Raw genomic sequence first — 56669 nt, forward strand, 5'->3', positions numbered from 1 at the left:
CGAATCCACAGCCTCCGAAACCTCGGAGACCTCCAAATCCGCCCCCTACCCAACCACCGCCGCGCGCAAAGCCGCCCCGGGACGCATTGCCGAAGGAGAGGAAGAACGCCACCCGCGCGGCAATGCCGCCGCCGATCATCGACAACAGCAGCAGCCCGGCGCCACCGGCAACCAGCCCGGCGGCCAGACCGCGCACCGCGCGCGGCAGCCGTGACAACAGCACCCGCGTGAACGCGGCAGCCAACACGCCCAGGACGATGGCGACGAAGAAGGTCTGGTCGCCGTCACCGCCCGGCTCGCGGTTGCTGCTCACCGGCGGCGGCAGTTCCTCGCCGTCGATCAGCTTGACCAGCACGGCGGTGGCGGCGGTGATGCCGCCTGCGTAATCGTCCTGGCGGAAATGCGGCACCAGGTATTCCTGGATCACCCGGTTGGCGATGGCGTCGGGAATGGCGCCCTCCAGGCCGTAACCCGGCTCGATCCGCACCCGCCGGTCATTTCTGGCGACCACCAGCAACACGCCGTCGTCCACGCCCTTGCGGCCAATGGCCCATTGCTCGATGACCCGGGTGGCGTACTGGGAAATATCTTCCGGCGCGGTGCTGGGCACGATCAGCACCTGCAACTGGCTGCCCTTGCGTTGCTGCAGGGCCAGCGCCTGTTGTTCCAGCGCCTGCTTCTGCGCGGCATCCAGGGTGCCGGTGGTGTCGACCACCGGCGAATCCAGCGGCGGAATGGGCGCCAGTTGCTGCGCCCCGGCCCCGCCTGCCCAACTCAAGCCGAGCAGGCAGACCAGCCACCACAACCAGGGCGCGAGGCGGCTCACCGCTGCCGGCTCACTGGGCCGGAGCCGGCGCTGGCGGTGCGCTCTGCTGCGGCTGCGTGGCCGGTTGCGGGTTGCCGAACTGCACTTCCGGCGGCTGCGCAATCTGCGCCTCGTTTTCCACCGTGAAGTTGGGCTTGGCCGCATAGCCGAACATCTTGGCGGTGATCACCTGCGGGAACGAACGGATGTAGGTGTTGTAGTCCTGCACCAGCTGGATGTAACGGCCACGCGCCACGGTGATGCGGTTCTCGGTGCCTTCCAGCTGTGCCTGCAGGTCACGGAAGTTCTGGTCGGACTTCAGCGTCGGGTAGTTCTCGCTGACCACCAGCAGCCGCGACAGCGCACTGCCCAGCTCGCCCTGTGCCTGCTGGAACTGCTGCAGCGAAGCCGCATCGTCAGCGTTGACCTGGATCTGCCCGACCTTGGCACGGGCGTTGGTGACTTCGGTCAGCACCTGCCGCTCCTGCTGGGCGTAGCCCTGCACGGTGTTGACCAGGTTGGGGATCAGATCGGCGCGGCGCTTGTACTGGTTCAGCACCTCGGACCAGCCGGCCTTGACCGCCTCGTCCTTCTGCTGGATGGCGTTGTAGCCACACCCGGAAATCGAAATCGCCGCGACAACAAGCAGCATCAGACGGAGGAACTGGCGCATGGTCGGACCCTTGGACGGCAGAGGCGCCGAGCATGCCACGGTCCGCGTGCAGCGTGTGCATACAGAAAGGGCCGGCAATATGCCGGCCCTTCGCTCGTCGCGGGTAGACGGGGCTGACAGCAATGCCAGCCAGATCAACGCGCTTACCAGTTGTCCGCGCCCGGCACGTGGTGTGCCTTGGCGTTGCGGCGCATCAGCAGGTTCAGCCATTCCACCATCACCGAGAAGCCCATGGCCGCGTAGATGTAGGGCTTGGGCACATGCACGTCCAGGCCATCGAGCACCAGCACCGCGCCGACCAGCAGGATGAAGGCCAGCGCCAGCAGCTTCACGGTCGGGTTGGCATCGATGAAGCGGCCCAGCGGGTTGGCCGCCAGCAGCATCACCGCCACGGCAAGCAGCACCGCACACACCATCACCGGCACATGGTCGGCGATGCCGACGGCGGTGATCACCGAATCCAGCGAGAACACGATGTCGATGATGGCGATCTGCGCGATCACCATGCCGAAGGACGAAGCGACCTTGGTGGTGGTCGGGTCGGCATCTTCGCCGCCGCTGACCAGCTCGCGGATTTCCTTGATGCCCTTGTAGAGCAGGAACAGGCCACCGACCACCAGCACCAGGTCACGGATGGAGATGCCCATGCCGAGCACAGTGAACAGGTTGCTTTCCATGTGCGCCAGGTAGGCCAGCGACACCAGCAGCAGGATGCGGGTGATGCAGGCCACCGCAATACCGACGCGGCGCGCCACCGGGCGCTTTTCCTCGGGCAGGCGCCCGACGGCGATGGAGATGAACACCAGGTTGTCGATGCCGAGCACGATTTCCAGCGCGCTCAACATGAACAGGGTCAACCACACATTGGGGTCAGCAAGAAACTCAAAAGACATGCAGGAAATCCTTCAACAAAACGTCACTACCACCGCCGCCCGGCAGGTGGTTTCTCAATCAAAGAAAGCGCGGCACCAGGATCAGGCCCCAGCACAGAAGAACATTCATCATCAGCACGAACACCGCGGCCGAGCCCATGTCCTTGGCGCGCCCGGCGAGCACGTGATACTCCGGGCCATAGCGCTCGATGACCGCCTCGATGGCCGAATTGGCCAGCTCCATCGCCAGCACCAGCAGCATGGAACCGATCAGCAGTATCTGCTCGACAGGCGTCTGCCCCAGCCACAGCGCCAGCGGCGTCAGCGCCACGAACAGGCAGACCTCCAGCCGGAACGAGGATTCATGCAGCCAGGCAGCCTTCAGGCCCTGCCAGGACCACTGCGCCGCCTTGAAGATACGGGCCGGCCCGCGCGGCATATGCCCGGTCTGATCAGCCATGGGACACCCGGCAGGCAGCCACGCGACGCTTACACCAAGCTTGCTGAAACAGGAAATGTGCCATGCACGAGGTACCGGGAGGCTGGAAAGCAATCGGCGATTTTGCCACATCTGCCCTCACGCCACCCCTGCCCCCATTCGGCAACCTGATTAGTGTCGAATCTCAGCCGAACTGCCAGTTGGCAAGGAGGGCTTAGATCACTCCCTTCTCCCGTTTGCGGGACTGCAGCCCCCTTTTTGGGGGAAGGTGCCCCGAAGGGGCGGATGAGGGCTCTATTGGTGTTTTGGAGATTGAAGTCCACTTCTGAATGCCACCCGCAACGCATTCATCCATCCAACTTCGCTGCCCTCACCCCAACCCCTCTCCCGCACGCGGGAGAGGGGCTCTCAGCTGAGACTCGACGCTAATCAGGATTCGGTAAGGCCTCAGCGGTAGTGCAGGGTCACCGTGGTGCCCTGGCCTTCGATGCTCTCCAGCGTGATGCGCCAGCCGCAGCGCTCGCACAGCCGGCGCACGATGGGCAGGCCCAGCCCGGCCCCTCGCGGTTGGCCCTCGTCACCCCGGAAGAACGGCTCATACACCCGTGACAGCGCCTCGGCGCTCATGCCGATGCCGGTGTCGCGCACCACCACCCTGCCCTCGGCCACCTCCACCTCGATCACGCCCGCATCCGTGTAAAGGCAGGCATTGCGCAACAGATTGCCCACCACCACATGCATTACCCGGGGCGGTGCCACCATCGGCTGCGGGCCATCGATCAACACGCGCAGCTCAATCGGCTTGCCAACCAGCAGTTCGGCAACGGCGTCCACCTCGCTGTGCACCACCTCGCCCACATCGAAGGCCTCGGACAGTGGTTCCACGTCGGCTTCGCGTGCCAGCAGCAGGAAGGCATCAACAATGGCCTCCATGTCACGCCCGGAACGCTGGATGCGCTGCAGGCTCCGTTGCAGGCGTGGGGTCAGGCCCGGATCGGCCAATGCCATGTCGCTGGCCATGCGGATCACGGTCAACGGCGTGCGCAGCTCGTGGCTGGCATCTCGGGTGAAATTGCGCTCGCGGGCGACATGCTCGCTGACCCGGCCAGCCATGCCATGCAGCGCCAGGGCCAGTTGCTTTGCGTCCCCCTGCACTTCGGGCGGCAGCCGCTCCGGCGCCAGCTCACTGGCATCGGGGTAGCGCGGATCCCAGCGTGCCACCCGCCGCGCCAGCCAGTTCACGGGCGACACCAATCGCCACGAGGCCCGGTAGGTCAGCCATGACAGGCCGTAGATGGCCAGCAGCACCAGCACCACCGGCAATACCCCCAGCCAGAACGCGGCACGACGCGCCTGCGCATGCGGGAAGACCAGATAGAGCCGCGCACCAGGGCCCTGATCGACCAACACCAGCTGGTCGGACGCCTCCACTTCATGGAAGCCCGGCGCCAGTGGGCGCAGCGCAGCCGGAACCTGTCCGTCGGGCTGGCCATCGGCCAGCAGATAGCCACGGATATGGCGGGTGTTGGGCAAGGGCGCTTCCGCCGACTGCGCATGCTGGGCCCAGTAGTGCTGGGCCTCGTCCTCCAGCACCACTTTTACCAGGCCATGCTGGATCAGCAACGACACCAAGTAGCCGCCCAGCAGTACGCCCAGGCTGGCCAACAGCGCCTGCAGAATGAAGGCGACCCTTATCTTGTGCGGCAAGCCGTACGGCATTGCGTCCATCCCCCTGAACCGCCGTGATTATAGGGAGTGACCGCCTGCCACCGACGCCATACCCCGCAACCGCCGCCCTGACCACCGGCGGCGGCCCTGCCCGCCGGAGCCTCAGGTCATGGGTTGACCGATATCGGCGATGCGGTACCCCGCGCTCTGCACGGTGTGCAGCAACGGACGGTCGAACGGCTTGTCGATGATCTTGCGCAGGTTGTAGAGGTGGCTGCGCAGGGTGTCCGAGTCCGGCAGGCCATTGCCCCATATCTCGCGTTCGATCTCCTGCCGGGTGACCACCCGCGGCGATTCGCGCATCAGGATGGTGAGCAGGCGCAGGCCAATGGGCGAAAGCTGCAGCTCGCTGCCGGCACGGGTTGCCCGCATGCTCACCGGGTCCAGCACCAGGTCGGCCACCTTCAGCACCTCGGCACCCACCTGGCGGCGCTCGCGGCGGATCAGCGCCCGCAGGCGTGCTTCCAGTTCCTGGATGGCGAACGGTTTGGTCAGGTAATCATCGGCGCCATAGCCCAGGCCGGTGAGTTTGTCGTCGAGCGTGTCGCGCGCGGTCAGCATCAGCACCGGCGTGGATTTGCGTGCCTCGTTGCGCAGGCGGCGGCAGACTTCAATGCCATCCAGGCGCGGCAGCATCAGGTCCAGCACCACCACGTCGTAGCTGTTCTCGGCAGCCAGCCGATAGCCGTCCAGGCCATCAACCGCGTAGTCCACCTCAAAACCCTTGCCTTCCAGGTACTCGCCGATCATCTCGGAGATGTTGCGGTTGTCCTCGACAACCAGCACGAGCCCGGACGATTCCTTGGTCTGTCGCATGGAGCCTCCTCAGTCTTCAGCTTTGTGAAAGATGCCGGATGGGGAGTAGAAACCATGTGAAGGCACTGCCGGACAACTGTCTCATATGTAACCAATGGCCCACCCGGCAACGAAGCTCCGATTCTTTCGGGGCCAGACGGCCAGCCGGACCTATGCTATCGGCCCATTCCGATGACGCCGCCCATGCCCGCCCCCTCCTTTACCGCGTATCTGTATCCGGTGCTGCTGCTGGTCGCCAGCAATGTCTTCATGACCGTGGCCTGGTACGGCCACCTCAAGTACAAATCCGCGCCGCTGCTGACCGTTGTCCTGGTCAGCTGGGGCATCGCCTTCTTCGAGTACTGCCTGCAAGTGCCCGGCAACCGCCTGGGCAGCGCGGTGTACTCGGCACCGCAGCTCAAGGGCATGCAGGAGGTGATTACCCTGCTGGTGTTTGCGGTGTTCTCGGCCACCTACCTGGGGCAGCCGTTGAAATGGAACCACTGGGCGGCGTTCGGACTGATCCTGGTGGCCGCGCTGTTGATGTTCAAGGAGTGAGGCTACGGCGGCTGACAGGTAGGAGCGCCTTCAGGCGCGAAGCCAGGGCGCCATCCGCCAATGTGGTTCCTGCAGTTGCAGGCGGTATCGGCTTCGCGGCCGAGGCCGCTCCTACACCTGCCGCGTCGGTAGGAGCGCCTTCAGGCGCGAAGCCGGGGCGCCACCCGCCAATGCGGTTCCTGCAATTGCAGGCGGTATCGGCTCCGCGGCCGAGGCCGCTCCTACACCTGCCGCTTTGGCAGGAGCGCCTTCAGGCGCGAAGCCGCGGCGCCATCCGCCAACGTGGTTCCTGCAATTGCAGGCGCTGGCGACTTCGCGGCCGAGGTCGCTTCTACGGGGCTGATTCGACGTACTGCGCGAACACCGCGTCGATCTTGCTGGTGTCCACCGCCGCGCCGTCCTTGACCGCTTCGGCCTGCTCGAACAGCGGGATGATCATCGCCATGCCGTCCAGCTTGGTCTTCAGGTGTACGCCCGGCGCCTTGCCGAGGAAACCGTCCCAGCGCTGCCGCACCTGCGCCCAGAAACCCGACGTGCCCTTCCAGTACGCATAGGCCGGGGCGAAGTCGACTTCGGTGGTCTTGATGTAATCGTTGAAGCCGAACTCGCGGGCGATCTCCACCTGGCTGCCGTCGGCATTGCGCTGCACCTTGGTGTTGAACTGCTCATGCGTCCAGCCATTGGGCGTAAGCGTATGCCGGTTCACCACCGACAGCGCGTTGTAGTCGCTGCGCCTGGTGTACTCGCGACGCGGCAACGGGCGCCAGCTCAGGTCGCTGGTCCAGGTCGGCACGTTGTTGTCGTAACGCCACTTGCCGGTGCCGCAGTAGCGCGGTGCGTCGCTGACTTCATACACGCACTGCGTCCACGCGCCCTGGTTCACCGCGGCCGGAATGCTGCGCACCTGCCAGGTCTGGTCAGCGCTGAACTCAAAACGGTTGGGCGCTTCGTACACCCAGTCCTGCCGCCAATGCTTGGTCACGTGGCCGCTCTTTTCGTCCACCAACAGGTGCTGCAGCACGATCCGCTGCGGCGTGTCCTCGATGACGATCACCACTTCATTGCCACCGCTGCGCATGGCTGCCGCGCGCTCGTAGCCAGGCTTGAGCAGGACGGTTTCGTCGAAGGCGAAATCCACCGTGTACTCGCCCTGCATGGCCAGGATGGAATCATGGTCACGGACGATGCTGGCGGGTGCTGCGCTGGCGGCACCGCAGGCGGTGGCGAGCAGCAACAGGCTGGCGTGATGAAGCTTCATTGAGCGCTCCTTTGAGCGTTGCGAAGAGAGAATGGCCTTCCGTGGCCGAGATCGATCCTTCAGAACCGGCCCTTGCGGAACCAGAGAGAGAAGCTGCCGTTACCAGGACACCGAGACGCTGGCCGATACCGTGCGCCCCGGGTTGCTGTAGCGGTCGATGACCGTGCTGCCGGCGGCCAGCGTCGAGGTGATGCTGGACCAGTCGATGTAGTTGCGATCGGCCAGGTTGAACACGCCGACGTTGAACTTGGCGCCGGGCGCGAACTCCCAGTGGCCCATCAGGTCGAGCACGCCATAACCGGCCGGACGATAGGCATCGGCCTCGGCGACGCGGCTCTTGCGCTTGGCAAAGGTGCCGGCCAGTTCCACGCCCCAGGCATCACGGTCGTACATCAGGCCGACGGTGCCGCGCAGCGGGTCCACCGAATCCAGCGGCACATCCTCGGTGCGGTTCTGGCCATGCGACCACGCCACCGCGCTGCGCAGTGACCAGCCTTGCAGCGCTTCGCTGAGCTGGCCGAAATCAACACCGGCTTTCAACTCCGCGCCATAGATGCGGGCTTCGGAAATATTCTGCGACTGGAACACCAGCAGGCCCTGCGCGTTGCGGCCCACATTGCGCTGTGACTCGATGAAATCCTTGTAGTCGTTCCAGTAGCCGCTGACGCTGACATACGCGGCCGGGGTCAGGTAACGCATGCCCAGCTCAACACCATTGCTGGTTTCCGGCTTGAGGTTGGGGTTGGGAATGGCGGTGTAGCCAAACATCACGTTGGTGAAACCCAGGTTCACGTCGTTGTACGGCGGCGAGCGGAAACCGTGCGAATAACCTGCGAACAGCGACCACGCATCGTCAAAGCGCCACACCATGCCCAGCTTCGGTGACACGCTGGTCTTGTTCAACGAGGCAACGGCCATGCCCGGGTTGTCCTCACGGAAGATGTCATCCACCTCCGGCTTGAGGCGGTAGTGATCCACGCGCAGGCCCGGCACCAGCGACAGATGCCCCTCGGCCAGGCGCATTTCATCCTGCACATAGAGCCCAAGCTCGGTGGTCTTGCTGATCGGGAAATCACGCACCGGGAAGGCATCGGGAAGAATGGTGGTGCTGGTGCTGCCATTGGCCAGCACCTGGAAGCCATCACGCTTCTGCTTCACTTCCGTCCAGGCACCATCAAAGCCCCAGGTCAGTGCATGTTCGACGCTGCCGGTCTGCAAGGCCTTGTTGAACTGTGCCTGCGCGCCGTATACACGCTGGTCGAAATTGAACTCGCGGTGACGACGGCTGCCGTTGGTGCGGCCTTCATCGGTGATCTGCGTGGTCTCGCTGTCCTGGCGGTACACCTGCCAGCGCACGCTGTCGGCAAACGCTGCATTCAACGCATCCATTTCATGCGCGAACGAAACACGCGCGCGCGTCTGCTTGTCGTGCGCCGTCATGCTGGTGGTGGTGCGTGCCGACGGGGTTGGATGCGTGGCATTGACCGATGAATAGACATCGGTATCGGTGATGTCTTCATTGCCTTCCACGGTCAGCCGGAAGCGCTGGGTATCGTCCGGCGCATAGACCAGCTTGGACAACACGCTGCGACCATCGCGCTGCTGCGGGTTGGCCGCCGTTCGCGTGTAGTCCTGGCTGCGGACATCACCCTTGTTGTCGGTTTCCTGGCCTTGCCGATGGTTGACGTTGACCATGCCGCTCCAGTGGTCGCCACCGAAGGCGGTGGTCACGCTGCCCAGCAGGCCCTGCCAATCACCGTCGTAGCCGAACTTCAGGCCGACATAACTGTCCTTGCCGTCCTTCAGATAGTCGGCCGGATCCTTGGTGACGAAGGCCACCACGCCACCCAGCGCATCGGAGCCGTACAACGAGCTGGCCGGGCCGCGCACGATCTCCACCCGCTTGAGCGTTTCCAGATCGGTGAAGTTGCGGTTGGCGTTGGCGAAATTGCCGATGTCAAAGCTCTTGGGCATGGCAATGCCATCGGTCTGGATCAAGACGCGGTTGGCGTCCAGCCCGCGGATGCGGAACCCGCCCACGCCGAAGCGCGCGGCGCTGCGGGTCACCGAGATGCCGGGTTCGTAGCGGATCAGGTCACCGATGTCGTGCACCAGTTGGTTGTCCAACTGCTCGCGGTCGATGACGTTCACCGTGGCGGCGACATCGCTGACCGCGCGCTCGGTGCGGGTGGCGGTGACCTGCACGCGGTCGAAATCACGCGTGTCGGCCGACGCCGCGGTTTCCGCGTGCACGGGAGAAAGCACCGCCCACAGGGCAGCACTGAGAACAGTTGGACGAATCATGGAAAACCGGAATCCATTGGAGATGTAGAACCCTTGGCGGGACGCCCCGGGTTGTTTCACCACCCGGTCGCGGCCAAGGGGGGAGAGAGACTGGCAATTTGGACGGGCCCGCCGCCGCCGCGACGTCGGCCCACAGGCAATGCGGCCTGGGCTTACTTGGTCAGGATCAGCTTGTCGTTGCTGGTATGGCGCAGGCGATACAGCTTGTCGCCGTGCTGGATGACGATTTCACGCTGGCCCTTGAGCAGGGCGCCGCTGTCGACAACGCCGTCGGCCGACATCAACTGGACCGGACGCTGCGGCAGGTGGAGGGTACGGGGACGAAGCAGGATGGGCTGAGCGGACATCGGGGTGATTCCGTGCTGGGGACGGAGTTGATGATAATGATTCTCAATACCAATGCAAGACCCATTCGCAAAAAGATTTCGCAGCGCCCGTAGGAGCGGCTTCAGCCGCGGAGCCCGAAGATTCTTCCGCAATGGCCAGACCCTGCAATTGCAGCCATGCAGACACAAGTTGCATCGCCAATTTCGCGGCTGAAGCCGCGCCTGCCCTGCCCCCGGATAACAGAACGGCCCGGCGGGAGGCCGGGCCGTTCTGGGGGACATCATCGCTACCGGGAACGGCGGCAATCAGCCGAAGATGGCCTCGATCCGCTGCCAGCCCTGCGCGTCCACGCGCGCCAGCACGTCCAGCGCACGCAGGTTTTCTTCCAACTGCGCAACCCGGCTGGCGCCGAGGATCACGCTGGACACATTCGGGTTGCGCAGGCACCAGGCAATGGCCAACTGCGCCGGCGACTCACCCAGCTCGGCGGCCAGCGCACTGAACGCCCGCACCTTGCCCAGGCGATCATCGGCCGGTTCACCGAGCACCGAGGCCTGCAGCCATTCCAGCGAGGGCTGGCCCAGGCGCGAATCGGCGGCAATGCCGTCGTTGTACTTGCCGGTCAGCAGGCCCGAGGCCAGCGGCGACCAGATGGTGGTGCCCAGCCCGGCATCGGCATACAACGGCGCGTACTCCTGTTCCACGCGCTGGCGGTGCAACAGGTTGTACTGCGGCTGCTCCATGCTCGGCGCGTACAGGTGATTGGCGCGGGCAAAGGCCACCGCCTCGGCGATCTGCGCACCGGACCACTCCGAAGTGCCCCAGTACAGCACCTTGCCCTGGCGGACCAGGGTATCCATGGCCAGCACGGTCTCGCTGATCGGGGTTTCCGGATCCGGACGGTGGCAGTAATACAGGTCCAGGTAATCCACCCGCAGGCGCTTGAGCGCGGCATGGCAGGCATCGGTGACGTGCTTGCGCGACAGCCCGCGCTGGGTCGGTGCCGGGTCTTCGGCCGAGCCGAAAAACACCTTGCTGGACACGCAGTAGCCATCACGCGGCAAGCGCAGGTCAGCGATCACATCGCCCATCACCTGCTCGGCCCGGCCCTTGGCATAGCCCTCGGCGTTGTCGAAGAAGTTGACCCCGTTGTCCCAGGCGGCGGCGACCAGGTTGCGGGACTCTTCACGCCCGATCTGGCTGCCAAAGGTCACCCAGGCACCGAAGGACAGGGCGGAAAGTTGCAGGCCGGATGACCCAAGACGACGATACTGCATGGCTGACTCCAGGATTTTCAGGCCGCGCCGGTAGCGCGGAAGGGCTGTCAGTGTAACTGGACGGCCTGCCCATTCAGCGCTTAAACCTTGCCGATACCGGCGCAATCCGGGCAGTTCGCCGCATATGCCCCGAAGATTCTTGCCGGGCATAAGCCGCTGCTCTAGGCTTGCGTCTTTTGCGGGCTCGCCCGGGGATTCATCATGGTCGAAGGTTTGGGCAGGATCGGCTTCGGCCTGTTCGGCTTGGCGGTGCTTCTGGGCATCACCTGGCTGTTCTCCAACAACAAGAAAGCGGTGGACTGGAAGCTGGTTGCCACGGGCATCTCGCTACAGATCGCTTTTGCTGCGCTGGTGCTGTTGGTTCCCGGCGGCCGCGACGTGTTCGACTGGCTGGGCAAGGGCTTCGTCAAGATCCTGAGCTTCGTCAATGAAGGTTCCAACTTCATTTTCGGCAGCCTGATGGATGTCCCCAAGTACGGCTTCATCTTCGCCTTCCAGGTGCTGCCGACCATCATCTTCTTCTCGGCGCTGATGGGCGTGATGTACCACCTGGGCGTGATGCAGGCCATCGTGCGGGTCATGGCAGCGGCCATCACCAAGGTGATGCGTGTGTCCGGCGCCGAAACCACCAGCGTCTGCGCCAGCGTGTTCATCGGCCAGACCGAGGCGCCGCTGACCGTGCGCCCGTACATCTCCAAAATGACCCAGTCTGAGCTGATCACGATGATGATCGGCGGCATGGCGCATATCGCCGGCGGCGTGCTGGCCGCCTATGTGGGCATGCTGGGCGGCGGCGACCAGGCCGCGCAGGCGTTCTACGCCAAGCATCTGCTGGCCGCCTCGATCATGGCCGCACCGGCCACGCTGGTGATCGCCAAGCTGCTGGTGCCGGAAACCGGCACCCCGCTGACCCGTGGCACGGTGAAGATGGAAGTGGAGAAGACCTCCTCCAACATCATTGACGCGGCCGCTGCCGGCGCCGGCGACGGCCTGAAGCTGGCGCTGAACATCGGCGCGATGCTGCTGGCCTTCATCGCCCTGATCGCCCTGCTCAACGCCCCGCTGACCTGGATCGGCGAGGTAACCGGCCTGGCAGCCGCCATCGGCAAGCCGACCAACCTGGCCACCATCTTCGGCTATGTGCTGGCCCCGATCGCCTGGGTGATCGGTACGCCGTGGGCTGACGCCACCACCGTGGGTTCGCTGATCGGCCAGAAGGTCGTGATCAACGAATTTGTGGCTTACATGGACCTGTCGCAGATCATCCAGGGCAACGTTCCGGGCGTCACCCTGAGCGAGGAAGGCCGCCTGATCGCCACCTATGCACTGTGCGGTTTCGCCAACTTCAGCTCCATCGCCATCCAGATCGGTGGCATCGGCGGCCTGGCACCGGATCGTCGCCAGGACCTGGCCAAGTTCGGCCTGCGTGCGGTACTGGGCGGCACCATGGCCACCCTGATGACTGCAACCATCGCCGGCGTTCTGACCCATTTCGGCTGATTCATCAGCCACCTTTGAGACGTAGATTCCATGAGTTCTGTTGTCGTAGCCGGTTCTTTCAATGTCGACCATGTCTGGCGCTGCGATGCCCTGCCCGCCCCGGGGGCGACCATTGCCGGGCGCTACAGCACCGGCCCCGGCGGCAAAGGCTTCAACCAGGCCGTCGCCGCCTGTCGTGCCGGCGCGCAGACCAGCTTCGTCTGCGCGCTGGGTGAGGATGCCGGCGGTGCACTGGCACGCCAGCTGGCCAACGCCGACGGCATTACGCTGGTTGCCGAAGCCAGCAGCGAGCCCACCGGCACGGCCGGCATCTACGTCGATGGCCGTGGCCGCAACTCCATCGTGATCGGCGCTGGCGCCAACGCCTCGCTGAGCACGGAGTTCATGGCCACCAATGCGGCACTGATCAGCGGCGCCAAGGTGCTGCTGGCACAGTTGGAATCGCCGGTCGAGTCCATTGAAGCGGCACTGGGCCTGGCCCGTGAGGCAGGCGTGCTGACCATGCTCAACGCCGCGCCGGCCAATGCCCCGTCCACCATCAGCCTGCTCAAGCTGGCCGACGTGCTGACCCCGAACGAAACCGAGTTCGCCGCCCTGCTCGGCCGCCATGTCGGCGAGCGCGTGGAAGCCGACGACGTGGCCACGCTGGATGGCGCCAGCCTGCACGCGTTGTGCCGCAAGCTGTCGGGCAGCACCGTGGTGGTGACGCTGGGCGCCGTGGGTGTGTTTGTCTCGCATGACGAAGACAAGCTGCGTGGTGACAGCCAGCCGTACTACCGCGTGGCCGCCGAGTCGGTGCAGGTGGTGGACACCACCGGCGCCGGCGACGCCTTCAATGGTGCACTGGCCGCCTCGCTGGCGCATGCGCCGGACGCAGCGTTCATCAAGCACGTGCGCTTTGCCAACCAGTACGCCGCCCGCTCCACCGAGCAGGAAGGCGCAGCGGTTTCGATGCCGCGGATGACCCCGGCTGACGCCTGAGTCCATCCACATCGTTTGAGCACATGACGGCCCGGAAACGGGCCGTCATGCCGTTCAGGCCCCGGGCTCCCGTCGGGCAACTACAATACGCCGCATGCAGATCGGCCCCTACACCATCGCCCCCAACGTGGTGCTCGCCCCCATGGCGGGCGTCACCGACAAGCCGTTCCGGCAGCTGTGCAAGCGCCTGGGCGCAGGTCTGGCTGCGTCGGAAATGACCATCAGCGATCCGCGCTTCTGGAACACCCGCAAATCCATCCATCGCATGGACCATGCCGGCGAGCCAGCGCCGATCAGCGTGCAGATTGCCGGCACCGAACCACAACAGCTGGCCGAAGCGGCCCGCTACAACGTGGACCACGGTGCGCAGATCATCGACATCAACATGGGCTGCCCGGCCAAGAAGGTGTGCAACGCCTGGGCCGGCTCGGCGCTGATGCGCGATGAAGCATTGGTGGCGCGCATTCTTGAAGCAGTGGTCAATGCGGTGCCGGTGCCGGTCACGCTGAAAATCCGCACCGGCTGGTGTGCAGACGTGCGCAATGCACCGGCGATCGCCCGCATTGCCCAGGACAGCGGCATCGCCGCACTGGCCGTGCATGGCCGCACCCGCGACCAGCACTACACCGGCGTAGCCGAGTACGACACCATCGCCGCGATCAAGGCGATCCTGAATATCCCGGTATTGGCCAATGGCGACATCGATTCACCGCAGAAGGCCGAGCAGGTGCTCAAGCACACCGGCGCCGACGCGGTGATGGTGGGCCGCGCCGCGCAGGGCCGGCCGTGGATCTTCCGCGAGATCGGCCACTACCTGGCCACCGGCGAACAGCTGCCACCGCCGTCGCTGCAGGAAGTGCGCGACATCCTGCTCGCCCACCTGATAGACCTGCATGCGTTCTACGGCGAGCCGCAGGGTGTGCGCATCGCCCGCAAGCACCTGGGCTGGTACGCCAAGGATCGCCCGGAGAACGCGGCCTTCCGCAGCGTGGTCAACGCCGCCGAAAGCGCCGATGCACAGCTGCGGCTGACGCGCGATTACTTTGACGCCCTGATTGCCGGGGAGGCGCCGGTACTTTCACCGGCCGCCTGAGCGCCCGCGGGCAGGAGCTGCGCCCCGCCGTTGCGGTTGCTTGTCCTCCGCTACAAACACAAAGCCCGCCGTGATGGCGGGCTTTGCGGTTCAACACATCACACCAGATCAGGGTGGCGGTCGACCAAGAGCTGCTTGCGCTGCTGGAGATCATCGATCTTGGCCTGCAGGCCATCGATCCGCGCGTCCAGGTCTTCGACGCTGGCTTCGATATGGTCATAGGCCTGCTGCAGCAGCTCCCGCGCCTCACGCCGGCTGGACGCATTGGGCGTATCGCCATGCAACGGCTGGTTCGCGGTTTCACGCATCAGCCACGCCGTTGCCAGACCCACCACTGCTACCACCATCAGGTAGTACGCCGGCATCATCAGGTTGCCGGTGGCTTCGACCAGCCAGGCGGCGGCGGTCGGCGTAAGCCCGCAGATGATCACCGAGATGTTGAACGCCGTGGCCAGCGCGCTGTAGCGCACACGCGTGGGAAACATCGCCGGCAGCGTCGAGGCCATCACGCCGATCAGGCAGTTCAACAACACCGCCAGCAACAACAGGCCGACAAAGATCAACCCGATGTTGCCGCTGTTGATCAGATGGAACGCAGGAATCGCCGCCACCAGCAAGCCAATGCTGCCGGCCGCGATGAACGGCCTGCGCCCAATACGGTCACTGGCCCAGCCCACCAACGGCTGCACGAACAGCATGCCGATCATCACCACGATGATGATGAGCACGCCGTGGTCTTCGGAGTAATGCAGGTTGTGCGACAGGTAGGTCGGCATGTAGGTCAGCAGCATGTAGTAGGTCACATTGGTGACCAGCACGATGCCCACGCACACCAGCAACGAACGCCAGTACTTCGTCGCAATCTCCATGAAGGAAATGCGCGGCGCACTGCCCACGGCGTCCTGGTCTTCCTTCTCCATGCGTTCAAGCTGTTCGGTGAAGGCCGGCGTCTCCTCGGCAGCGTGGCGCAGATACAGGCCAATCAGACCCAGCGGCGCGGCGAGGAAAAACGGCACGCGCCAGCCCCATTCCAGAAAGCGCGCTTCGCCCAGGATGCTGCTGAGAACCACCACCACGCCGGCACCCAGCACGAAGCCGGCGATGGAGCCGAAGTCCAGCCAGCTGCTGAGAAAGCCGCGTTTGCGATCCGGCGCGAACTCGGCGACGAACACCGCCGCGCCGGTGTACTCGCCGCCCACCGAAAACCCCTGCGCCAGCTTGCAGACCAGCAACAGGATCGGCGCCAGGATGCCGATGCTGTCATACGAGGGAATCAAGCCGATGCAGAACGTACTGATCGCCATCAGGATGATGGTGGCCGACAGCACTTTCTGCCGGCCGAATTTGTCGCCCATCACACCGAAGAACACGCCACCCAACGGGCGCACCAGGAACGGCACCGAGAACGTCGCCAGCGCCGCGATGGTCTGCACGCTGGGCGATGCATCAGGAAAGAACACCTTGCCAAGGGCATAGGCAACAAAGCCGTAGACGCCAAAATCGAACCATTCCATTGCGTTGCCAAGCGCGGCGGCGGTGACGGCTTTTTTGACTTTGCCCTTGTCGATGACAGTGATGTCGTCGATCTGCAGCGGTTCATTACGAATTGCAGGTTCACCTGTAGACATGCAGGATCAGTCCTCCCGTGGTTGAGCAGGATGCGTGCGGGCCTGGGCACAGTGAATCCGCGCAGGCCGTAATGCGCACGAATGAATGACCCGCAGCATTGCCGCGGGAACGGTCGGGGACAGAAGGAACCAGGAACAAAGCCTGGAAAGGCGAAATGCCGGCTGTCCAGGTATCCGGGCGTGAATACCCTGCGCCAAGCGCGCTGGATACCAAGCCGACCGATTCTACGCGAGCACGCGTTAAGAGCGCCTAAAGATCAGCCCAACGCACACGCATCCACACACGCACGCACCTTCAAGGCGCGCGCTCCAATGGCCTGGAAACAAGCGCTTTCCTGCTGAAAACAACCAATGCAATCACGGCACAACCCACTGCATAGCAGGCGATATCGCCCCACGAGAACGTGTTGCCGATCACCGTGTACATCACATCGCCGCGCACGAATCCAAGCCGCTCGGCAAGCCGGAAGTACTGCGCAAATTCGATGCAACAGGCAAACACGAACACCGCCAACAACAGGGCGTAATCATTGACGCGGACCACGCTGCGCACCGCCGCGTGGATCAGCATCACCACCAGCACATCGCCCAGATAGGCGCGTATCCACGAAACATGCGGCAGCTGCGTGGCGATGATCACCTCCATCACGAACACCGCCACCGCCAGTACCGCATGCGGCCAACTGAAGCCCAGCACCGGCCGTTGCCGCCACATACGCATGTTCGACCTCAGCGCCAATTGGCGTTGTTTTCCCAGAACGTCACGGCGCGACGATACGCATCGCGATCCATCGACACGCCCGAGCCGCCCTCTTCCACGCCAAGCGCGTTGCGCATCATGGTGATCGGTGCCATCGGAATTTCTTCCGGTTCCGCGGTGTACAGGCAACCCACCACGCCCCAGTTCGCAGCAATGACGGAGCCTTCCTTTTCCAGCTGTTCGCGGCTGTACATGATGACCACCAGGTAGTCGGCCACCGGCGATTCCACGCCTTCAAACCAGCGCACCAGCACTGGCAATTCTTCGCGCGTACGTGCTTCGTACGCCGAACGCAGCAGGTGGCGGTTTTCGTCGGTGATTGCAACGGTCAGGCAGCGCGTGCTGGTCCAGTTGCGGTAGACAAACAACTTGCAGAATGGCGCATAGCCATCAATCACCTTGTCCGGCGCGTGTGCATTCAAGTGCTGCTCGAACTGCTCGGCACTGCAATCCTGGATGGTGTTGGGGCGCGCCGTGCGCGGGAACAGGCGGGTACGGGCAAAGTCAGTGAGATGGATGGACATGGCAGGGCTTTTGGGAGGCTGCATGCATTGTCGTTGATCAGCCCCTGCCATGGCAGTCGCTGCGCATTGAACGGCAGCCGAATGCCAAACGCATGCTGGCACGGTTACGACAACACTACGACGCCGCCACGCCGACAGTGGCCGCACGCCCCGTAGAGCACCGCCATGCGCCACGCCCAATCCCACGATTTCATAAAAGTGCCCGCCATCACCCTCGGCTTCTGGGTCATCAAGGTCCTCGCCACGACCTTGGGTGAAATCGGTGGCGATGCGGCCAGCATGTCGATGGGGCTTGGCTACCTGGTGAGTACTGCCGTGTTCGGCGTGGTGTTTGCGATGACCGTCGCCGCACAGATCCGCGCGCGCACATTTCAACCCTGGCTGTACTGGTCCGCCATCATCGCCAGCACCACCGTCGGCACCACCTTGGCCGATTACGTGAACCGTTCGCTTGGCCTGGGCTACAGCGGCGGTGTGGCATTGCTGCTGTCGCTGTTGCTGGCCTCGTTGCTGCTATGGAAACGGGCCACCGGCTCGGTCTCGGTTTCCCGCATCGACACGCCTCTCAGCGAGCTCTGTTATTGGCTGACCATCACGTTCTCGCAGACGCTGGGCACCGCGCTGGGGGATTGGGTTGCCGACACCCAGGGGCTGGGTTACAGCGGCGGCATCGCCTTGTTTTCCGGCCTGCTCGCCTTCATCGCCCTGCTGTCGATCACCACCCGGATCTCCCGGACCGCGTTGTTCTGGTCAGCGTTTGTGCTGACCCGACCACTGGGCGCGGTGGTCGGCGATTTCCTGGACAAGCCCATTGACCACGGCGGTCTGGCCTTGAGCCGTTACACCGCCACGTTGCTGTTGCTGCTGGTGATTGCCGCCTGCGTTGCCTGGTTGCCGCAACGGCCCGCCACACGCGCGCACTGAGCCCGCCCGCCAGGCCAACTGCGGTCTCGGCTGAAACAATTGCATATCCATCTTGATGGAGAGATATAATGCCCGGCATTCGTCATGCCCGGCCCTTTCCATGACCGCGATCAGCTTCGAGTTCTACCCGCCCAAGACCGACGACCAGCGCGCACAGCTGGACCGTACCGCCAGCCGGCTCAAGGCCCACGCCCCCGAATACGTGTCCTGCACGTTCGGTGCCGGCGGTTCGACCCTGAGCTACACCTCTGAAACCGTGCGCCACCTCAACCAGCACCACGGCCTGCAGGCGGCGCCGCACCTGTCGTGCGTGGGCGGCACGCGTGAGGAGATCCGTGAGCTGCTCAAGCTCTACCGCGCCATCGGCGTGAAACGGCTGGTCGCCCTGCGCGGTGACCTGCCCTCGGGAATGGGCTTCCCCGGCGACCTGCGTTATGCCTCCGAACTGATCGCCTTCATCCGTGCCGAGCACGGTGATGCGTTCCGCATCGAAGTCGGCGCCTACCCGGAAACCCACCCGCAGGCCAGCGATGCGCTGACCGATCTGCGCCACTTCAAGACCAAGATCGACGCCGGTGCCGATGCGGCCATCACCCAGTATTTCTACAACGCCGACGCCTATTTCCACTTCGTCGATGCAGCGCGCCGGATGGGGGTCGAGGTGCCCATCATTCCCGGGGTGATGCCCATCTCCAACTTCAGCCAGCTGCGACGTTTTTCCGAGCAATGCGGTGCCGAGATCCCGCGCTGGATCAGCAAGCGCATGCAGGCTTTTGGCGATGACGCCGAGTCGGTACGCGACTTTGGTGCCGATGTCGTCGCCAGCCTGTGCGAGCGGCTGGTTGCAGGCGGCGCGCCGTCCCTGCACTTCTATACGCTCAACCTGGCCAAGCCGACCCACACGGTGCTGCAACGTCTGCGCAGCGCCTGATCGACAACACCACCGCCGTCACTTCCTGCAAACCGGCCCAGCCGCTACGCTTGCGCGATGCGAACCGCGTTGCTGCTGTTGTTGTTGTTTTCCGGCCTTGCCCTGTTGGCACCCCCTGCGCATGCACAGCAGGTCAACCGCTGTACCAATGCACAGGGGCAGACGGTCTACGGCGACAAGCCCTGCGAGGTAATGGGCGCACGTGCGCGGTTGTTGCCGGCTCGGCCCGCAGGAGGCAGCGGCTTGTACCGCGACAGCTGCGCGCGTCGCCTCAGTGAACTGGTAGGCCAGATCCAATCCGCGGCCCAGGCCCAGGACGCCAATCGCCTGTCCAGCATCTACCTGTGGAATGGGCTGTCCAATGCAACGGCAACGCAGGTGATGGACCGCCTGCATGAAATCGTGCAACGCCCGCTGCTGGACATCGCCCCCGTCTTCCCCGAACCACCGGCCTACGAGCCACTGCCGCCGCAGCCCTTCACCTACAGCGACGGTACGCCGGTGGACCCGGCGCAGGAGGCCCCGCTCCCCATTGCTGACAACGCCGCCGCAGCGCCGCGGCGCCCGATTGCGCTGCGCCTGGAACAGACACTGCCACGCAGTGGCACGCCGACCCGTACCGTGTTCCGGCTGCGGCGTCAGTACAACTGCTTCTGGATCACGCTCTAGGCGCAGGCCACAGCGAGCGGATCGCCGCCACGCCCAACGCACCATGCCGGCGCGCGGTTTCCACATCTGCGCCGGCCATGCCGCCGATGGCGTAGATCGGCAGCGACACCTGCTCACGCAACTGCTCGAACGCCTCCCAGCCCAACGGCGCCGCACCTGGATGCGTGGCGGTGGGCTGCACCGGCCCCAGCACCACAAAGTCGCACCCCAGCCGCTGCGCTGCCTGCAACTGCGCCAGGTCGTGACAGGAGGCGGCCACCGGCAGCGATTCCGGCAATGGCCGCGCGCTCAGTGAAAGCAGCTGCTCGCTGCCCAGATGCACGCCCACGCCGAGTTCGCGTGCCAAGGCGATATCCCGGTTGAGCAGCACATCGGCCTGTGACGCGAAGCGCTCGGCGGCATCCCGCGCCAGAGCCACGCGGTCGCCGGACTGCGGTGTGCGCAGATGGATGCGACGAATGCCACTGTCGATGGCCGTGGCAAGGCCTTCCAACCACGCCGACGCCCCCTGTGTGGGCTCGGGCGTGACCAGGTAGCGGTCGGGCTGGCGCAGCGCCGCTACGACAGGCAGGTCGGCCGGCGGCATCGAGTAGCGCGACAGCTTGTCCGGGGTCACCCAGGTGATGGCCTGGCCTTCGCGGCCCCGTGCCGAGCCCTTCCAGTCGCGCACCATCCGCACTTCAAGACGCAGGCGCTTGTCCGGGTAGAGCTGTGGCACGTCCATCAGCCACTCGCCGATCCGCGCGTCGATGCCCAGCTCCTCATGCAGCTCACGCGCCAACGCCTGCTCCGAACTCTCCCCCGGCTCACGCTTGCCGCCGGGGAATTCCCACAGCCCCGCCATGTCGCTGTCGCCGGTGCGACGGTTGAGCAGGATGCGGCCGCGCGCGTCGGTGATGACGGCGGCCACGACATGGATGGAACGCAGGGGGGAATTCATTGACGGAGAATGCCGAAAACCGTGCCAGGCACGCAACAGCCCGGCGCAATCATCCCCGACGGCCTAGCCAAACCCTGCTCGTCGGGCGAGGGCTTCCCCGCCCTGCCGCCCGCAGTGCGTGGCTTGGCTCCACTTCATCGGGACGGCAGGAGGCGTACAAAGAAAAACCCCGCGTTGGCGGGGTTTTTCGTCGATCAGCTCAGCTGCCCATGGCAGTGCTTGTACTTCTTGCCACTGCCGCAGGGGCACGGATCGTTGCGGCCGACCTTGGGCGCATTGGCCTCGTCGATCACATCGGCCGCTTCCTCGTCGGCGCTGTAACCGCCATTGTCCTGGTGCTGGAACTGCGACATCTGCAGGCGGGCTTCGGCCTGCTGGCGCTCCATGGCTTCCATCGCGGCGACTTCTTCCTCGCTGCGCACACGCACGCGCGAGAGCAGGTTGATCACTTCGCTCTTGACGTCTTCCAGCATCTGCGAGAACAGCTCGAAGGCTTCCTTCTTGTATTCCTGCTTGGGCTGCTTCTGCGCGTAACCACGCAGGTAGATGCCCTGGCGCAGGTAATCCATGCGGGCCAGGTGCTCCTTCCAGCTCTGGTCGAGCACGGTCAGCATCACGTGCTTTTCCAGCGCGCGCATGGTTTCACTACCAACGGCGGCTTCCTTCTGCGCGAAGTGATCTTCCATCCGCTCGACCACCTTCTGCGCGATGGCCTCGGCGTCCAGTTCTTCGTGCTGCTCAAGCAGGCCGACCACATCCATCTGCACACCAAGCTCGGTATCCAGCGTGGCCTGCAGGCCCTGCAGGTCCCACTGCTCGTCCACCGAGTTCGGCGGCACGAAGCGCGCGACCAGGTCGTAGATCACATCACCTCGGATGCCGTCGATGTTTTCCTTCACCGACTCAGCGTCCAGCAGCTCATCGCGCTGGGAGTAGATCACCTTGCGCTGATCGTTGTTGACGTCGTCGAAGTCGAGCAGGTTTTTACGAATGTCGAAGTTGTGCGCTTCCACCTTGCGCTGCGCTTTTTCGATCTGGCGGCTGACCATGCGGTCTTCGATGACGTCGTCTTCCTTCATGCCCATCAGACGCATCGCCTTCTGCACCCAGTCCGAGGCGAAGATGCGCATCAGGTTGTCTTCCAGCGACAGGTAGAAGCGGGACGAACCCGGATCACCCTGGCGGCCGGAACGGCCACGCAGCTGGTTGTCGATACGGCGCGACTCGTGGCGCTCGGTGCCGACGATATGCAGGCCGCCGGCGGCCTTCACTGCGTCATGGCGCTCCTGCCAGGCCGCCTTCACTGCGGCCTTCTGCTCGTCGCTGATGTCTTCACCCAGCTCGTGCAGTTCGGTTTCCAGCGAACCGCCGAGCACGATGTCGGTACCACGGCCGGCCATGTTGGTGGCGATGGTCACCGAGCCGGGGCGGCCGGCATTGGCGACGATGCTGGCTTCGCGGTCATGCTGCTTGGCGTTGAGCACTTCGTGCTTCACGCCAGCCTTGCGCAGGTGCTCGGACAGCATTTCCGAGGTTTCAATCGAGGTGGTACCCACCAGCACCGGCTGGCCGCGCTTTGCGCATTCCTCGATATCGGCCAGCACCGCGTTGAACTTGCCCTGGCGGTTGAGGAACACCTGGTCCGGGTGATCTTTGCGCACGGTCGGCTTGTTGGTCGGAATCACCACCACTTCCAGGCCATAGATGCTCTGGAACTCGAAGGCTTCCGTATCGGCCGTGCCGGTCATGCCGGACAGCTTCTTGTACATGCGGAACAGGTTCTGGAAGGTGATGCTGGCCAGCGTCTGGTTCTCACGCTGTACCGGCACGCCTTCCTTCGCTTCCACCGCCTGGTGCAGGCCATCGGACCAGCGGCGACCGGCCAGGGTACGGCCGGTGAATTCATCAACGATGACCACTTCGCCGTCGCGCACGATGTAGTCCACGTCACGCTGGTAGATGGCGTGCGCGCGCAGGGCGGCATTAAGGTGGTGGACGACGGTCAGGTTCTGCGCGGCATACAGGCCGTTTTCGTTGTCCGCGCCGATGATCCCCGCTTCGCGCAGCAGTTCTTCGGCGTGCTCCATGCCCGCTTCGGACAGGTGTACCTGCTTGCCCTTTTCATCGACCCAGTAGTCGCCCTCACCGTCTTCGGCTTCCTGCTTGATCAGGTGCGGCACGACGCGGTTGACGCGGATGTACAGCTCCGGCGAGTCATCGGCCGGGCCGGAGATGATCAGCGGCGTACGCGCTTCGTCGATCAGGATGGAGTCGACTTCGTCGACGATGGCGTAGTGCAGGCCGCGCTGGTGACGGTCGGCCTTGGTCAGCGCCATGTTGTCACGCAGGTAATCGAAACCGAATTCGTTGTTGGTGCCGTAGGTGATGTCGCTGGCATAGGCCTCGCGCTTGTCGCCGTGCGGCATGCCCGGGTAAACCACGCCCACGCTCAGGCCCAGCCAGTTGTACAGCTTGCCCATCTGCGCGGCGTCGCGGCGGGCCAGGTAGTCATTGACCGTGACCACATGGACGCCCTTGCCTTCCAGCGCATTGAGGTAAACCGGCAGCGTTGCCACCAGGGTCTTGCCTTCACCCGTGCGCATCTCGGCGATCTTGCCCAGGTGCAGCACCATGCCGCCGATCAGCTGCACGTCGTAATGGCGCATGCCCAGCACGCGCTTGGAGGCCTCGCGGCAGACCGCAAAGGCTTCGGGCAGCACCTTGTCCAAGGCTTCCCCAGCGGCGATGCGCTCGCGGAATTCAGGCGTCTTGGCCTTCAGCTGGTCGTCGGAGAGCTTCTGGATCTCCGGCTCCAAGGCATTGATCTTGGCGACGATACGGTTGAGCTGGCGCAACTGGCGTTCGTTACGACTGCCAAAAACGCGGGTAAGCAGGCTGTTGATCATTGAAGGAACCGGTTTGAATGAAATGCCGTGCGACGACCAGCCCCTGGACTGGCCTCACAAACGGAACAGGGCGCAATGCGCCCTGTCGATGGCAACGCCTATTGTAGCTTGGGGCGGGGGCTTGGCGATTCAAGCTCCCGACCCAGCGAATTGTCAGCCGCGGCTGAGACGGCCCACCGGCGTGTTGCCACCCTCGCCGAGGAACTTGCGCGGGTTCATCACCTGGCCGTTCTGCCAGACCTCGAAATGCACGTGCGCGCCGGTGGAACGGCCAGTGGAACCGGCCTTGGCCACTTCCTGCCCGGCCCGCACCAGGTTGCCTTCGCGCACGGTCAGGCGCGAATTGTGTGCATACAGGGTCTTGTAGCCATTGCCGTGATCGATCTCCACGACATTGCCGTAGCCGCCCTTGACCCCGGAGAAGCTGACCACACCGTCAGCCACGGCCATGACCGGATCGCCGACGCGGGCGTGGAAGTCCATGCCCTTGTGGTTGCCCGCACCGCGGCCGAACGGGTCAGCGCGGGTGCCGAAGCTCGAAGTGATATAGGTGTTGCTGATCGGCATGCGCGACGGCACGGCGTTCTGCTCAAGCTGGTGATCGAACAACAGCGATTCCAGCACCGACAACTGCTTGCCTGAAGCAGCAAAACGCTGCTCCAGCACCTGTAAGTCGGTGATGACGGCGTTGGCCGGAATGTCCTGGGTCGGGCCCGGTTCGCCTTCACCCATGCCGGGCGTTTCATTGAAGTCGAACTCGCCGTCCTGCAGCTTGCCCATCTGGGTCAGGCGATCACCCAGCGCATTGAGGCGCGTGGCCTGTGCCTGCAGCTCACCCAGCCGGGCAGCCAGTGCGTTGACCTGGGTCTGCGCGTCGGCGCGCACCTTGGCCAGCTCCTGCTCCTGTCGGTCCACCTTGGCCTGCAGGGCCGAATCACCGACCATGCCCAGCGCCAGGCTCAAGGCCAGGCCCACCAGGCAACCCAACCCAAGTACGCTGCCCAGCAACGCCCTGGGGCGATCCTCGAAAAACACCTGAACGCGGGCGAGTGGCGTCTTGGCCTGCCGTTCACGCGTTTTGATTACGATCTTTTTAAATGTCATTGAAGAATTCTTATGTCTGAGCCGAAATCCAGCGTTCGTTCCCGTTCCGCGCCCAAACAGGCGCTGGAAGCGGCAATGGCTGACAAAACTGGAAACCCGTTGCGGCGAGCCCTGTGGCTCGATGCGCTGGACCGGCAGTTGCGCCCCCATCTGCCGCCGGCGCTGGCAAACCGTTGCCGGTTGGCCAATGTGGACGGCGAACACCTCGTTTTTCTCGTCGAATCGCCGGTGTGGCATGCCAAGGTCAGGCTTGCCGAAAACCAGCTGATTGACGCGGCCCGATCCATCGGGCTGAAGGCCACACGGGTGACCGTCAAGACTGCTACCGCACCCCCGCACTCCCCAGTGCGTAATGACCAGCGCAGTACCGCAGTGTCGGATGCCACGCACAAAGGCCTGCGCGACGCCCTGGCTGCCCTTCAGGATGTGAAACCCACGCGTTCCTGAAACCCGGATGCGCTTCCTGCGCCCCGGTTCCTGCCCCTCGCCCGGAGGGTCGAAGCAGGAAGCCGGAGGAATCCTAGCGGCGGATTGCCTCCCGGGAGTTAGTGTTTTGTTAATTTTTCGCTAAATTCAGGCTCAAACCCTTACTGGGTTCACAAATCCATGACATTGCGGATTTCGGTCCTAGGAATCGGGCGGTCTTCTTACGACAGAACAGCCGGACCACTCACCACCCACGAATAAGCGCCCCGGGGACAGCCGTTTCGATTGATCGGCACATCAATGCAGGGACACATTCGGCAGCGGCTTCACGCCAGGCCCGGACGGAATACGGCCCCGCTCCACGCCGGCGCTGCAGGTCACAGACAGCACAACGGCCGGTTCAACCGGCCGCTGCGGGGTTCCAGGCAGGGTCCTGCCTCAGGCGTAGGCAGGCACGCCGTAAACCACCGGGTCGGTGGCCGCCGGTGATTCGTAGCTGGCCCATTCCCAGGCGGTCTGGTCTGCCAGCAAGGCACGCACCAGCTTGTTGTTGAGCGCGTGGCCGGATTTGAAGCCTTCGTAAGCGCCCAGCACCTGGCCGCCGGCCAGGTAGAGGTCGCCGATGGCGTCGAGGATCTTGTGACGCACGAACTCGTCGACGTAACGCAGGCCGTCCTCGTTCAGTACGCGGAATTCGTCCAGCACGATGGCATTGTCCATCGAGCCGCCCAGCCCAAGGTTGCGCTCGCGCATGTACTCCAGGTCGCGCATGAAACCAAAGGTACGGGCGCGGGAGATTTCCTTGATATAGGCCGCGGTGGAGAACTCGATCTCCGCACGCGACTGCTTGGCCGGAATCATCGGGTGGTCGAACTGGATGGTGAAGCCCAGCTTGTAGCCTTCATACGGCTCGAAACGGGCAACCTTGTCACCCTCGGTCACTTCCACCGTCTTGAGGATGCGCAGGAAACGCTTGGGCGCGTCCTGTTCGACGACACCCGCCGACTGCAGCAGGAACACGAACGGGCCGGAGGAACCATCCATGATCGGCAGCTCGGCCGAGGACAGCTCCACGATCACGTTGTCCACGCCCAGGCCGGCCAGGGCCGACATCAGGTGTTCAACGGTCTGGATCTTGGCGCCTTCGCAGGTCAGGCCGGTACACAGGGTGACTTCGGTGACCAGGTCGGCGCGGGCCGGCACAACCACCACCGGGTCCAGATCGACGCGACGGAACACGACGCCATGGTTCACCGGCGCAGGGCGCAACGTCATATAGACCTTGTCACCGCTGTGCAGGCCGACGCCGGTGGCGCGGATCGTGTTCTTGAGAGTGCGTTGCTGGATCATATGTGCCGAACCGGAGAAGCCGCGCATGCGCGGCCGAAGACAAACAAGAATAACACGCGTTAACAACCGTCCCCGGTAACGCCAGCCAACGGCTGCGTCCGTGGGGGCGATGCGGAAAATGCCGCCGGGCCGATCCTGGCCCGGCGACAAAGGACATGGTCTTGCCCGTCAGGGTGGACAGCCCTGACGTGTATTGCCGTGGCTACAGCTCCGATCCGCCTGGGCGAACCCGCCCGGCCCGCGCCGCCGTTGCCGGCAGGCGCATGACCAGACCCGGTCCGCCGGGACGCGCCGGATCCGCCTGCCGGTCAGTCAGCCTGGCGGCGCAGGAACGCCGGGATGTCCAGGTAGTCGTTCGGCAGTTCCGCGGCGGCCGGCGAGGCCGACGAAGCGGCCGAAGACGCTGCGGCGGTGTCGGCGCTGGGACGACGCAGGCCCATGCCCAGGGTGTTGCCCACGGCCTTGGCGACGGCATCGGCCGGGCTTTCGTAGTCGCCGAACTCCGGCTGACCCGTGGTGGCGTTGCGCACCAGCTTGATCGGCGCACGCTCGCCCGGACGCTGCGCGTTCTTGGCGGTGGCACGGTTCAGGCCGGTGGCCACGACGGTCACGCGCACTTCGTCCTGCATGTCCGGGTCCAGCACGGTGCCGACCACCACGGTGGCGTCTTCCGAGGAGAAGCCCTCGATGGTGCGGCCGATTTCGTCGAACTCGCTCATGGTGAAGTCCGGGCCGGCGGTGATGTTGACCAGGATGCCGTTGGCACCGGCCAGGTTCACATCGTCCAGCAGCGGGTTCTGGATGGCGGCTTCGGCGGCAGCCTGGGCGCGGTCATCGCCACGTGCGGTGCCGGTGCCCATCATGGCCAGACCCATTTCCGACATCACGGTGCGCACGTCGGCAAAGTCGACGTTGATCAGGCCCGGACGCACGATCAGGTCGGCGATGCCCTGCACGGCGCCCTGCAGCACGTCGTTGGCGGCACGGAAGGCCTGCACCATGGTGGCGTTGCGGCCGAGCACGGTGATCAGCTTTTCATTGGGAATGGTGATCAGCGAGTCGACGTGCTGGCTCAGTTCCTCGATGCCCTTCAGCGCAACCTGCATGCGGCGACGGCCTTCAAACGGGAACGGCTTGGTCACCACGGCCACGGTCAGGATGCCCATTTCCTTGGCCAGCTGTGCCACCACCGGCGCAGCGCCGGTGCCGGTGCCGCCGCCCATGCCGGCGGTGATGAACACCATGTCCGCACCCTGCAGGGCGTCCATGATGCGCTCGCGGTCTTCCAGTGCGGCCTGGCGGCCGACTTCCGGGTTGGCGCCTGCGCCCAGACCCTTGGTCACGTTGGTACCCAACTGCAGCTGCAGCTTGGCGCCGCAGTTCTTGATGGCCTGCGAATCGGTGTTGGCGGTGATGAATTCCACGCCATCGACGGCGCTGTTGACCATGTGGGCCACGGCATTGCCGCCGCCACCGCCAACACCCACCACCTTGATCACCGCGTTCGGTGCCATCTTTTCAATCAGTTCGAAATGCGCCATGTCCATGTCCTCTCTATTGCCGTGATTGGTTCGGGCATCCGGGAAGCATCCTGCTCCTTCTGTGCCCGCCCGCACCGGCGAGTTGTTGTTGGTTTTACCGCTTGGGTTGCCCTGTCGCGGTGGTTGTTGCCTGTTTCAATGACTGCGTTACTGCACTTCGTCTTGCCCTACTGCCTGCCTTGCTGCACTACTGCCGGCACCGCGCTCAGAACTCGCCGCGGAACCAGTTTTTCAACTTGTTGAACATGCTGCCGGCGCGCCCGGTGGGCAGCGACGGACGGCGGGGGTGTTCGATCTGGCTGCCCATCAGCAGCAGGCCCACGCCGGTGGCATGCACCGGGTTGCCGACCACTTCACCCAGCCCGGTGACGTGCTGCGGGATGCCCACGCGTACCGGCATCTGCAGCATTTCCTCGGCCAGTTCGACCACGCCTTCCATCTTCGAGGCGCCGCCGGTCAGCACCATGCCGGCGCGCACCATCTCCTCGAAACCGGAGCGGCGCAGTTCGGCCTGCACCATTTCAAAAATTTCTTCGTAGCGGCCCTGCACCGCCTGCGCCAGCGAATGGCGCGGCATGCGACGCGGCGGACGGTCACCCACCGACGGCACCTGGATGCTTTCCTCGGCGGTGGCCAGCTGCGCCAGCGCGCAGGCGTAGCGCACCTTGATCTGCTCCGCTTCCGGGGTCGGCGTGCGCAGCATGTGGGCGATGTCGTTAGTGACGTGGTCACCGGCAATCGGCAGCGAGGCGGTGTGGCAGATCGCGCCCTGCACGAACACCGCGATGTCGGTGGTGCCGGCACCGATATCCACCATCACCACGCCCAGTTCGCGCTCGTCGGCGGTGAGCACGGCCACGCTGGAGGCCAGCGAGGACAGCACCAGGTCATCCACCTGCAGGCCACAGCGCTGCACGCACTTGCTGATGTTGGCCGCAGCAGACTGCGCGCACACCACCAGGTGCGCGTGCACCTCCAGGCGCACGCCGGTCATGCCGACGGGGTTGCGGATGCCCTCCTGCGAATCGTCCAGCACGTACTCGCGCGGGATCGCATGCAGGATCTTCTGGTCGGCCGGGATGGCCACGGCCTTGGCCGCTTCCAGTACGCGATCCAGGTCGCCCCAGCTCACCTCGCCTTCGCGGATCGGGGTGATGCCCTGCGAATTGCGGCACTGCACGTGGTTGCCGGAGATGGAGGCGTAGACCGAGCGGATCTCGCAGCCGGCCATCAGCTCGGCTTCCTCGATGGCGCGCTGGATGGACTGCACGGTGGATTCGATGTCCACCACCACGCCGCGCTTGAGGCCGCGCGATTCATGCGAACCGATGCCGATGACTTCGATGGGGCTGCCCGGCGAATACTCGCCCACCAGCGCCACCACCTTGGAGGTGCCGATATCGAGCCCGACGATCAGCGATTTATCACCCTTGCGATTCATGTCCTGTCCTGCGTCTGCTTTGTTGCCGGCGGTGGGGTTCCCCAGCTCAGCGTGAAACCATTGGTATAGCGAAGGTCGGCGCGCTCGATCGGCACCTGCGTGCGGGTGAGCTGCGGCAACACCCGCACAAAACGCGACAAGCGCGTACGTGCGTCGTTGCGGCCGACGATGATCTCGGTTCCGTTGTTCAATGCCAGCGACCAGCTGCCGCGCGCATCCATCGCAACCTTGCGCACGTCCACACCGGCCGGCGCGAACAACGCGCGCGAATCGTTGTAAAGCTCGACCACTTCAGCGGTCTTGGCATCGGGGCCGTCGAGTTCCGGCAACGGCGCGTTCTCCAGCCCATGCGGCACCGCGAACAGGCGGCCCTGCTCGGACAACAGACGGTCCTTGCCCCAACGTGCGAACGGCTTGTGTTCGACGATGGACACTTCCAGCACGTCCGGCCACTGCTTGCGCACGCGTGCGCTTTCCACCCACGGCAATTTTTCCACGGCGTGCTGGGCATCCTGCAGCTTCACCGCGAAGTAGCCGGCTTGCGCGTAGGGCAGCAATGCCTTCTGCAACTGCTCGGCCGGCACCCGCTCGAATTCGCCATGCACGCGCAGCTTGGCCAGCGGCCAGCGCTCGGCACCGACCCAGCCGTTGAGCACGGCAACCACCGGCAAGGCGACCAGTGCGATGGCCAGCAACCAGGCAAGGATGCGCAGCACCGCATTCATTGCGCGCCCTCCCCCGCATTCCACGCGCAGGCGCGCTGCACACACCGCGGTGCGGTGATGCAGGCAGGCAGCAGCGGGAATGCATGAAGGTTCATTCGCCGGTGGCCTCCTTGAAGCCTTCGGTCGCCACGATCTGGGCAACGTGGCCGATATCGCCGGCGCCCATCATCAACAGCAGGTCGCCGTCCTGCAGTACATCGGGCAGCACCGACACCAGGTCGGCGGTGTGTCCCACCACCACCGGCTCGCTGCGGCCACGCGCACGGATGGCGCGCGCCAGCGACTTGGAATCAGCACCCGGAATCGGCGCCTCGCCGGCCGGGTACACCTCGCTCAATACCAGCGCGTCGACTTCCGACAGCACCGCAGCGAACGCATCGAACTGGTCGCGCGTGCGGCTGTAACGGTGCGGCTGGAACGCCACCACCAGGCGCTGCGATGGCCAACCGCCACGGGCTGCGGCAAACACCGCTTCCAGTTCGCGCGGGTGGTGGCCGTAATCATCGATGACGCGGACCCTGGCACCCTTGTGGGTGGTCACGATGCCCAGGTCATTGAAGCGACGGCCAACGCCTTCAAACTTCTCCAGCGCCGAAGCGATGGCTTCCGGCGCCACGCCCACCTGCCAGGCCACCGCAGCGGCGGCCAGCGCATTGAGCACGTTGTGCTTGCCCGGCAGCGCCAGTTTCACCGGCACGCTGCTGCCTTCGGGCAGGCGCAGGGTGAAGCGCATGCACGGGCCGTCCTGCACCACGTCTTCGGCACGCACATCGGCATTGCTGCTCATGCCGTAGCTCATGACATGACGCGGTGTCTTGGCAGCGAGTGCCGCCACTTCCGGATCGTCGATGCACAGCACGGCCAGGCCGTAGAACGGCAGGCGCTGCAGGAACTCGGCAAAGGCCTCCTGCACGCGGGCAAAGTCGTTGCCGTAGTTTTCCAGGTGGTCGGCGTCGATGTTGGTGATCACCGCAACCAGCGGATTCAGGCGCAGGAAGCTGCCGTCACTTTCATCGGCCTCGGCCACCAGCCACTGGCCACCGCCGAGCTTGGCGTTGGCACCGGCTGCCAACAGCTGGCCGCCGATGACGAAGGTCGGGTCCAGCCCACCTTCGCTCAGCACCGCAGCGGTCAGCGAGGTGGTGGTGGTCTTGCCGTGCGTACCAGCCACGGCAATGCCGCGACGGAAGCGCATCAACTCGGCCAGCATGGCCGCACGCGGCATGACCGGAATGCGTTGGCTGCGCGCTTCCATCAGCTCGGGGTTGTCGTCGCGGATGGCACTGGAAACCACCACGCAATCAGTGCCCAGCACGTTGGCGGCGGAATGACCGCGCATCACGCGCGCACCCAGGCGCGAAAGACGGCGCGTGGCAGCGTTGTCGGAGTTGTCGGAACCGGACACTTCATAACCCAGCGTCAGCATCACTTCGGCGATGCCACTCATGCCTGTACCGCCGATGCCGACGAAATGCACGCGCGGGAATGCGCGGACCAGGTCGGTGGTGTCGTGGAGACGGCGGGTCATTGGGCAGGTCCTGTGGTGCGGGGATTGGGGAGTCGGGATTGGGGATTGGCAAAGGCAACGGCGCTTGGCTGTGCGTCCGCGGCTCGGAATTTACGATCGTTGTTCTGCATGTGTTCCTGTTCTTTCTGAATCTCAGGATCCGACCCGTTGCTCCGGGGCGTGTCACCGCCGCCGAATCCCGAATCTCGAATCCCGGCCTCTTCAAGAATGATGTCCGCGATGCGTTGCGCCGCATCGGCCTTGGCCAGCGCACGCGCGGCTTGTGCCATCTGCATGCGACCAGCGGGATTGTTGACGAGCGCGCGCAGCACGCCCTCCAGATGGGTGGCCAGCGCTTCGTCCTGCTTGAGCAGTTCGGCGGCGCCGCGCTCGACCAGATATTCGGCGTTGCGGGTCTGGTGGTCATCGACCGCAGCGGCAAACGGCACCAGCACGGAGCCGATGCCCACCGCGCACAATTCGGCCAAGGTCGACGCGCCGGCGCGGCACACCACCAGGTCGGCCCAGTCATAGGCCGCCGCCATGTCGCCGATGAAGGCATCCACGCGGCCGGATACACCGACGTCGCGATAGGCCTGCAATGCCTCTTCGTGCAGCTTCTCGCCACACTGGTGCCAGACATCAATGGCCACGCTGCCACCCAGTGCGGCCAGCGCCTTGGGCACAGCGTTGTTCAGGGCGCGCGCGCCCTGGCTTCCGCCAAGCACCAGCAGACGCGTTGGCCCATTGCGCTCGGCAAGACGTTGCTCCGGCACCGGCAGCGCAGCGATTTCCGCGCGTACCGGATTGCCGACTACTTCTTCCTTGTCACCGGCGAAGCTGCCCGGGAAGCCGGTCAGCAGGCGCCGCGCGAAACGCGACAGGATGCGGTTGGTCATGCCCGGCGCGCGGTTCTGTTCGTGCACCAGCAACGGCAGCCCATGCAACCGCGCTGCCATGCCGCCGGGCCCGGAGGCGAAGCCACCAAAGGCCACCACGGCACACGGGTTGCGATCACGCAGCACATAACCTGCACTGCGAACTGCACGCAGCACGCGCATGGGCGCGCCCAGCAGCGCCAGCTTGCCCTTGCCGCGCAGGCCGGAGATGGCCAGCGTGTCGATCTGGATACCGTGCTGCGGCACCAGGCGGGTTTCCATGGCGCCATCAGCGCCCAGCCACACCACCGGCACGCCACGCTCGCGCAGTACCTTGGCCACAGCCAGGCCCGGGAAGATATGACCGCCGGTTCCGCCGGCCATGATCATCACCGGGCGCTGCGCTGCGTTCTTCGGCTGATTGCTCATGCAATCCTCCCGAACGTCGGCTCGACGCGCTGCTGCATGCGGCTGGTGCCACGTGCGGAAACGGAACCGGCCTGCATCGCGGCGGCGACCGCTGTCGCCGAAGGCGACGGTGCCGGCTCGGCGTCTTCGATCACCGGCTCGATGTCGTCACGTACTTCCTGACGGCGCACCGCGCGGTTGTATTCGTAGGACACGCGCAGCAGCAGGCCTATCGCCACGCAGGTCATCATCACGCTGGAGCCGCCGGACGAAATCAGCGGCAGGGTCAAGCCCTTGGTCGGCAGAATGCCCAGGTTCACGCCAATGGAAACGAAGGTCTGCAGGCCGATCCACAAGGCAATACCAAAGGCAATGTAGCCGGCAAAATGGCGACGCATCTCGATGCAGCGCATGCCCAGCCAGAACGCACGGCCGACCAGCAACACATACAGGCTGATGATGCCGCACACACCGACAAAGCCCAGCTCTTCGGCAATCACCGAGAAGATGAAGTCGGTATGCGATTCGGGCAGGTAGTTGAGCTTCTGGATTGACGCGCCCAGGCCCACGCCCGTCCACTCACCACGACCGATGGCCATCAGTGCGTTGGTCAGCTGATAGCCCGAGCCCAGCTGGTCTTCCCACGGATTCCAGAAAGACGTGACGCGGCGCATGCGGTAGGGCTCGAAGTACACCAGCAGCGCCAGCGCAACCAGCATCACCAGTGCCGGCAGCAGGATGCGCTTCATCTGCGCGCCGCCCAGCACCAGCATGCAGGTGGTGATGCCCAGCAGCAGCGTCGATGAGCCGAAATCCGGCTGGATCAACAGCAGGCCGACCAGCAGGCCAACCACGCCAACCGGCTTGAGCATGGCCTGCCAGGTGGCATTGACCTCGTCACGGAAGCGCGCCAGGTAGCTCGACAGCCAGACGATGTACAGCACCTTCACCGCTTCCACGGTCTGGAACTTGGACACGCCCAGGTTTATCCAGCGCCGCGCGCCGTTGACGCTGCTGCCCAGCCCGGGGATGAACACCACGATCAGCAGCGCGAAGCAGCCCAGCAGCAACAGCTGGTTGTACTTCTCGATTTCCTTCAGCTCCACCCGCATCGTCACCATCGCCAGAATGACGCCGATGGCGATGAACACCAGGTGGCGGGTGAGGTAGTAGAACGGACTCTGCGTCAGCGCGATGGAGCTGGAAGCCACCATCACGATCCCGACCGATGCCAGCGCCACGGCGGCGCCCAGCAGCCACTTGTCGTAGCTGCCGCCGATGGCTTCAAGCCGGGTTGCCTGACGCGAGTAGTCGTCCATCAGCGCACCTTCAAGGTTGCCAGGCCGATCAAAACAAGCACCACCGAGATGATCCAGAAGCGCACGATCACGCGCGGCTCCGGCCAGCCCTTCAGTTCGAAGTGGTGGTGGATGGGCGCCATGCGGAACACGCGCTTGCCGGTGAGCTTGAACGAGGCCACCTGGATCATCACCGACAGGGTCTCGATCACGAACACGCCGCCCATGATCACCAGCACCAGTTCCTGGCGCACGATCACCGCGATGGTGCCGAGCACCGCGCCCAGCGCCAACGCGCCGACATCGCCCATGAACACCATGGCCGGGTAGGTGTTGAACCAGAGGAAGCCCAGGCCTGCACCGGCAATGGCTGCGCAGATGATGACCAGTTCACCGGCACCGGGGATCTGCGGGATCTGCAGGTAGCTGGAGAACACCGCGTTGCCCGAGGCATAGGCGAACACACCCAGCGCACAGGCCACCAGCACCGTCGGCATGATCGCCAGGCCATCCAGGCCATCGGTCAGGTTGACCGCGTTGGAGAAGCCGACGATCCAGAAGTAGGCAATGGCCACGAAGCTGATGCCGGCCAGGGGCAGCGCGACCGACTTGAACATCGGGATGTACAACGTCAGCGCCGCCGGCACGTCGGCTGTATAGAACAGGAACAGGCCGGCAGCCAGACCGAAGATCGACTGCAGCAGGTACTTCCAACGCGACTTCAGGCCGTTCGGATCACGCTTGGCGATCTTGATCCAGTCGTCGTACCAGCCAATGGCGCCGAAGCACAGCATCACCGCCAGCACCACCCACACATAGCGGTTGCGCAGGTCGGCCCACAGCAGCACCGAGATCAGCACCGTGGTCAGGATTAGGCCACCGCCCATGGTCGGCGTGCCGGCCTTGGAAAAGTGCGATTGCGGGCCGTCCTTGCGGATCGGCTGGCCACCCTTGAGCTGGGCCAGGCGGCGGATGGCCGCCGGCCCCAGCCACAGCGACAGGCCAAGCGCGGTCAACGCCGCCAGGATGCCGCGGAAAGTGATGTAGTTGAACAGCCGGAACAGATCGTCCAGCTGCTGCAACCAACGGGCCAGTTCAAGCAACATGCATAGTGTCCTCGCCACGCCCCAACAGCGCGGTCACAATCTTGTCCATGGCGCTGCCGCGCGAGCCTTTGACCAGGCAACGCACGCCAGCATGAAGTTCGGATTCCAGTGCGGTGACCAAGGCGGCATGGGAGTCGAAATGTCGCGCACCCTCGCCAAATGCCTTTGCTGCGGCTTCGCTCAGCGGTCCCAGCGTGTACAGACGCTTGAGCCCGGCTTCGCGGGCACGCTGCCCGGCCTGTGCATGCAGTGCCTGCGCACCCTCGCCCAGTTCACGCATGTCGCCCAGCACCAGCCAGCCTTCCTCCTTGGCGGCAGCCAGCGCGGTGATCGCGGCAGCCAGCGAACCCGGGTTGGCGTTGTAGCTGTCATCGATCAGCACCGCGCCATTGACCAGCGTGTGCGCGACCTGGCGGCCAGCCACCGGACGCGCCTGCGCGAGCCCTTCAACCACCAGCGGCAAGGCGATGCCTGCCGCCAATGCCATCGATGCCGCGGCCAAGGCGTTGAGCACGTTGTGGCGACCCGGCAACTGCAGTGCCACTTCCGCATCACCCTGCGGCGCATGCAGCTGGAAGCGCGAGGCGGCCTCGCTCAACACGATGCCGGTGGCAGTGACATCAGCGCTGGTTTCCAGGCCAAAACGCAGTACGCGGTGATTGCCGGCACGGGCAACGAAGTACGCCGCGAACGCATCATCGGCATTGATCACTGCCACGCCGCCGTCAGGCAGGTCGTCGTAAACGGCCGCCTTGGTGTTGGCGATCTCCAGCAGGCTGCCCATGCGCTCCAGGTGTGCCGGCGCGACATTGTTCACCACGGCCACATCCGGTGCGGCGATGGCAGTCAGGTAGGCGATGTCACCCGGCTTGCCGGTGCCCATCTCGTAGATGGCGAAATCTGCATCTTCCGGGGCATCGATCACCGCCAGCGGCAGGCCGATCTCGTTGTTGCGATTGCCCGGCGTTGCGTGGACATGCAGCCCCTGCACCGCAGCAGCGTGCTGCAGGATCGCCTGCAGCAGATTCTTGACGCTGGTCTTGCCATTGCTGCCGGTGATGGCAAACACACGCGTGGCGCGGCCGCGCTGCATGGCCGCGGCGATGTTTGCCAGGGCAAGTTCGGTATTGGCGACCAACACCTGCGGCACATCCAGCGGCTGCAACGTGTCCACCAGCAGGGCACAGGCGCCGCGCGCCACCGCATTGGCCGCAAACATGTGGCCATCGAACCGCTCACCACGCAGCGCCACATAGAGACTGCCGGCAGCCAAGGTGCGGGTGTCATTGCTGACAGCGTCGACCGCCAGGTCTTCGCCGTGGATCTCGCCACCGGCCCAGTGGGCAATCAGCGACAGCGGCGTGCGCTTCACGGGCGCACCTCCTGGCCGGCGGCGGCACGCGCCTGCAGCGCGCGAGATGCCACGTCGGTGTCATCGAAAGGATGTTTGATACCTGCAATCTCCTGGTAGGGCTCGTGGCCCTTGCCGGCAACCAGCACGATGTCGCCGGGGCCGGCCTGCGCAATGGCCGCGCCAATGGCGCGGGCACGATCACGCTGCACGTTGACCCGGGCGGCATCGGCAAAGCCGGCCATGATGTCGGCGACGATCACGTCGCCATTTTCGCCGCGCGGGTTGTCGTCAGTGACGAACACCGCATCGGCCCATTTCTCGGCGATGGCCGCCATCTGCGGACGCTTGCCGGTATCGCGCTCACCACCGCAGCCGAACACGCACAACAGGCGGCCGTCAAGATGTCCATGCAGGCTGCGCAGTGCCTGTTCCAGTGCATCCGGGGTGTGGGCGTAATCAATGACCACGGTCGGTTCGCCCTGACCACCGAGGCGGTTCATGCGGCCGGCGATCGGCTGCAACTGGCCCAGCACCTGCGCGATGCTGGCAGCCGGCTGGCCCAGGCCATGCAGCGCACCGGCCACCGCCAACAGGTTGTCGACATTGAAGCGGCCCAGCAGCGGCGAACGCAGCGGGTGGCGCGCATCGCCGATGACCAGGTCAAAACCAATGCCCTGCCCGTCCAGCACCAGGTTCTCCGCACGGATGACGGCACCGGCCTGGCCGGTCGAACTCAAACCAATGGCCTGGACATCCGCCGCCAGCGTGGCCATCAACTCACGGCCGAATGCATCGTCCAGATTGATCGCAGCAGCCTTCAGGCCCGCACGGTGGAACAACTTGGCCTTGGCAGCGCCATAGCTGGCCATGTCGCCGTGGTAGTCCAGATGGTCGCGGGTGAGGTTGGTGAACACGGCCACGTCGTAATGCACGGCATCGACGCGGCCCTGGTCCAGCGCATGCGAGCTGACTTCCATTGCCACGGCCGCGGCGCCGTCGTCGCGCAGCTGCGCCAGCACCTGATGCATCTGCAGCACCAGCGGCGTGGTGAAGCCGGTCGGCACGACATTGCCGTACAGACCCACGCCAAGCGTGCCGATGGAACCACAGGCAACGCCCAGCAGATGCCAGGCCTGGGTCAGCAACTGCACCGTCGAGGTCTTGCCGTTGGTGCCGGTGACACCGACCATCGTCATCGCCCGCGACGGGTGACCGTGGAACTGGTCGGCCATCACGCCCATGCGCGAACGCAGGCCGGGCACGGCAATGGCATCGGCCGGGGCCGGCAGCTCCGCCGGGGCCGGCGGATCGAACAACACCGCGACCGCACCGGCCGCCTTGGCCTGTTCGACAAAACCCAGCCCGTGCGCACCGAAACCGGCGATGGCGACAAAGGCATCGCCCGGGCGAACGAAACGCGAATCCAGCACCAGACCGCTGATCTGCGGATCGTGCGCCAGGGTCAGCTCAGGCAACAGTTTGGACAACAGCATCGTGCGGCTCACTGGCGCACCTCCGTGGTGGCAGGTGCCGGAGCACTGGCGGTAGGCAGCGCGGCATCAAACTCGGCCGCGGCATTGGGTGTATCAACGACTTCCTGCGGAATCGGCAGCGGCGCGCTGCCCGGCTTGCCACCCAGCTTGCCCGCCGCCTGCGCGGCCAGCCACGACTGGATGTCATCCGGCGGCACGTCCATCAAACGCAGCGTGCCTTCCATCACATGCTGGAACACCGGCGCAGAGACAAGGCCGCCGTACTGCAGCGAACCCTGCGGCTCGTTGACCACCACCACCGCGGCAAAGCGCGGCGCAGTGGCCGGCACGACGCCGGCAAACAACAGGTTGTAGCGGCCACGCTCATAACCATTGGGGCCGTTCTTGCGCGCGGTGCCGGTCTTGCCGGCGACGTGGTAACCCAGGATCGCCGCGCGTTTTGCGCCGCCGTTGGTGACCACGGTTTCCATCATCCGCACCACTTCCTGGGCGACCGCCGGATCAAGCACCTGGCGCGCTTCGTTGCGCTGGCCCTTGATGAAGGTCGGCTCGATCACATTGCCGCCGTTGGCCAGCGCCGAATACGCCTGCGCGATCTGCAGCGGCGTCACCGACAGGCCATAACCATAGGACATCGTGGTCTTGGTGGTGCCATACCAGTTCGGGCTGCCAGGACGCGGCACAACACCGGACGACTCACCCGGGAAGCCACTGCCCGGCGCGGTGCCATAACCAAAGGCGCGCACGCTGTCGTAGAACATCTGGTCCGGAATGCGCGCGGCGATCTTGGCCGCGCCGATGTTGGAACTGCGGGTAATCACGCCGGTGACGTTGAGCACGCCGTTGTTACGCGGCACATCGCTGATGGTGTAGCGGCCCAGCGACATGTAACCCGGGTTGGTGTCGATGACCGTGTCCGGGGTAACCACATGGTTCTGCAGCGCGGTGGCGATGGTCAGCGGCTTCATCGTCGAGCCGGGCTCGACCAGATCGGTCACCGCGCGATTGCGGCGCGTATCCGGGGTGGCACCGCTGACCGCGTTCGGGTTGTAGGTCGGCAGGTTGGCCATGGCCAGCACTTCGCCGGTGGCCACGTCCATGACCACGACGGAACCGCCGGCGGCCTTGTTCTCGGTGATCGCGTTGCGCAGCTCGCGCATGGCCAGGAACTGGATGCGGCGGTCGATGCTCAGGGTCAGGTCCTTGCCCGGCTCGGCAGGACGCACCTGGTCGATGTTCTCGACGATCGCGCCCTTGCGGTCGCGGATCACCTTCTTGGCACCGGCCTTGCCACGCAGCCACTCATCGAAGGCCAGCTCCAGCCCTTCCTGACCGCGGTCATCGATGTTGGTGAAGCCCAGCACATGCGCCATCGCCTCCCCTTGCGGGTAGTAACGACGGAACTCGCGCTGCGAAAACACGCCAGGGATCTTCAAGGCCACGATCTGCTCGGCCACATCCGGGTTCATCCGGCGGCGCAGGTACATGAATTCCTTGTCGGCCTTCTGACTGAGCTTGGTGGTCAGCTCATCGGCCGGCAGACCCAGTGCGCGCGCAAGCTCGGGAATGCGCTCCGGCGCCTGCAGCAGGTCCTGCGGGTTGGCCCAGATCGATGCCACCGGCGTGGAGACCGCCACCGGCTCACCGTTGCGGTCGGTGATCATGCCGCGCGAGGTCGGGATCGGCACTTCGCGCAGGTAACGGGCTTCGCCCTGGCGCTGGTAGAAATCGCTGTCGATCAACTGCACATACGCTGCGCGGCCCACCAGCGTCACCGCACACAGGCCCAGGCCAATGCCGACCATCATCAGGCGATTGCCCAGGTCGAACTGGCTGCGATTGCGGCTGCGGTTGCGGCTGGACTTGTTCATGGCCGGATCACCACGATGTCGCCGGCTTCCGGGAACTTCATGCCCAGACGGCCGCGCGCCTCCTGGTCCACACGCGTGGCCTGCGCCAGCGTGGCCTGTTCCAGCTGCAGGCGGCCAAACTCGATGTTGAGTTCGTCGCGCGCGTGCTCAAGCCTGGACAGCTCGACAAACAGCTGCCGATGACGGTGACGCATGAACACCACACCGATCGCCGAAGCGATGGTGCAGGCCAGCAGCACGATCAGCAGCAGGCGGCTCATCCGGCCACCTCACACTTCTGCGCCACACGCAGCACGGCGCTGCGCGAACGCGGGTTCACCGCCAGCTCGTCTTCTTCGGCCTTGATGGCACCACCAATCAATTCCAGCGTCGGCACGAAGGCCTGCACTTCGGGCAGGCGACGGTTGGTCGGCGGCGCCTTGGCATGGCGGTTCATGAACTGCTTGACGATGCGGTCTTCCAGCGAATGAAAACTGATCACCGCCAGCCGGCCACCGGGCTTGAGCCGCGCCATCGCCGCGTCCAGTCCGGCCTCAAGGTCGGACAGTTCACGGTTGATGTGGATACGGATGGCCTGGAAGCTGCGCGTGGCCGGGTGGATCTTGTCCTTGCCACGCGGCATCACCGAGGCGATCAGCTCAGCCAGTTCGGCGGTGCGCGTGAACGGCTGGGTCGCGCGGCGGGCCACGATGGCGCGCGCGATGCGGCGGCTCTGGCGCTCTTCGCCATAGGTCCACAGCACATCGGCGATCTCGCGTTCTTCGGCACGGTTGACCCACTGCGCCGCACTCTCACCCGAATCCGGGTCCATGCGCATGTCCAGCGGGCCGTCCTTGCCGAAGCTGAAACCACGCTCGGCCACATCCAACTGCGGCGAAGACACGCCCAGGTCGAACAGCACGCCATCCAGGCCGGCGGCGGTTTGATCCCAGTTCAACAGGTCGGCGAAGCTGCCGCGATAGATCGACACACGGCCATCCGGCGCGAAATCGCGCTCGGCCACGGCGATGGCTTCCGGATCCTTGTCCATGACCAGCAGGCGGCCAGCAGCGCCCAACTGGCGCAGCACGCCACCGGCATGACCACCCCGGCCGAACGTGCCGTCCAGATAAACACCGTCTTCGATCACCCTCAGGCCCTGAAGGACCTGGGTGTACAGCACCGGCAGGTGACCCGCCGGCGGCTGTGACACCGGAGGGTGACCGGCTTGCGCTTGTCCGCGCACCCGGGCACCCCGGCTCACAACTTCAGGTCGAGCAGCCCATCGCCCAGATCCTCGTCAGACAACGTCTGCTGGATCAGTGCGCGATGCGCTTGCTCGCTCCACAGTTCAAACTTTTCGCCCATTCCCATCAGCACCGCTTTCTTCTCGATGCCCACCGCGCTGCGGTGGCTGGATGGGAGGCTGATACGGCCATTGCCGTCCAGCTCCAGATGAGCGGCCGAACCCACAAGCTTCTGCTGCAGGGTACGTACCACGCGCTGGGTATTGGGCTTGGCCATCACATCATCCCGCACCCGTTCCCACTCCTGCTCTGAGTACAACCACAGGCAACCGGCTTCAAACGGGTTGTAGGTCAGCACAAGGCGGTTGCCGCTGGCACGCGCGACCAGGTCGCGATAAGCGGTAGGCACCGCCATGCGTCCCTTGTCGTCAACCGTGATGGCCGTCTCGCCCTGAAACACCCGTATGCACCCGTCGGTCTGATTGCGTATGGAAAGTCATTGAACCACGAAAAACCACAAAAAACCCGGTTTTCCCTCTGATGCCCACCTTAGCAGTGGCAAAAGGGTTGTCAACAACTTTCAGCAAACAAAATCGCCAGTTGCATCAAGGGTTTGCAGCAATGTTTAGAGACTTGTTCAAGGCTTATCCACAAGTTGCTGTTTCGTCTCAAATTTTGAGATTTCCAAGAAATTCAGCACTGTAGAGACGGCGTGAAAACGGGAGCGCGGCCACCCCACCATTCAGCCAGGGATGGCCGGAAACTGCGCAAAGCCGCACACTCGCCCCATGTGCCTCGTCACCCTTGCCTGGAACTGTCACCCCCGCTGGCGTTTGGTCATGGCGGGCAATCGCGACGAATTCCACGCCCGCCCCACCGCGCCATTGCAGCGCTGGTCACACCCCCACCCTGACGTGATCGCCGGCCGCGACCTGCGCTCCGGCGGCAGCTGGATGGGAGTGAACGCACGGGGACATGCCGCCGTCATCACCAACGTGCGAGACCCAACCGCACCCACGGGAGGGCCTTCGCGAGGCGAACTGATCGCCGGTTACCTTGCCGGCGCGCAGGGGGCGACCGCCTATATGGAAGCGCTGGCCTGCCGTGCGGGTGTGTTTGCGCCCTTCAATCTGCTGGTGGCCGACGCCGAACACTGCGCCTACCTCGGCAACCACCCTGCCGGCTGGCAGAACCTGCCACCGGGCGTCCACGGCATGTCCAATGGCAGCCTGGACGCGCCCTGGCCCAAAACCCGGCGACTGATGCGCGCAATGGAAACGTGGCTGGCGCAGGACACGGCCACGCTGGATGCCCTCTGGCAGGCCCTGGCCGATGAAAGCCACCCTGCCGACACGGAGCTACCGCATACCGGCGTTCCGCTGGAGCTGGAGCGATTGCTGTCGAGCGCCTTCATACGTGGAACCGACTACGGCACCCGCGCCAGCACCATCGTGGTGATCGACAGGGATGGGGGAGGTTTCATCCACGAACGCAGATTCGGGCCAGAGGGTGTTTATCTGGGAGAGACGCGCATGGAGATTGAGAAAGAAGGCTCTGGCTCCTAACCCCCTCCCTTTGGCCGAAGGCCAAGGGGAGGGTTGGGGAGGGGTGCCTTTGATCTCGTTTTGGCCTTGGCTTTGCCCCACAGCCAAAGCAGGATCAAAAGCTCCCCCCATCCGCCCTCCGGGCACCTTCCCCCGCAAGCGGGAGAAGGGAAAGAACACAACAAGGCAAGAGCAACAAGCAAAGCCAAAGCCAAGAGCGACAGCCAGAGCCACAACAAAATCCACAGCCAGAGCTGCGAGCAGAGCAAAAGCCACATCCACAGCCAACAAAAGCTACAGCCGCACTTCTCCCCGCCACGATGCACAGCGAGCCAAGCACTAAATCCGAAGAGCCAGAGCCCCCTTTAGTAAAGGGGGCGTGCCGACAGGCGCAGGGAATTGGAAGGCTAAAGGCCCGGGGCCCATGGTTTCGCCTCGCGAAACCATGTGGCTTTTCCCGCCTGGCAGGCGGGAAAAGCGGCGGAGCCGGCCGATAAGCCGGGTTCTGTCGTGAGCAGTCATTCCTCTAGGCGCCACGTCACCGTGACGCTCAAGCAACCTACCCGGACCCGACGCGGGCCACGCCATTAGGTCCCTATTTGGTCTTGCTCCAGGTGGGGTTTGCCGTGCCGGTCTGTTGCCAGACTCGCGGTGCGCTCTTACCGCACCATTTCACCCTTACCACGCACCCGAAGGCCGTTCGGCGGTATCTTTCTGTTGCACTTTCCGTCGGCTCGCGCCGCCCAGGCGTTACCTGGCACCTTGCCCTGTGGAGCCCGGACTTTCCTCGGCATTCCCGAAGGAATGACGCGACTGCCTGGCCGACTCCGCCGCGCGCATTGTCGCATGCCGCCGTTTCAAACGGGCATTCCCATCACTGTGATCAGTCCGCGATGAAGCCGATGTCGCGCAGGAACGCCAAGGCAATCTGGTCTGCTTCCGCATCAACCGCCATGTCGATTGCCGTGTAATCCGGCTCCTCCTGTTGTTGCAGGTTCCGCGTGAACAAATGACCAACGCCAGGGAAGACCGTCAGGTCGCAACGATTGCCCGAAACCCGCATCCGCTCACAGAAGCGCTGCGCACCTGCGCGGGGCGTGACGCTGTCCTTCTCGCCCTGCAGCACCACCGCCGGCGCCAGGCCAGCGCGGATATGCAGATCCGGCGACAATGCCGCCGCCCGCGCGGGGCCGCCGACAAGCTTTCCGAACCAGCCATCGCCAGCAACGGCCACCGCCGGTGACCAGAGCACCAATGCATCCGGGCGTGCAGCCACGCCATCACCAAAGGGTTCATCGAACACCGCAGTGGCCGCGGCGATATGACCTCCGGCCGAAATCCCGCCCGCGGCAATCCGGCGCGGGTCAACGCCCAATCGCCCTGCATTGCGGCGAACCCAGCGCAGTGCCGCACGCGCATCGGCAACGCTGTCATAGGGCGTGACCGCGGCTTGATCGGCCAGGCGGTACTCCACGGAAACCGCAAGCAGGCCGGCATTGACCATGAGCTGGGCTGTCGGTTCGATCCAGCGCGCCTCTCCCACCGTCCATCCGCCGCCATGGAACAGCACGATGGCCCCGCCCGGGCCATCGGCCTTTACGCCGGGCCGGTACAGCAACAGCGGCAGCGGTTGCCCGGCGCCGCCCTCGATGGTCAACGACTCGGCCTGAGGCAACACGCGCTCCTGCCCCGCACAAGGGAACCCGACGACAAACAGCAGGACAAGCACAAACCACTTCATGTTCATGCGCACTCCCTTTGTGGAGGTTCCCAGGCCATCAACGCCGTGATGCGACGTACTGCCGGATCACGACGAAGGCGGCTAGCCCGCCTGCAACAACGCCATGAAGCGCTCCATCGCGCTCCTGAATTCGGCCGTGTGGATCACCGATTGGTGCGAGGCACCGGCCACTTCAAGCAATGTCTTCTGTGCCGCCGGCAAGGGACAGGCATCGAACAGTTGCCGCGAAAACGCAGGCGCGGTCACCGTGTCCTCGGCCCCCACGGCAAACAGCACCGGCTCATCCAACTGCGCGACCACCGCAAGATTGCCCCGCCCTGCCAGGCTGGCCTCCGGCACGACACGCCAGACCAGCGCCCTGGCCCACCAGGCCTGCCGTGAACGGAGAAAACGCGTCCAGTCTTCGGTCGTGGTGACGGTCGATTCCAGCACCAGTCCCGCCAGCGTACGCTCCTGCGCCACCCGCCCGGCCATGAAACTGCCCAATGAGTGCCCATGCACCAGCACAGGAACGACGGACAACCGCGCATCCGCCGCCACATGGTCGTAGACCACGACCGCATCGGCCATCAGCAGGTCCAGAGTAGGCGTGCCCGTACTGCCGCCATAGCCACGGTGATCCACCAGCACCAGATTCACCGGCAACGAGGCGTAGGCATCAAGCGTCCTGGCCGCATCACGGGAAATGCGATAACCGTTGCCACCAAAGTAGAGCACCGTTGCCCGGGCATCGGCCCGCAGCGATGTCACGCCATACAGGCGTGCACCGGCCAGCGGCAGGTGGAACTCATCCAGTGTGTGCCCGGGAAACGCATCCCGCAGCGCGGCCATGTCGGCACCGCCGGTAGCGCGGGGGAACAACAGATTGGATTCACGCACCTGCCAAGTGCAGCCAGCGGCCATCGGCAGTACCACGCACAGTGCGACTTTCAGCCAGACCTTGCCCCACATACGCCCCCCGACATGATGGCTACAACCGGATTCAACTACCTCACTGCCCGTACAACGCCTTGCGTGGTGCGCCGCTGAGTTCGGCCGCCAGCTTGGCGGCGGTGGACGGCGGCAGGTGCTCGTTGAGTTTGGCGTACAGGCGGCGGCCTTCGGCGATCTTGCCCTCTTCGTCATCGGCAGCGCCTTGCACCATCACCACGAATTCGCCCTTGCGCTGGTTGTCATCGGCCTGAACCCGGGCCAGCAGCTGCTCCAGCGTACCGTCGAGCACGGTCTCGAACAGCTTGGTCAGCTCGCGCGCGATCACCGCCGGGCGCTCGTTGCCGAAAGCCGCGCCCATGTCGGCCAGCGACTCGGCGATGCGGTGCGAGGATTCATAGAACACCAGCGTGCCGGTCTCGCTGGCCAGCCGTTTCAGGCGTTCACGGCGGGCCGAGGCCTTGGCCGGCAGAAAGCCCTCGAACACGAAACGGTCACTCGGCAACCCCGCCACGCTCAACGCCGCAATGGCCGCGCAGGCGCCGGGGATCGGGCTGACCTTGATGCCCGCCGCGCGTGCGGCGCGCACCAGCCGGAAGCCCGGGTCACTGACCAACGGTGTGCCGGCGTCACTGACCACTGCCAGCGATTCACCTGCCTGCAGGCGCGCGACCACCCGCTGGGCCATCGCCTCTTCGTTGTGGTCGTGCAGCGCCACCAGCGGCTTGCTGATGCCGAAGTGCGACAACAACTGCCCGGTATGCCGGGTGTCCTCGGCACAGATCGCTGCCACCGACCGCAGCACCTCCTGCGCACGCGGACTCAGGTCGGCCAGGTTGCCGATGGGCGTGGCAACAACAAACAAGGTGGCAGAAGCGGTACTCATCATCGGCTTTTCCATGGGCAAGGGTAGAATCGTACCGTTTCCCCCGCCCGGCACCGCCGCGCCCTGTCGAACGGATCTCAAATGAACAAGCCTGCCGCCGCCCGGATATCCGCCCTGTCATTGTCGATGCTGCTGTTCGTGGGCTGCGCCACCACCAGCGTCGCGCCCACCACCTCGCCCACCCAGCAGGCCGCCATCGCGCTGCTTGAGCAGGGCAAACCGCGTGAAGCGGCACAACAGCTGGAAGCCGAAGCCGCGCTGGCACGCGGCGCTGCCAAGTCACTGCTGCTGGCCGACGCGGCCTTTGCCTGGCACGAGGCTGGCGACAACGCCCGTGCCCGCATGTTGATCCCGCAGGTGCAGGTACGCCAGCTCAGTGGCGCCACACGGCAACGCTTCAACCTGATGCTGGCCGAGCAGGCGCTGGCGGACCAACAGCCGACCGCCGCCCTGCAGGCGCTGGCCAGCGCGGGCGAGCCGTTGCCGGCGCCGCTGCAGGCGCGTTGGCACCTGGCCCGCGCACAGGCGCTTGAAAGCACCGGCGATGCCTTCAATGCGGCTGCCGAACGTGCCCGTGCCGGCGCCCTGCTCAGCGGCACCGCACGCAACGACAACCAGCGCAGCATCACCCGCCTGCTTGCCGGCCTGGACGACGCCACCCTCAGCAGCCGCACGGCCGCACTGCCGGCCGGCGACCCGCTGTACAACCACGCCGGGCGCGCGCTGATCGCCCGCGGCCTGCCGCTGCCGCGTCCGTTCGAGCGCGGCGAAGCCTGGCAACTGGACACCGGCAAGCGCCCGCCGGCCGATCCCGATGGCTACCGCCCGCCGGTGAAGATGGCCGTACTGCTGCCTCTGAGCGGCACCATGGCCACCGCCGCCGCGCCGGTACGCGATGGCCTGCTAGCCGGCTATTACGCTGAAAACCGCCGCCGCCCGCAGGTTGATTTCATCGATACCCATGGCACCGCCGCCGGCGCCAACGCCGCCTACGACCGGGCGGTGGCGGCTGGCGCTGATTTCATCGTCGGGCCGCTGGGCCGTGACGAGGTGGACGCCTTGTTCCGCCGCGAACTGCAGGTGCCGTTGCTGGCGTTGAACCGTGGCAAGGACAGCCCGCCCGCGGGCAGCGCCGGTTTCTCGCTGGCGCCGGAGGATGACGGCATCATGGCCGCCGAATACCTGCTCGGCCGCGAGCGCGGCAATGTGCTGGTGATCGCAAGCAACGACGATGCCGGCCGTCGTGCCAGCGCCGCATTCAAGGAGCGTTTCGCCGAACGCGGCGGCAAGGTGGCCGCCAGCATCAACGTCGGCGAAACCCTCACCGACATCGGCCCGCAGCTGCAGCAGGCGCAAGGCGTTGATGCCGTGTTCCTGGCGGTCAAGGGCAACCAGGCACGCATGCTGGCACCGCAGCTGGCGCTGGCCGGCCTGTCCGCGGTCAGCCGGGTGGGCACCTCCCAGCTGATGTCCGGCGTCGGCAAGGCCGAGGAAGACCTGCCGCTGGATGGCATGGTGTTCCCCAGCGAGGCGTGGACCACGCGCGGCGTTGCCGGCCTGCCTTCGGCCGGCACGCTTGCCACCACCCTGCCCACCGCGCGCGGCGGTGCTGCGCGCCTGTTCGCTTTCGGCTACGACGCCTGGAAGATCACCGCCTATCTGGAAAAGCTGGCCAACACGACCGGCAGCGGCCTGCAGGGCGCCACCGGCACCTTGCACCTGGACGGCTTCGGCAATGTGCTGCGCACACCGGCATGGTCCACCTTCAGCGGCGGCCGCCCGACCCCGATCGGTGATGGCCGCTGATCCATCGCAGCGCGGCGCGGCGGTAGAAAACGCCGCCCGCGCGCACTTGGAAGCCGCCGGCCTGTGCTGCCTGGACGCCAATGTGCGTTTTCGCGGCGGTGAGCTGGACCTGGTAATGCGCGACCCCGCCACCGACACGCTCGTGTTCGTCGAAGTGCGCTATCGGCGCTCTGCCGCTTTTGGCGGCGGTGCGGCCTCGGTGGATGCCGGCAAGCGCCGCAAGCTGGTACTTGCCGCGCAGTTGTACCTGGCCGGCAATGCGCGGCTGGCCAACATGCCATGCCGCTTCGACGTGGTCGAAGCCAGCGGCAACCCGCCACGCCTGCACTGGATAGCCGACGCCTTCCGCGCCGACGACTGCTGATGCCCAGTATCTTCACCCATGCTGCGGTCCCGCTTGCGCTGTGGTGCGCCAGCGAGCGCGGCCGCATCTCGCCGCGACTGCTTGGCGCCGGTGTGATCGCCGCGATGCTGCCTGACGCCGATGTGCTGGCCTTCGCGCTGCATGTTCCCTATGCCGATGCCTTCGGCCACCGCGGCGCCAGTCATTCCCTGTTGTTCGCCACACTCATCGCACTGCTGGCCTTGCTGTTGGCGCGCCCCTTGCGCGCAACGCGCCTGCAGGCCGCCGCCTTTGTATTCATCTGCGCGCTCTCGCATCCCTTGCTGGATGCCTTTACCTCCGGCGGTCTCGGCGTTGCCTTGTGGTGGCCGTGGAGTGACACCCGCTTGTTCGCACCGTGGCGGCCGATCCGCGTGTCACCGTTTGCCAATAATTTCTTCAGCGCGCGCGGCCTGCAGACCGTTCTCTCGGAACTGCGCTGGGTGTGGCTGCCGCTGTTCCTCTGCGTGCTGGGCTGGAAGGCCATCCAACAGCGCGCGCCGGTGGATTCCCGATGCCCATGACTGCCCTGCCCGAAACCTTCATCCACACCTTGTCGCAGTTGCTGGGCGATGGCTGGCGCACCGACGCCGGCACGCTGGAAGCACACGCGCAGGACAACTCCTGGCGCCACGCCCTGCCACAAGCCGTGGCAATGCCCAGCACCCGCGAACAGGTGCAGGCCATCGTCCGTGCCTGCCGCGAGCATGGCGTGCCGCTGGTCGGCCGCGGCGCCGGCACCGGCACCACCGGCGCGGCCGTGCCTACCGCCGGCGGCGTGGTGTTGTCGTTCGCGCGCATGAACCGCATCGTCGATATCCGTGCCGGCGACCGCTGTGCAGTGGTCGAGCCGGGCGTGCTCAATGGCGACCTGCAGCAGGCCTTGATGCCGCATGGCCTGTTCTGGCCGCCGGATCCGTCCAGCGCCGACATCTGCAGCATCGGCGGCAACCTGGCCTGCAATGCCGGTGGTCCGCGTGCCGTGAAATACGGCACCAGCCGTGACAACGTGCTGGGCCTGGTTGCCGTCACCGGCAGCGGCGAACTGATTCAATGCGGCGGTGCCTACACCAAGGACGCCACCGGCTTCGACCTCACCCACCTGATCGTCGGCAGCGAAGGCACACTTGCGCTCATTGTCGAAGCCACGCTCAAACTGGCGCCGCGCCCGCGTGTGCAGGCCGGCCTGCGCGTGCTGTACCGCGATGCCGCGGCCGCGGCTGCGGCCGTGTCGCGGGTGATGGCGCAGCCGGTCACACCGACCATGCTCGAATTCATGGATGCCCGCAGCCTGGAACTGCTACGCCGCAATGGCGCGCAGGTGCCGGAGGCCGGCGCCATGTTGTTGATCGAAGCCGACGGCGACGACGACACCCTGCCCTATCTGCTCAACGCCCTGGCGCAGGCCGCCGAAGGCGACGGCATGCTGGAACTGGATGTCGCCACCGACGGCAGCGCACGCGACAAACTGTGGGCAGCGCGCCGCGCGTTGTCGCCCGCGTTGAAGAGCATCGCGCCGGGCAAGATCAACGAAGACGTGGTGGTGCCGGTGTCGCGCATCCCGGCACTGGTGGAAGGCGTGCAGCAACTGTCAGCCGAAGCGCGGTTGCCGATCGTCACCTTTGGCCATGCCGGCAACGGCAACCTGCACGTCAACATTCTTTATCACCCGGATGACGCCGACGAGAACGCACGCGCGCATGCGGCATTGCCGAAGGTGTTCGCGCTGGCGCTGGGGCTGGGCGGCACGCTGTCCGGCGAGCACGGCATTGGCATCGCCAAACGTGATTTCATGGCGCAGGCATTTTCCGCCGCCACGCTGGACACGATGCGCGCAATCAAGAAAACGCTGGACCCGGACGGCATCCTCAATCCGGGCAAGGTGTTGCCGCCAACCTCGGCGCAGCAGTGAAACAACACGAAGAGTCGGGATGAAACCCCGGCCCGTCCACGCGCTGTATTCAATGTGGATCGGCTGGCACGGCAAACGGCGCGGGATTGGTTTGCAGACTGCGCAGCGCCTTGTGCGGCGCGCGTGCCAACCGTCGATCAGCCCAGCGTTTCCGCATAGCGGCAGGACAGCAACGCCTTGACCAGGAAATCCACCTGCATGGCCTCGCGCGCGTCCACCCACATCACCGGCAGCCGGTGGCCGGCGGCGGCCAGCCCGTCACGCAGCGCGGCGAACGCGAACGAAGGTACGCGGTCCTGGCAGGTGACACCGACCGCGAAGCAGGCATCGGGCACCAGGCTGCGGAAGCGTTCGAGCAGCGTCAGCGTACTTGGCAGCGCGCGCGGGTTGAGTGCGCTCACAAGTACGACCACGCCGATTGCCCCTTCCGCCACGATGGGCCACATGAAATCCAGATAGGCCTGGCCCGGCACGCCGTAGACGTGCAACAGCTCGCCATCCCCCAGCTCGATGGAGCTGTAATCCAGCGCCACGGTGGTGTGCGATTTTTCCTGCGATGCCTGCAGCGCATCTTCATCGCTGATCGGCATTTCGGTACTGATCGGCTCCATGTCCGAGATGGACCGGATGGCGGTCGTTTTTCCCGCCCCCATTTCACCGACGAAAACCAGCTTGGTTGCCATATGTCAGACCTGAAGCCCTTTGAATGTCAGCCCGAATCGCTTGGCAATGCGCGTGAAGAAACCGGACACCTTGCTGCCTTCCACGCGTGATGCCGCTTGAACGCTGTTGCTGTCCAGCAGGCCGGTGCAGGCTGCGGCCGCCATGATACGGGCAATCTCGGCCGGTGACGTACCGCAGGCATTAGCCAGTTCCGTGCATGACCACGGCCGTTGCATCAATGCCGCCATCGGCAGCAGCCAGCTTACCGGCAAGCGCCCGGCTTCCACTTCCGGCCAGGCGCGCAGCCGCCAGGGCTGCTCCATCTCCACCGGCAACAACGGCTCGGCGGCCAGCGCCGCCGTCTGCCAGCAGAAATCCTCGAAAACATGATGTGCGACCGCATCGTTCAACGCGTCGCCGGCATCCACCGACAACGTCCAGCTCGATTCGCAGGCCGCTTTCAGGAAATTTTCGTAAGGCAGGTCACGCAGCAGCGCCACCTGGGTGCGCTCGGCATTGACCTGCAGTTTGAACAGGCCCATGTGCAGCACACAGGCAACTCCCTTGTTCTGCTCAAGGCTGCCGAACAGGGTACGCGGATGAACACGCTCGGCATCCTCCGGCGCCTGCTGCAACAGCAGTTGGCGGAGTTGCTGGAAAATGTCGCGGACGCTTGCGCCGTAGGCAACGCCGGGGACTGACAAGGCAGCCAGTGTGCGCCGGCTCACTGCCAATACCGGCACGCCGCTGTGCCGGGCCTCGTGCACGATCAGCTGGCCTTCGGCGTCATCGGCGGAAACAACCAGCAGGTCCACTTTCTGCCGGTCCCATGCGTGCACTTCGGCCTGTATGTATTCGGCCATCAGCAATGAGCTGGCAACCTTGAGCCGCATCATGTGCAGCACATCCAGACCATGGCACCCAATCACGGCGGCGGAGATATTGCGTGCGGATGCACTCATCTTTTTGATCGGGCAGCGGCGTGAGGATGCATCGCGGACATCGCTGCCCGCGCGGCGGGCAGCGATGCGTCAACAGATCACTTGAAGTCGAGCGTCTGTTCGAAGGACTTCAGCTCGTGGCGGGCAAGCGCCAGGTTGGCACGGGAGCGGTCCAGCACCACATACAGGAACAGATCCTGGTTGCTCTCCAGCGGACGCACCAGGTGGTACTGCTTGGACAGGGTGATCAGGATGTCCTCGATGTTGTCGGACAGGCCCAGCGATGCAGCGACGCGGCGCTTGGCACGCACGACATCGGTATTGCCTGCAGCAGCGACTTCAAGGTTGATCGGGCCACCGCCCAGCATGCCCAGGGCCATGCCGCTGTCGCTGTCCACCAACGCGGCACCGACGAAGCCGGCGATTTCATTGAGTTTGTCCAGCTTGACGTTTCCAGCCATCTCTTTCTCCGTGCACTCTGATGTTGTCTTTCAAATGTGCGCCGCCACTCCGTGATACGGAATGGTGTGGACGCGTGTGTGTCGAACCTGCTCCCCTCGACGCGGGCATATCGCCAGACAGCCGGCCAACCTGTAGCACGGCTGCCCTACGGCAAGAATTACAGCAATGCTCCGATGCGGGCTGCCGCATCACGGGCTGCGTACAACAGGATCGCAAGCGAGGTATCAGCATGCCCCAGAGCCGCCAGTGTGTAGGGCCGTCCAGCGGTCACGCGCACCAGCACCATGCTCCCCTGCGAGGTGGACATCGTCACGTAATCGGCCGTGCTCAGGCCGAGTTCGCGCGACAGCGTTTCACCCAGGGTGAGGAAGGAGTTGCTCATTGCCGAGAGGCGGCGCGGATCAAGAGCGACATGGGAACGATGGGCCACGGCACGGCCGTCGCCGGTCGATACCAGCAACATTGAAATGCCCGAATTGCGGGAAAGAACGGCATCCAGTGCCGCTTCCAGTGCCTGGTTATCAACAGGCACTGCGTGCGTGCCTGCGTCTTCGATCTTCGCCCTGACCTTTTCCAGCGTTGCCGTTTCCACCACCAAGCCCCCTGCTTGCCGTCACGGATGCGAACCCTCGCATCAAAAAACGCGACGCATATCACGGTTGGATAATAAAGATGAATAGGTGGATGCCATGTGAATGACATCCACACGCCCGCGCGGTGGGGTTTTCTTATTGACCCGCTGCAGAAAAGTGGTCGAAGCCCAACCGCGATGTCGCCAACACCGTGCCCTCCCCATTGACCAGCCGAACCCCATTCCCGGCCCGAATATAGCCAATACGTGTGGCCCGAACTGCTACACAGGCCATGCTTTCAGACACCTGTGTGCGCAGCGATGCCGGCGCGGTGAAGCACAACTCGTAGTCGTCGCCCGCGCTTGCACGCAATGTGCCGAACAATCCGGCCTCCCCCGCCTGCTCGGCCATCGACGAGCCTGGCAACGCGCTTTCCAGCACCTCGGCTGCCACCTGGCTGCGTTCGCAGATGTGTCCCAGATCGGCGAGCAGACCATCGGAAACATCAATCGCCGCCGTGGCCAAGCCGCGCAATGCCAGGCCTGCAGCCGACCGCGGCGTCGGCCGCGCCAGGCGCCCACGCAGGTATTCCAGCGCTGCATCCGTGGAAGCAACCGCTACGTCCAAGCGCTGCTGTTGCCACAGCGCCAATGCCACACCGGCTTCGCCCGGCACGCCGGTCACCCACACATCGTCGCCAACGTGTGCACCATCGCGGCGCAATGCTTCACCGGCCGGCACATGCCCCATCGCGGTGATCGAGATCGACAGTGGGCCGCGCGTGGTGTCGCCACCAATCAAGGTGATGCCGTGCTGATCGGCCAACTGGAAGAAGCCATCGGCGAATGCATCCACCCAACCGGGCGACGCCTCCGGCAACGACAGCGACAAGGTGCACCAGGCCGGTACGGCGCCCATCGCAGCGAGATCGGAGAGATTCACCGCCAGCGCCTTCCAGCCGATATCTGCCGGCGGTGTTTCCGCCGGAAAGTGCACACCGGCATTGAGCGTATCGGCCGTGACCACCAACTGTTGGCCAGGCGGCATCTGCAGCAGCGCCGCGTCATCGCCAATGCCCAGCGCGACATCGTCCCGCGCGCCGGCGCGGCGGCGGATGCGCTCGATCAAACCAAACTCGTCCAGGCTCATGCTCAGGCCTCCCTGAAACAACAACGCCGGAGCCGACGATGCCGGCCCCGGCGCAGCAATGGAATACAGCAGGCGGGAACCGCCGTCCGCGTGGGCTCAGTGGCCCGATTCAACCTTGCGCCATTCCACCGCAGCGCGGTCGAGCACACCGTTGACGTAGGTGTGGCCGTGTTCGGAACCGAAGCGCTTGGCGGTTTCGATGGCTTCGTTGATCACCACGCGGTACGGCACGTCCTGGCGGTAGCGCAGCTCGTAGGCCGCCACGCGCAGTACCGCGCGCTCGATGGCATCCACCTCTTCCACACCGCGGTCCACGAACGGCGCCAGCGCCTCGTCCAGGTCGCGCCGGTTGTCGAGCACGCCACGCAGCAGGCTTTCAAAATAGGCCAGGTCAGCCACTTCATGCGCCTGTTCGTGGGCGAACTGGGCCAACAGCGATTCGGCGTTGCCGCCGGAAATCTGCCAGGCGTAGATCGCCTGCAGGGCACGGCGGCGCGCGCGCGAGCGCAGCACCGGGTCCACGCCATCGCGACGGACCGGCTTTCCGGCGGGCTTGCCGTTGTTCTTGTTGTTCATGGCAGCTGCTCCAGAAGATTGACCATTTCCAGGGCCGCCAGCGCGGCCTCTTCACCCTTGTTGCCGTGGCTGCCGCCTGCGCGGGCCTCGGCATCTTCCACCCGTTCCACCGCCAGTACACCGTTGAGTACCGGCACGCCAAAATCCAGCTGGGCGCGCATCAGGCCTTCGGCGCAGCGGTCGGCCACGTGTTCGTAATGGCGGGTGTCGCCACGGATTACGCAGCCCAGGGTGATGATGGCCGCATGCTGACCGGCGGCGGCCAGACGGGTGGCCACCAGGGGGATTTCCCAGGCACCGGGCACGCGCACCACGTCGATGGCGTCCTCGCCGATGCCGTTGCCGGCCAGGCTCTGGCGTGCACCGGCCACCAGCACATCGGTGATGCGGGCGTTCCAGCGGCTGGCGATGATGGCAAAACGGGCCGGACCGGCCGGGCGGAGGTCGCCTTCGTAGTGGCTCATGAGGGTGTGGGGATCCTGAGGGTGGGTAAGTTTAACGTGCGCGGGCAGCGGGGGTGCGGACCGAGATGTGAGTGGGGCGCGGCGATTGAGGGTAAAAGGCGAAAAGCACCCCTCCCCGGCCCTCCCCTTCGCTCTGCGAAAGGGAGGGGGAAAGCAAGCGCGGCGGCTGCCGTGGATCATGCGGGCTGCAATCTGCCCCCCCCCTTTCGCAAAGCGAAGGGGAGGCTTGGGGAGGGGTACCTCGGCGCTTGCCGCCTCATGCCCCGCCAGACTCAGACCTCAGGCCGGAATGGTCTCGACAATCTCCAGGCCATAACCGGCCAGGCCGATCTGCCGGCGCGGCGTACCCAGCACGCGCAGCTTGCCCAGGCCCAGATCGGCCAGGATCTGCGCGCCGGCACCGTTACGGCGCCACTGGCCCACGTCCTTGTCCTTGCCCGGGACAACCGGCGCCGGCTGCTGCAGCAACCGCGCCAACAGCGCATTGCTGTCGCGCGGTGCCGACAACACCACCATCACGCCGGCACCGGCCGCGTCGATGGCGCGCAGCGCGTCGGTATTGGCCACGCCGAAATCATCGCGCCGCCAATGCAGCAGGTCGGCCAGCGGGTTCTCCACCTGCACGCGCACCAGGGTCGGCGTGTCCTTGTCCGGGGTGCCGCGGATCAGCGCAAAATGCAGGTCGTTGGCGATGCGGTCGCGGTAGGTGACGAGCTTGAACGGACCGAATTCGGTGTCGATCTCACGCGCGTCCACACGCTCGACGGTGTGCTCGGTGGCCAGGCGGTAGGCGATCAGGTCGGCGATCGAGCCCATCTTCAAGCCATGCTCGCGGGCGAACACTTCCAGCTCCGGGCGGCGCGCCATGCTGCCGTCGGGGTTGAGGATTTCCACCAGCACACCGGCCGGTTCCAGCCCGGCCAACATGGCCAAATCCACGCCCGCTTCGGTGTGGCCGGCGCGGGTCAGCACGCCGCCCGGCTGGGCGATCAGCGGGAAGATGTGGCCCGGCTGGTGCAGG

At 65.1% G+C, this 56669-nt stretch carries 54 protein-coding genes and 1 other RNA gene (1 of these 55 running past the window's edge); 13 read left to right on the forward strand and 42 right to left on the reverse strand.

The window, feature by feature from the left end; all coding sequences use genetic code 11:
• The 6 genes from ACVOLO_RS12925 to ACVOLO_RS12950 all read right to left on the reverse strand — a co-directional run.
• The coding region (locus ACVOLO_RS12925; RefSeq protein WP_481570718.1) for a TPM domain-containing protein at positions 1–826 on the reverse strand (826 nt) is incomplete at its 3' end.
• Positions 827–836: 10 nt separating this feature from the next.
• Positions 837–1478 carry a LemA family protein gene (locus ACVOLO_RS12930; protein ID WP_481570719.1) on the reverse strand — a complete coding sequence of 214 codons (642 nt, stop codon included), beginning with the start codon at positions 1476–1478 and terminating at the stop codon, positions 837–839.
• 143 nt (positions 1479–1621) lie between these two features.
• The gene (locus ACVOLO_RS12935; protein ID WP_481570720.1) at positions 1622–2371 is read right to left on the reverse strand and encodes a TerC family protein; all 750 of its coding nucleotides are present in this window, start codon (positions 2369–2371) and stop codon (positions 1622–1624) included.
• Positions 2372–2429: 58 nt separating this feature from the next.
• Entirely contained in the window at positions 2430–2810 is a 381-nt protein-coding gene (locus ACVOLO_RS12940) for a diacylglycerol kinase (protein ID WP_481570721.1), read from the reverse strand.
• A gap of 426 nt (positions 2811–3236) precedes the next feature.
• The gene (locus ACVOLO_RS12945; protein WP_481570769.1) at positions 3237–4508 is read right to left on the reverse strand and encodes a sensor histidine kinase; all 1272 of its coding nucleotides are present in this window, start codon (positions 4506–4508) and stop codon (positions 3237–3239) included.
• A 111-nt stretch (positions 4509–4619) separates the two neighbouring features.
• Positions 4620–5333: a response regulator transcription factor gene (locus ACVOLO_RS12950; RefSeq protein ID WP_481570722.1), complete on the reverse strand. Its 714-nt coding sequence runs from the start codon at positions 5331–5333 to the stop codon at positions 4620–4622.
• Positions 5334–5516: 183 nt separating this feature from the next.
• On the opposite strand from ACVOLO_RS12950, the gene ACVOLO_RS12955 reads away from it, so the two are divergent.
• The gene (locus ACVOLO_RS12955; protein ID WP_481570723.1) at positions 5517–5870 is read left to right on the forward strand and encodes a DMT family protein; all 354 of its coding nucleotides are present in this window, start codon (positions 5517–5519) and stop codon (positions 5868–5870) included.
• A 331-nt stretch (positions 5871–6201) separates the two neighbouring features.
• On the opposite strand, the gene ACVOLO_RS12960 is transcribed toward ACVOLO_RS12955, so the two are convergent.
• From ACVOLO_RS12960 to ACVOLO_RS12975, 4 genes are all read right to left on the reverse strand, one after another.
• Positions 6202–7128 (reverse strand): DUF6607 family protein, encoded by a 927-nt coding sequence (locus ACVOLO_RS12960; protein WP_481570724.1) that lies wholly within the window; start codon positions 7126–7128, stop codon positions 6202–6204.
• A 99-nt stretch (positions 7129–7227) separates the two neighbouring features.
• A complete protein-coding gene (locus ACVOLO_RS12965) occupies positions 7228–9432 on the reverse strand; it encodes a TonB-dependent hemoglobin/transferrin/lactoferrin family receptor (RefSeq protein ID WP_481570725.1) in 2205 nt (734 codons plus the stop codon).
• Positions 9433–9584: 152 nt separating this feature from the next.
• Positions 9585–9779 carry a hemin uptake protein HemP gene (gene hemP / locus ACVOLO_RS12970; RefSeq protein WP_481570726.1) on the reverse strand — a complete coding sequence of 65 codons (195 nt, stop codon included), beginning with the start codon at positions 9777–9779 and terminating at the stop codon, positions 9585–9587.
• Positions 9780–10064: 285 nt separating this feature from the next.
• Positions 10065–11051, reverse strand: coding sequence for a potassium channel beta subunit family protein (locus ACVOLO_RS12975; RefSeq protein ID WP_481570770.1), 987 nt, complete (start codon positions 11049–11051; stop codon positions 10065–10067).
• A 186-nt stretch (positions 11052–11237) separates the two neighbouring features.
• Here ACVOLO_RS12975 and ACVOLO_RS12980 point away from each other — a divergent pair, with 186 nt between their 5' ends.
• The 3 genes from ACVOLO_RS12980 to dusB all read left to right on the forward strand — a co-directional run bounded on the left by ACVOLO_RS12980 (position 11238) and on the right by dusB (position 14610).
• On the forward strand, positions 11238–12536 hold the full coding sequence (locus ACVOLO_RS12980) for a NupC/NupG family nucleoside CNT transporter (RefSeq protein ID WP_481570727.1): 1299 nt from the start codon (positions 11238–11240) through the stop codon (positions 12534–12536).
• A gap of 30 nt (positions 12537–12566) precedes the next feature.
• The gene (locus ACVOLO_RS12985) at positions 12567–13517 is read left to right on the forward strand and encodes a ribokinase (protein ID WP_481570728.1); all 951 of its coding nucleotides are present in this window, start codon (positions 12567–12569) and stop codon (positions 13515–13517) included.
• A gap of 94 nt (positions 13518–13611) precedes the next feature.
• The gene (dusB, locus tag ACVOLO_RS12990) at positions 13612–14610 is read left to right on the forward strand and encodes a tRNA dihydrouridine synthase DusB (RefSeq protein ID WP_481570729.1); all 999 of its coding nucleotides are present in this window, start codon (positions 13612–13614) and stop codon (positions 14608–14610) included.
• A gap of 98 nt (positions 14611–14708) precedes the next feature.
• Here the strand turns inward: dusB and proP are convergent, their stop codons facing one another.
• From proP to ACVOLO_RS13005, 3 genes are all read right to left on the reverse strand, one after another.
• Positions 14709–16238 carry a glycine betaine/L-proline transporter ProP gene (proP, locus tag ACVOLO_RS12995; protein WP_481570730.1) on the reverse strand — a complete coding sequence of 510 codons (1530 nt, stop codon included), beginning with the start codon at positions 16236–16238 and terminating at the stop codon, positions 14709–14711.
• A 295-nt stretch (positions 16239–16533) separates the two neighbouring features.
• The gene (locus ACVOLO_RS13000; RefSeq protein WP_481570731.1) at positions 16534–16959 is read right to left on the reverse strand and encodes a ribosomal maturation YjgA family protein; all 426 of its coding nucleotides are present in this window, start codon (positions 16957–16959) and stop codon (positions 16534–16536) included.
• Positions 16960–16967: 8 nt separating this feature from the next.
• Positions 16968–17522 carry a DUF3228 family protein gene (locus ACVOLO_RS13005; protein ID WP_481570732.1) on the reverse strand — a complete coding sequence of 185 codons (555 nt, stop codon included), beginning with the start codon at positions 17520–17522 and terminating at the stop codon, positions 16968–16970.
• 165 nt (positions 17523–17687) lie between these two features.
• On the opposite strand from ACVOLO_RS13005, the gene ACVOLO_RS13010 reads away from it, so the two are divergent.
• The 3 genes from ACVOLO_RS13010 to ACVOLO_RS13020 all read left to right on the forward strand — a co-directional run bounded on the left by ACVOLO_RS13010 (position 17688) and on the right by ACVOLO_RS13020 (position 20046).
• Complete coding sequence (locus ACVOLO_RS13010) at positions 17688–18446, forward strand: COG4705 family protein (RefSeq protein ID WP_481570733.1); 759 nt, start codon at positions 17688–17690, stop codon at positions 18444–18446.
• 100 nt (positions 18447–18546) lie between these two features.
• On the forward strand, positions 18547–19377 hold the full coding sequence (metF, locus tag ACVOLO_RS13015; RefSeq protein WP_481570734.1) for a methylenetetrahydrofolate reductase [NAD(P)H]: 831 nt from the start codon (positions 18547–18549) through the stop codon (positions 19375–19377).
• Between the two features lie 57 nt (positions 19378–19434).
• Complete coding sequence (locus ACVOLO_RS13020) at positions 19435–20046, forward strand: DUF4124 domain-containing protein (RefSeq protein WP_481570735.1); 612 nt, start codon at positions 19435–19437, stop codon at positions 20044–20046.
• On the opposite strand, the gene ACVOLO_RS13025 is transcribed toward ACVOLO_RS13020, so the two are convergent.
• From ACVOLO_RS13025 to ACVOLO_RS13035, 3 genes are all read right to left on the reverse strand, one after another.
• On the reverse strand, positions 20036–20986 hold the full coding sequence (locus tag ACVOLO_RS13025) for a Nudix family hydrolase (protein WP_481570736.1): 951 nt from the start codon (positions 20984–20986) through the stop codon (positions 20036–20038). The two genes, ACVOLO_RS13020 and ACVOLO_RS13025, sit on opposite strands and share 11 nt — an antisense overlap.
• Before the next feature lie 194 nt (positions 20987–21180).
• Complete coding sequence (gene secA / locus ACVOLO_RS13030) at positions 21181–23892, reverse strand: preprotein translocase subunit SecA (RefSeq protein WP_481570737.1); 2712 nt, start codon at positions 23890–23892, stop codon at positions 21181–21183.
• Between the two features lie 153 nt (positions 23893–24045).
• Complete coding sequence (locus ACVOLO_RS13035) at positions 24046–24996, reverse strand: M23 family metallopeptidase (RefSeq protein WP_481570738.1); 951 nt, start codon at positions 24994–24996, stop codon at positions 24046–24048.
• A gap of 12 nt (positions 24997–25008) precedes the next feature.
• On the opposite strand from ACVOLO_RS13035, the gene ACVOLO_RS13040 reads away from it, so the two are divergent.
• Positions 25009–25443, forward strand: a complete 435-nt coding sequence (locus ACVOLO_RS13040) for a DciA family protein (RefSeq protein ID WP_481570739.1) — start codon at positions 25009–25011, stop codon at positions 25441–25443.
• Positions 25444–25860: 417 nt separating this feature from the next.
• Here ACVOLO_RS13040 and lpxC read toward each other — a convergent pair whose 3' ends face one another.
• The 14 genes from lpxC to mraZ form a co-directional block, all read right to left on the reverse strand.
• Entirely contained in the window at positions 25861–26772 is a 912-nt protein-coding gene (lpxC, locus tag ACVOLO_RS13045; RefSeq protein WP_481570740.1) for a UDP-3-O-acyl-N-acetylglucosamine deacetylase, read from the reverse strand.
• Between the two features lie 308 nt (positions 26773–27080).
• Positions 27081–28313, reverse strand: a complete 1233-nt coding sequence (ftsZ, locus tag ACVOLO_RS13050; protein ID WP_481570741.1) for a cell division protein FtsZ — start codon at positions 28311–28313, stop codon at positions 27081–27083.
• A 205-nt stretch (positions 28314–28518) separates the two neighbouring features.
• A complete protein-coding gene (ftsA, locus tag ACVOLO_RS13055; protein WP_057633401.1) occupies positions 28519–29754 on the reverse strand; it encodes a cell division protein FtsA in 1236 nt (411 codons plus the stop codon).
• A complete protein-coding gene (locus ACVOLO_RS13060) occupies positions 29751–30479 on the reverse strand; it encodes a cell division protein FtsQ/DivIB (RefSeq protein ID WP_481570742.1) in 729 nt (242 codons plus the stop codon). Before ACVOLO_RS13060 ends, ftsA begins: the two co-directional genes overlap by 4 nt.
• Before the next feature lie 91 nt (positions 30480–30570).
• Positions 30571–32007: a UDP-N-acetylmuramate--L-alanine ligase gene (murC, locus tag ACVOLO_RS13065; protein ID WP_481570743.1), complete on the reverse strand. Its 1437-nt coding sequence runs from the start codon at positions 32005–32007 to the stop codon at positions 30571–30573.
• Positions 32004–33293 carry an undecaprenyldiphospho-muramoylpentapeptide beta-N-acetylglucosaminyltransferase gene (gene murG, locus ACVOLO_RS13070; RefSeq protein ID WP_481570744.1) on the reverse strand — a complete coding sequence of 430 codons (1290 nt, stop codon included), beginning with the start codon at positions 33291–33293 and terminating at the stop codon, positions 32004–32006. Before murG ends, murC begins: the two co-directional genes overlap by 4 nt.
• The gene (gene ftsW / locus ACVOLO_RS13075) at positions 33290–34591 is read right to left on the reverse strand and encodes a putative lipid II flippase FtsW (RefSeq protein WP_481570745.1); all 1302 of its coding nucleotides are present in this window, start codon (positions 34589–34591) and stop codon (positions 33290–33292) included. Before ftsW ends, murG begins: the two co-directional genes overlap by 4 nt.
• Positions 34591–35676 carry a phospho-N-acetylmuramoyl-pentapeptide-transferase gene (gene mraY, locus ACVOLO_RS13080; RefSeq protein WP_481570746.1) on the reverse strand — a complete coding sequence of 362 codons (1086 nt, stop codon included), beginning with the start codon at positions 35674–35676 and terminating at the stop codon, positions 34591–34593. The genes ftsW and mraY overlap by 1 nt, the downstream gene beginning before the upstream one ends.
• Positions 35666–37048, reverse strand: coding sequence for a UDP-N-acetylmuramoyl-tripeptide--D-alanyl-D-alanine ligase (locus ACVOLO_RS13085; protein ID WP_481570747.1), 1383 nt, complete (start codon positions 37046–37048; stop codon positions 35666–35668). Before ACVOLO_RS13085 ends, mraY begins: the two co-directional genes overlap by 11 nt.
• Positions 37045–38535: a UDP-N-acetylmuramoyl-L-alanyl-D-glutamate--2,6-diaminopimelate ligase gene (locus ACVOLO_RS13090; protein WP_481570748.1), complete on the reverse strand. Its 1491-nt coding sequence runs from the start codon at positions 38533–38535 to the stop codon at positions 37045–37047. The genes ACVOLO_RS13085 and ACVOLO_RS13090 overlap by 4 nt, the downstream gene beginning before the upstream one ends.
• Positions 38532–40394 carry a peptidoglycan D,D-transpeptidase FtsI family protein gene (locus ACVOLO_RS13095; protein ID WP_481570749.1) on the reverse strand — a complete coding sequence of 621 codons (1863 nt, stop codon included), beginning with the start codon at positions 40392–40394 and terminating at the stop codon, positions 38532–38534. The genes ACVOLO_RS13090 and ACVOLO_RS13095 overlap by 4 nt, the downstream gene beginning before the upstream one ends.
• A complete protein-coding gene (gene ftsL, locus ACVOLO_RS13100; RefSeq protein ID WP_481570750.1) occupies positions 40391–40654 on the reverse strand; it encodes a cell division protein FtsL in 264 nt (87 codons plus the stop codon). The genes ACVOLO_RS13095 and ftsL overlap by 4 nt, the downstream gene beginning before the upstream one ends.
• Entirely contained in the window at positions 40651–41619 is a 969-nt protein-coding gene (rsmH, locus tag ACVOLO_RS13105; protein ID WP_481570751.1) for a 16S rRNA (cytosine(1402)-N(4))-methyltransferase RsmH, read from the reverse strand. Before rsmH ends, ftsL begins: the two co-directional genes overlap by 4 nt.
• Before the next feature lie 14 nt (positions 41620–41633).
• On the reverse strand, positions 41634–42080 hold the full coding sequence (mraZ, locus tag ACVOLO_RS13110) for a division/cell wall cluster transcriptional repressor MraZ (RefSeq protein ID WP_057627453.1): 447 nt from the start codon (positions 42078–42080) through the stop codon (positions 41634–41636).
• 328 nt (positions 42081–42408) lie between these two features.
• Here mraZ and ACVOLO_RS13115 point away from each other — a divergent pair, with 328 nt between their 5' ends.
• On the forward strand, positions 42409–43185 hold the full coding sequence (locus tag ACVOLO_RS13115) for an NRDE family protein (RefSeq protein WP_481570752.1): 777 nt from the start codon (positions 42409–42411) through the stop codon (positions 43183–43185).
• A 457-nt stretch (positions 43186–43642) separates the two neighbouring features.
• On the opposite strand, the gene rnpB is transcribed toward ACVOLO_RS13115, so the two are convergent.
• From rnpB to rsmI, 4 genes are all read right to left on the reverse strand, one after another.
• An RNA gene (gene rnpB / locus ACVOLO_RS13120) (RNase P RNA component class A) lies at positions 43643–43993 on the reverse strand.
• Between the two features lie 54 nt (positions 43994–44047).
• Entirely contained in the window at positions 44048–44911 is an 864-nt protein-coding gene (locus ACVOLO_RS13125; protein WP_481570753.1) for an alpha/beta hydrolase, read from the reverse strand.
• Between the two features lie 75 nt (positions 44912–44986).
• Positions 44987–45856, reverse strand: coding sequence for an alpha/beta hydrolase (locus ACVOLO_RS13130; protein ID WP_481570754.1), 870 nt, complete (start codon positions 45854–45856; stop codon positions 44987–44989).
• 40 nt (positions 45857–45896) lie between these two features.
• A complete protein-coding gene (gene rsmI, locus ACVOLO_RS13135) occupies positions 45897–46721 on the reverse strand; it encodes a 16S rRNA (cytidine(1402)-2'-O)-methyltransferase (RefSeq protein WP_481570755.1) in 825 nt (274 codons plus the stop codon).
• A gap of 81 nt (positions 46722–46802) precedes the next feature.
• Between rsmI and ACVOLO_RS13140 the strand changes: the two genes are divergently transcribed.
• Genes ACVOLO_RS13140 through ACVOLO_RS13155 form a run of 4 tightly spaced genes read left to right on the forward strand, consistent with a single transcriptional unit; the run spans position 46803 to position 50821 of the window.
• A complete protein-coding gene (locus ACVOLO_RS13140; protein WP_481570756.1) occupies positions 46803–48527 on the forward strand; it encodes a penicillin-binding protein activator in 1725 nt (574 codons plus the stop codon).
• Positions 48517–48891, forward strand: a complete 375-nt coding sequence (locus ACVOLO_RS13145) for a YraN family protein (protein ID WP_481570757.1) — start codon at positions 48517–48519, stop codon at positions 48889–48891. The genes ACVOLO_RS13140 and ACVOLO_RS13145 overlap by 11 nt, the downstream gene beginning before the upstream one ends.
• Positions 48891–49433 (forward strand): metal-dependent hydrolase, encoded by a 543-nt coding sequence (locus ACVOLO_RS13150; protein WP_481570758.1) that lies wholly within the window; start codon positions 48891–48893, stop codon positions 49431–49433. The genes ACVOLO_RS13145 and ACVOLO_RS13150 overlap by 1 nt, the downstream gene beginning before the upstream one ends.
• Positions 49430–50821 carry an FAD-binding oxidoreductase gene (locus tag ACVOLO_RS13155; protein WP_481570759.1) on the forward strand — a complete coding sequence of 464 codons (1392 nt, stop codon included), beginning with the start codon at positions 49430–49432 and terminating at the stop codon, positions 50819–50821. The genes ACVOLO_RS13150 and ACVOLO_RS13155 overlap by 4 nt, the downstream gene beginning before the upstream one ends.
• A gap of 137 nt (positions 50822–50958) precedes the next feature.
• Here the strand turns inward: ACVOLO_RS13155 and ACVOLO_RS13160 are convergent, their stop codons facing one another.
• The 8 genes from ACVOLO_RS13160 to ribB all read right to left on the reverse strand — a co-directional run.
• Entirely contained in the window at positions 50959–51504 is a 546-nt protein-coding gene (locus ACVOLO_RS13160; RefSeq protein ID WP_481570760.1) for a GTP-binding protein, read from the reverse strand.
• Positions 51505–51507: 3 nt separating this feature from the next.
• Positions 51508–52446 carry a hypothetical protein gene (locus tag ACVOLO_RS13165; protein WP_481570761.1) on the reverse strand — a complete coding sequence of 313 codons (939 nt, stop codon included), beginning with the start codon at positions 52444–52446 and terminating at the stop codon, positions 51508–51510.
• Between the two features lie 77 nt (positions 52447–52523).
• Complete coding sequence (locus ACVOLO_RS13170) at positions 52524–52886, reverse strand: roadblock/LC7 domain-containing protein (protein WP_481570762.1); 363 nt, start codon at positions 52884–52886, stop codon at positions 52524–52526.
• 158 nt (positions 52887–53044) lie between these two features.
• Positions 53045–53485, reverse strand: coding sequence for a roadblock/LC7 domain-containing protein (locus ACVOLO_RS13175; protein WP_481570763.1), 441 nt, complete (start codon positions 53483–53485; stop codon positions 53045–53047).
• 130 nt (positions 53486–53615) lie between these two features.
• On the reverse strand, positions 53616–54602 hold the full coding sequence (thiL, locus tag ACVOLO_RS13180) for a thiamine-phosphate kinase (protein WP_481570771.1): 987 nt from the start codon (positions 54600–54602) through the stop codon (positions 53616–53618).
• 102 nt (positions 54603–54704) lie between these two features.
• Positions 54705–55184, reverse strand: a complete 480-nt coding sequence (nusB, locus tag ACVOLO_RS13185) for a transcription antitermination factor NusB (RefSeq protein WP_481570764.1) — start codon at positions 55182–55184, stop codon at positions 54705–54707.
• Complete coding sequence (gene ribH / locus ACVOLO_RS13190; protein ID WP_431594926.1) at positions 55181–55648, reverse strand: 6,7-dimethyl-8-ribityllumazine synthase; 468 nt, start codon at positions 55646–55648, stop codon at positions 55181–55183. Before ribH ends, nusB begins: the two co-directional genes overlap by 4 nt.
• 279 nt (positions 55649–55927) lie before the next feature.
• On the reverse strand, positions 55928–56669 hold the 3' portion of the coding sequence (gene ribB / locus ACVOLO_RS13195; protein ID WP_481570765.1) for a 3,4-dihydroxy-2-butanone-4-phosphate synthase. The gene runs 359 nt beyond the window's last position; 742 of the gene's 1101 nt are visible here — the last part of the coding sequence; the start codon falls outside the window, past its right edge — the gene reads right to left on this strand; the stop codon is at positions 55928–55930.

The sequence above is a fragment of the Stenotrophomonas sp. STEN056 genome (genome assembly GCF_056759635.1).

Bases quoted from the DNA above. Each gene is read 5' to 3' on its own strand.
- ACVOLO_RS12930 (WP_481570719.1), bottom strand. From the start codon at position 1,478: ATGCGCCAGTTCCTCCGTCTGATGCTGCTTGTTGTCGCGGCGATTTCG.
- ACVOLO_RS12935 (WP_481570720.1), bottom strand. From the start codon at position 2,371: ATGTCTTTTGAGTTTCTTGCTGACCCCAATGTGTGGTTGACCCTGTTC.
- ACVOLO_RS12940 (WP_481570721.1), bottom strand. From the start codon at position 2,810: ATGGCTGATCAGACCGGGCATATGCCGCGCGGGCCGGCCCGTATCTTC.
- ACVOLO_RS12945 (WP_481570769.1), bottom strand. From the start codon at position 4,508: ATGCCGTACGGCTTGCCGCACAAGATAAGGGTCGCCTTCATTCTGCAG.
- ACVOLO_RS12950 (WP_481570722.1), bottom strand. From the start codon at position 5,333: ATGCGACAGACCAAGGAATCGTCCGGGCTCGTGCTGGTTGTCGAGGAC.
- ACVOLO_RS12955 (WP_481570723.1), top strand. From the start codon at position 5,517: ATGCCCGCCCCCTCCTTTACCGCGTATCTGTATCCGGTGCTGCTGCTG.
- ACVOLO_RS12960 (WP_481570724.1), bottom strand. From the start codon at position 7,128: ATGAAGCTTCATCACGCCAGCCTGTTGCTGCTCGCCACCGCCTGCGGT.
- ACVOLO_RS12965 (WP_481570725.1), bottom strand. From the start codon at position 9,432: ATGATTCGTCCAACTGTTCTCAGTGCTGCCCTGTGGGCGGTGCTTTCT.
- hemP (WP_481570726.1), bottom strand. From the start codon at position 9,779: ATGTCCGCTCAGCCCATCCTGCTTCGTCCCCGTACCCTCCACCTGCCG.
- ACVOLO_RS12980 (WP_481570727.1), top strand. From the start codon at position 11,238: ATGGTCGAAGGTTTGGGCAGGATCGGCTTCGGCCTGTTCGGCTTGGCG.
- ACVOLO_RS12985 (WP_481570728.1), top strand. From the start codon at position 12,567: ATGAGTTCTGTTGTCGTAGCCGGTTCTTTCAATGTCGACCATGTCTGG.
- dusB (WP_481570729.1), top strand. From the start codon at position 13,612: ATGCAGATCGGCCCCTACACCATCGCCCCCAACGTGGTGCTCGCCCCC.
- proP (WP_481570730.1), bottom strand. From the start codon at position 16,238: ATGTCTACAGGTGAACCTGCAATTCGTAATGAACCGCTGCAGATCGAC.
- ACVOLO_RS13000 (WP_481570731.1), bottom strand. From the start codon at position 16,959: ATGCGTATGTGGCGGCAACGGCCGGTGCTGGGCTTCAGTTGGCCGCAT.
- ACVOLO_RS13005 (WP_481570732.1), bottom strand. From the start codon at position 17,522: ATGTCCATCCATCTCACTGACTTTGCCCGTACCCGCCTGTTCCCGCGC.
- ACVOLO_RS13010 (WP_481570733.1), top strand. From the start codon at position 17,688: ATGCGCCACGCCCAATCCCACGATTTCATAAAAGTGCCCGCCATCACC.
- metF (WP_481570734.1), top strand. From the start codon at position 18,547: ATGACCGCGATCAGCTTCGAGTTCTACCCGCCCAAGACCGACGACCAG.
- ACVOLO_RS13020 (WP_481570735.1), top strand. From the start codon at position 19,435: ATGCGAACCGCGTTGCTGCTGTTGTTGTTGTTTTCCGGCCTTGCCCTG.
- ACVOLO_RS13025 (WP_481570736.1), bottom strand. From the start codon at position 20,986: ATGAATTCCCCCCTGCGTTCCATCCATGTCGTGGCCGCCGTCATCACC.
- secA (WP_481570737.1), bottom strand. From the start codon at position 23,892: ATGATCAACAGCCTGCTTACCCGCGTTTTTGGCAGTCGTAACGAACGC.
- ACVOLO_RS13035 (WP_481570738.1), bottom strand. From the start codon at position 24,996: ATGACATTTAAAAAGATCGTAATCAAAACGCGTGAACGGCAGGCCAAG.
- ACVOLO_RS13040 (WP_481570739.1), top strand. From the start codon at position 25,009: ATGTCTGAGCCGAAATCCAGCGTTCGTTCCCGTTCCGCGCCCAAACAG.
- lpxC (WP_481570740.1), bottom strand. From the start codon at position 26,772: ATGATCCAGCAACGCACTCTCAAGAACACGATCCGCGCCACCGGCGTC.
- ftsZ (WP_481570741.1), bottom strand. From the start codon at position 28,313: ATGGCGCATTTCGAACTGATTGAAAAGATGGCACCGAACGCGGTGATC.
- ftsA (WP_057633401.1), bottom strand. From the start codon at position 29,754: ATGAATCGCAAGGGTGATAAATCGCTGATCGTCGGGCTCGATATCGGC.
- ACVOLO_RS13060 (WP_481570742.1), bottom strand. From the start codon at position 30,479: ATGAATGCGGTGCTGCGCATCCTTGCCTGGTTGCTGGCCATCGCACTG.
- murC (WP_481570743.1), bottom strand. From the start codon at position 32,007: ATGACCCGCCGTCTCCACGACACCACCGACCTGGTCCGCGCATTCCCG.
- murG (WP_481570744.1), bottom strand. From the start codon at position 33,293: ATGAGCAATCAGCCGAAGAACGCAGCGCAGCGCCCGGTGATGATCATG.
- ftsW (WP_481570745.1), bottom strand. From the start codon at position 34,591: ATGGACGACTACTCGCGTCAGGCAACCCGGCTTGAAGCCATCGGCGGC.
- mraY (WP_481570746.1), bottom strand. From the start codon at position 35,676: ATGTTGCTTGAACTGGCCCGTTGGTTGCAGCAGCTGGACGATCTGTTC.
- ACVOLO_RS13095 (WP_481570749.1), bottom strand. From the start codon at position 40,394: ATGAACAAGTCCAGCCGCAACCGCAGCCGCAATCGCAGCCAGTTCGAC.
- ftsL (WP_481570750.1), bottom strand. From the start codon at position 40,654: ATGAGCCGCCTGCTGCTGATCGTGCTGCTGGCCTGCACCATCGCTTCG.
- ACVOLO_RS13115 (WP_481570752.1), top strand. From the start codon at position 42,409: ATGTGCCTCGTCACCCTTGCCTGGAACTGTCACCCCCGCTGGCGTTTG.
- ACVOLO_RS13125 (WP_481570753.1), bottom strand. From the start codon at position 44,911: ATGAACATGAAGTGGTTTGTGCTTGTCCTGCTGTTTGTCGTCGGGTTC.
- ACVOLO_RS13130 (WP_481570754.1), bottom strand. From the start codon at position 45,856: ATGTGGGGCAAGGTCTGGCTGAAAGTCGCACTGTGCGTGGTACTGCCG.
- rsmI (WP_481570755.1), bottom strand. From the start codon at position 46,721: ATGAGTACCGCTTCTGCCACCTTGTTTGTTGTTGCCACGCCCATCGGC.
- ACVOLO_RS13140 (WP_481570756.1), top strand. From the start codon at position 46,803: ATGAACAAGCCTGCCGCCGCCCGGATATCCGCCCTGTCATTGTCGATG.
- ACVOLO_RS13145 (WP_481570757.1), top strand. From the start codon at position 48,517: ATGGCCGCTGATCCATCGCAGCGCGGCGCGGCGGTAGAAAACGCCGCC.
- ACVOLO_RS13150 (WP_481570758.1), top strand. From the start codon at position 48,891: ATGCCCAGTATCTTCACCCATGCTGCGGTCCCGCTTGCGCTGTGGTGC.
- ACVOLO_RS13155 (WP_481570759.1), top strand. From the start codon at position 49,430: ATGACTGCCCTGCCCGAAACCTTCATCCACACCTTGTCGCAGTTGCTG.
- ACVOLO_RS13160 (WP_481570760.1), bottom strand. From the start codon at position 51,504: ATGGCAACCAAGCTGGTTTTCGTCGGTGAAATGGGGGCGGGAAAAACG.
- ACVOLO_RS13165 (WP_481570761.1), bottom strand. From the start codon at position 52,446: ATGAGTGCATCCGCACGCAATATCTCCGCCGCCGTGATTGGGTGCCAT.
- ACVOLO_RS13170 (WP_481570762.1), bottom strand. From the start codon at position 52,886: ATGGCTGGAAACGTCAAGCTGGACAAACTCAATGAAATCGCCGGCTTC.
- nusB (WP_481570764.1), bottom strand. From the start codon at position 55,184: ATGAACAACAAGAACAACGGCAAGCCCGCCGGAAAGCCGGTCCGTCGC.
- ribH (WP_431594926.1), bottom strand. From the start codon at position 55,648: ATGAGCCACTACGAAGGCGACCTCCGCCCGGCCGGTCCGGCCCGTTTT.